This is a genomic window from Actinomadura keratinilytica, from assembly GCF_039539665.1.
GTDB lineage: Bacteria > Actinomycetota > Actinomycetes > Streptosporangiales > Streptosporangiaceae > Spirillospora > Spirillospora keratinilytica.
Map to the genome: position 1 here is coordinate 1 of NZ_BAABDO010000038.1, position 49,628 is coordinate 49,628.

At 72.9% G+C, this 49,628-nt stretch carries 48 protein-coding genes and 2 tRNA genes; 21 read left to right on the plus strand and 29 right to left on the minus strand.

Annotation, left to right across the window (positions count from 1 at the left end; all coding sequences use genetic code 11):
* Positions 1 to 327: GNAT family N-acetyltransferase (locus ABD879_RS14725; RefSeq protein ID WP_345021706.1), on the plus strand; the 327-nt coding region annotated here is incomplete at its 5' end.
* A 15-nt stretch (positions 328 to 342) separates the two neighbouring features.
* Here ABD879_RS14725 and ABD879_RS14730 read toward each other — a convergent pair.
* The 7 genes from ABD879_RS14730 to ABD879_RS14760 form a co-directional block, all read right to left on the minus strand.
* The gene (locus ABD879_RS14730; protein WP_345021707.1) at positions 343 to 1,188 is read right to left on the minus strand and encodes a class I SAM-dependent methyltransferase; all 846 of its coding nucleotides are present in this window, start codon (positions 1,186 to 1,188) and stop codon (positions 343 to 345) included.
* Between the two features lie 58 nt (positions 1,189 to 1,246).
* Positions 1,247 to 3,352 (minus strand): prolyl oligopeptidase family serine peptidase, encoded by a 2,106-nt coding sequence (locus ABD879_RS14735; RefSeq protein ID WP_345021708.1) that lies wholly within the window; start codon positions 3,350 to 3,352, stop codon positions 1,247 to 1,249.
* Between the two features lie 93 nt (positions 3,353 to 3,445).
* Entirely contained in the window at positions 3,446 to 3,670 is a 225-nt protein-coding gene (locus tag ABD879_RS14740) for an FmdB family zinc ribbon protein (protein ID WP_345021710.1), read from the minus strand.
* A gap of 51 nt (positions 3,671 to 3,721) precedes the next feature.
* On the minus strand, positions 3,722 to 4,231 hold the full coding sequence (locus tag ABD879_RS14745; protein ID WP_345021711.1) for an HNH endonuclease: 510 nt from the start codon (positions 4,229 to 4,231) through the stop codon (positions 3,722 to 3,724).
* Positions 4,232 to 4,608: 377 nt separating this feature from the next.
* The gene (locus ABD879_RS14750) at positions 4,609 to 5,619 is read right to left on the minus strand and encodes a hypothetical protein (protein ID WP_345021713.1); all 1,011 of its coding nucleotides are present in this window, start codon (positions 5,617 to 5,619) and stop codon (positions 4,609 to 4,611) included.
* 219 nt (positions 5,620 to 5,838) lie between these two features.
* Complete coding sequence (locus ABD879_RS14755) at positions 5,839 to 6,222, minus strand: transketolase C-terminal domain-containing protein (RefSeq protein ID WP_345021715.1); 384 nt, start codon at positions 6,220 to 6,222, stop codon at positions 5,839 to 5,841.
* 47 nt (positions 6,223 to 6,269) lie between these two features.
* A complete protein-coding gene (locus ABD879_RS14760; RefSeq protein ID WP_345021717.1) occupies positions 6,270 to 6,908 on the minus strand; it encodes an NADPH-dependent FMN reductase in 639 nt (212 codons plus the stop codon).
* Positions 6,909 to 7,056: 148 nt separating this feature from the next.
* Between ABD879_RS14760 and ABD879_RS14765 the strand changes: the two genes are divergently transcribed.
* On the plus strand, positions 7,057 to 7,581 hold the full coding sequence (locus ABD879_RS14765) for a MarR family winged helix-turn-helix transcriptional regulator (RefSeq protein ID WP_345021719.1): 525 nt from the start codon (positions 7,057 to 7,059) through the stop codon (positions 7,579 to 7,581).
* Between the two features lie 152 nt (positions 7,582 to 7,733).
* Here ABD879_RS14765 and ABD879_RS14770 read toward each other — a convergent pair whose 3' ends face one another.
* The 3 genes from ABD879_RS14770 to ABD879_RS14780 form a co-directional block, all read right to left on the minus strand.
* Complete coding sequence (locus tag ABD879_RS14770; protein ID WP_345021721.1) at positions 7,734 to 8,759, minus strand: hypothetical protein; 1,026 nt, start codon at positions 8,757 to 8,759, stop codon at positions 7,734 to 7,736.
* 112 nt (positions 8,760 to 8,871) lie between these two features.
* Positions 8,872 to 9,042 (minus strand): hypothetical protein, encoded by a 171-nt coding sequence (locus tag ABD879_RS14775; protein ID WP_345021723.1) that lies wholly within the window; start codon positions 9,040 to 9,042, stop codon positions 8,872 to 8,874.
* Positions 9,043 to 9,320: 278 nt separating this feature from the next.
* A complete protein-coding gene (locus tag ABD879_RS14780) occupies positions 9,321 to 10,298 on the minus strand; it encodes a helix-turn-helix domain-containing protein (RefSeq protein WP_345021726.1) in 978 nt (325 codons plus the stop codon).
* Between the two features lie 260 nt (positions 10,299 to 10,558).
* Here ABD879_RS14780 and ABD879_RS14785 point away from each other — a divergent pair, with 260 nt between their 5' ends.
* Positions 10,559 to 10,969: a hypothetical protein gene (locus tag ABD879_RS14785; protein WP_345021728.1), complete on the plus strand. Its 411-nt coding sequence runs from the start codon at positions 10,559 to 10,561 to the stop codon at positions 10,967 to 10,969.
* A 203-nt stretch (positions 10,970 to 11,172) separates the two neighbouring features.
* Here ABD879_RS14785 and ABD879_RS14790 read toward each other — a convergent pair whose 3' ends face one another.
* The 3 genes from ABD879_RS14790 to ABD879_RS14800 form a co-directional block, all read right to left on the minus strand.
* A complete protein-coding gene (locus ABD879_RS14790; RefSeq protein ID WP_345021730.1) occupies positions 11,173 to 11,577 on the minus strand; it encodes a FadR/GntR family transcriptional regulator in 405 nt (134 codons plus the stop codon).
* Positions 11,578 to 12,060: 483 nt separating this feature from the next.
* Entirely contained in the window at positions 12,061 to 13,917 is a 1,857-nt protein-coding gene (gene ilvD / locus ABD879_RS14795) for a dihydroxy-acid dehydratase (protein ID WP_345021732.1), read from the minus strand.
* Positions 13,918 to 14,222: 305 nt separating this feature from the next.
* Complete coding sequence (locus ABD879_RS14800; protein WP_345021734.1) at positions 14,223 to 15,059, minus strand: nuclease-related domain-containing protein; 837 nt, start codon at positions 15,057 to 15,059, stop codon at positions 14,223 to 14,225.
* A gap of 225 nt (positions 15,060 to 15,284) precedes the next feature.
* On the opposite strand from ABD879_RS14800, the gene ABD879_RS14805 reads away from it, so the two are divergent.
* Together ABD879_RS14805 and malQ are read left to right on the plus strand one after the other, a co-directional pair.
* Positions 15,285 to 16,715 (plus strand): amidase, encoded by a 1,431-nt coding sequence (locus ABD879_RS14805; RefSeq protein WP_345021736.1) that lies wholly within the window; start codon positions 15,285 to 15,287, stop codon positions 16,713 to 16,715.
* Positions 16,716 to 16,750: 35 nt separating this feature from the next.
* The gene (gene malQ / locus ABD879_RS14810; protein WP_345021792.1) at positions 16,751 to 18,892 is read left to right on the plus strand and encodes a 4-alpha-glucanotransferase; all 2,142 of its coding nucleotides are present in this window, start codon (positions 16,751 to 16,753) and stop codon (positions 18,890 to 18,892) included.
* A gap of 36 nt (positions 18,893 to 18,928) precedes the next feature.
* On the opposite strand, the gene pepN is transcribed toward malQ, so the two are convergent.
* Positions 18,929 to 21,463, minus strand: a complete 2,535-nt coding sequence (gene pepN / locus ABD879_RS14815) for an aminopeptidase N (protein ID WP_345021738.1) — start codon at positions 21,461 to 21,463, stop codon at positions 18,929 to 18,931.
* A gap of 172 nt (positions 21,464 to 21,635) precedes the next feature.
* Here pepN and ABD879_RS14820 point away from each other — a divergent pair, with 172 nt between their 5' ends.
* The 7 genes from ABD879_RS14820 (at position 21,636) to ABD879_RS14850 (ending at position 26,645) form a co-directional block, all read left to right on the plus strand.
* On the plus strand, positions 21,636 to 22,262 hold the full coding sequence (locus ABD879_RS14820; protein ID WP_345021739.1) for a mycothiol-dependent nitroreductase Rv2466c family protein: 627 nt from the start codon (positions 21,636 to 21,638) through the stop codon (positions 22,260 to 22,262).
* Positions 22,263 to 22,382: 120 nt separating this feature from the next.
* A complete protein-coding gene (locus ABD879_RS14825) occupies positions 22,383 to 23,078 on the plus strand; it encodes an energy-coupling factor ABC transporter permease (protein ID WP_345021741.1) in 696 nt (231 codons plus the stop codon).
* Between the two features lie 14 nt (positions 23,079 to 23,092).
* Positions 23,093 to 23,404 carry a PDGLE domain-containing protein gene (locus ABD879_RS14830; RefSeq protein ID WP_345021743.1) on the plus strand — a complete coding sequence of 104 codons (312 nt, stop codon included), beginning with the start codon at positions 23,093 to 23,095 and terminating at the stop codon, positions 23,402 to 23,404.
* On the plus strand, positions 23,405 to 24,169 hold the full coding sequence (gene cbiQ, locus ABD879_RS14835; RefSeq protein WP_345021746.1) for a cobalt ECF transporter T component CbiQ: 765 nt from the start codon (positions 23,405 to 23,407) through the stop codon (positions 24,167 to 24,169).
* Positions 24,170 to 24,183: 14 nt separating this feature from the next.
* Entirely contained in the window at positions 24,184 to 24,990 is an 807-nt protein-coding gene (locus tag ABD879_RS14840; protein WP_345021793.1) for an energy-coupling factor ABC transporter ATP-binding protein, read from the plus strand.
* A 153-nt stretch (positions 24,991 to 25,143) separates the two neighbouring features.
* Positions 25,144 to 26,085, plus strand: a complete 942-nt coding sequence (locus ABD879_RS14845) for an ATP-binding protein (protein ID WP_345021795.1) — start codon at positions 25,144 to 25,146, stop codon at positions 26,083 to 26,085.
* Positions 26,086 to 26,168: 83 nt separating this feature from the next.
* Entirely contained in the window at positions 26,169 to 26,645 is a 477-nt protein-coding gene (locus ABD879_RS14850; protein WP_285495553.1) for a ribose-5-phosphate isomerase, read from the plus strand.
* 36 nt (positions 26,646 to 26,681) lie between these two features.
* On the opposite strand, the gene ABD879_RS14855 is transcribed toward ABD879_RS14850, so the two are convergent.
* Positions 26,682 to 27,005, minus strand: coding sequence for a hypothetical protein (locus ABD879_RS14855; protein ID WP_345021749.1), 324 nt, complete (start codon positions 27,003 to 27,005; stop codon positions 26,682 to 26,684).
* Between the two features lie 167 nt (positions 27,006 to 27,172).
* Here ABD879_RS14855 and ABD879_RS14860 point away from each other — a divergent pair, with 167 nt between their 5' ends.
* On the plus strand, positions 27,173 to 28,288 hold the full coding sequence (locus ABD879_RS14860; RefSeq protein ID WP_345021751.1) for a PP2C family protein-serine/threonine phosphatase: 1,116 nt from the start codon (positions 27,173 to 27,175) through the stop codon (positions 28,286 to 28,288).
* An 82-nt stretch (positions 28,289 to 28,370) separates the two neighbouring features.
* Here ABD879_RS14860 and ABD879_RS14865 read toward each other — a convergent pair whose 3' ends face one another.
* Positions 28,371 to 29,816 (minus strand): serine/threonine-protein kinase, encoded by a 1,446-nt coding sequence (locus tag ABD879_RS14865; protein ID WP_345021753.1) that lies wholly within the window; start codon positions 29,814 to 29,816, stop codon positions 28,371 to 28,373.
* A gap of 394 nt (positions 29,817 to 30,210) precedes the next feature.
* Between ABD879_RS14865 and ABD879_RS14870 the strand changes: the two genes are divergently transcribed.
* The 3 genes from ABD879_RS14870 to ABD879_RS14880 all read left to right on the plus strand — a co-directional run bounded on the left by ABD879_RS14870 (position 30,211) and on the right by ABD879_RS14880 (position 33,957).
* Entirely contained in the window at positions 30,211 to 30,741 is a 531-nt protein-coding gene (locus ABD879_RS14870) for an NADPH-dependent FMN reductase (protein ID WP_345021755.1), read from the plus strand.
* A 229-nt stretch (positions 30,742 to 30,970) separates the two neighbouring features.
* Complete coding sequence (locus tag ABD879_RS14875) at positions 30,971 to 32,359, plus strand: sensor histidine kinase (protein ID WP_345021758.1); 1,389 nt, start codon at positions 30,971 to 30,973, stop codon at positions 32,357 to 32,359.
* A 23-nt stretch (positions 32,360 to 32,382) separates the two neighbouring features.
* Entirely contained in the window at positions 32,383 to 33,957 is a 1,575-nt protein-coding gene (locus tag ABD879_RS14880; RefSeq protein ID WP_345021760.1) for a carboxyl transferase domain-containing protein, read from the plus strand.
* A 24-nt stretch (positions 33,958 to 33,981) separates the two neighbouring features.
* Here the strand turns inward: ABD879_RS14880 and ABD879_RS14885 are convergent, their stop codons facing one another.
* From ABD879_RS14885 to ABD879_RS14910, 6 genes are all read right to left on the minus strand, one after another.
* A complete protein-coding gene (locus ABD879_RS14885) occupies positions 33,982 to 35,040 on the minus strand; it encodes an SRPBCC family protein (RefSeq protein ID WP_345021762.1) in 1,059 nt (352 codons plus the stop codon).
* The gene (locus ABD879_RS14890; protein ID WP_345021764.1) at positions 35,037 to 35,903 is read right to left on the minus strand and encodes an SRPBCC family protein; all 867 of its coding nucleotides are present in this window, start codon (positions 35,901 to 35,903) and stop codon (positions 35,037 to 35,039) included. The genes ABD879_RS14885 and ABD879_RS14890 overlap by 4 nt, the downstream gene beginning before the upstream one ends.
* Before the next feature lie 177 nt (positions 35,904 to 36,080).
* The gene (locus ABD879_RS14895) at positions 36,081 to 37,508 is read right to left on the minus strand and encodes an aldehyde dehydrogenase family protein (RefSeq protein WP_345021766.1); all 1,428 of its coding nucleotides are present in this window, start codon (positions 37,506 to 37,508) and stop codon (positions 36,081 to 36,083) included.
* A gap of 31 nt (positions 37,509 to 37,539) precedes the next feature.
* Complete coding sequence (locus ABD879_RS14900; RefSeq protein WP_345021769.1) at positions 37,540 to 38,571, minus strand: LLM class flavin-dependent oxidoreductase; 1,032 nt, start codon at positions 38,569 to 38,571, stop codon at positions 37,540 to 37,542.
* Positions 38,572 to 38,619: 48 nt separating this feature from the next.
* Positions 38,620 to 38,901: a hypothetical protein gene (locus ABD879_RS14905; protein ID WP_345021771.1), complete on the minus strand. Its 282-nt coding sequence runs from the start codon at positions 38,899 to 38,901 to the stop codon at positions 38,620 to 38,622.
* A 108-nt stretch (positions 38,902 to 39,009) separates the two neighbouring features.
* Complete coding sequence (locus tag ABD879_RS14910) at positions 39,010 to 39,867, minus strand: endonuclease/exonuclease/phosphatase family protein (RefSeq protein ID WP_345021773.1); 858 nt, start codon at positions 39,865 to 39,867, stop codon at positions 39,010 to 39,012.
* A gap of 264 nt (positions 39,868 to 40,131) precedes the next feature.
* Here ABD879_RS14910 and ABD879_RS14915 point away from each other — a divergent pair, with 264 nt between their 5' ends.
* On the plus strand, positions 40,132 to 40,929 hold the full coding sequence (locus ABD879_RS14915) for an IPT/TIG domain-containing protein (protein WP_345021775.1): 798 nt from the start codon (positions 40,132 to 40,134) through the stop codon (positions 40,927 to 40,929).
* A gap of 37 nt (positions 40,930 to 40,966) precedes the next feature.
* On the opposite strand, the gene ABD879_RS14920 is transcribed toward ABD879_RS14915, so the two are convergent.
* Complete coding sequence (locus ABD879_RS14920) at positions 40,967 to 42,448, minus strand: hypothetical protein (protein ID WP_345021777.1); 1,482 nt, start codon at positions 42,446 to 42,448, stop codon at positions 40,967 to 40,969.
* Between the two features lie 273 nt (positions 42,449 to 42,721).
* Here ABD879_RS14920 and ABD879_RS14925 point away from each other — a divergent pair, with 273 nt between their 5' ends.
* Complete coding sequence (locus tag ABD879_RS14925; RefSeq protein WP_345021779.1) at positions 42,722 to 43,354, plus strand: hypothetical protein; 633 nt, start codon at positions 42,722 to 42,724, stop codon at positions 43,352 to 43,354.
* 51 nt (positions 43,355 to 43,405) lie between these two features.
* On the opposite strand, the gene ABD879_RS14930 is transcribed toward ABD879_RS14925, so the two are convergent.
* The 3 genes from ABD879_RS14930 to ABD879_RS14940 form a co-directional block, all read right to left on the minus strand.
* Positions 43,406 to 44,122, minus strand: a complete 717-nt coding sequence (locus ABD879_RS14930) for a ferritin-like domain-containing protein (protein WP_345021781.1) — start codon at positions 44,120 to 44,122, stop codon at positions 43,406 to 43,408.
* A 203-nt stretch (positions 44,123 to 44,325) separates the two neighbouring features.
* A complete protein-coding gene (locus tag ABD879_RS14935; RefSeq protein ID WP_345021783.1) occupies positions 44,326 to 45,342 on the minus strand; it encodes a S66 peptidase family protein in 1,017 nt (338 codons plus the stop codon).
* Between the two features lie 428 nt (positions 45,343 to 45,770).
* A tRNA-Pro gene (locus ABD879_RS14940) sits at positions 45,771 to 45,844 on the minus strand.
* Between the two features lie 173 nt (positions 45,845 to 46,017).
* Between ABD879_RS14940 and ABD879_RS14945 the strand changes: the two genes are divergently transcribed.
* Positions 46,018 to 46,088 (plus strand) — tRNA-Gly (locus ABD879_RS14945).
* Between the two features lie 57 nt (positions 46,089 to 46,145).
* Here the strand turns inward: ABD879_RS14945 and ABD879_RS14950 are convergent.
* The 3 genes from ABD879_RS14950 to ABD879_RS14960 form a co-directional block, all read right to left on the minus strand.
* Positions 46,146 to 47,126 (minus strand): tyrosine-type recombinase/integrase, encoded by a 981-nt coding sequence (locus tag ABD879_RS14950; RefSeq protein ID WP_345021785.1) that lies wholly within the window; start codon positions 47,124 to 47,126, stop codon positions 46,146 to 46,148.
* Between the two features lie 193 nt (positions 47,127 to 47,319).
* Positions 47,320 to 47,568, minus strand: a complete 249-nt coding sequence (locus tag ABD879_RS14955; protein ID WP_285497265.1) for an excisionase family DNA-binding protein — start codon at positions 47,566 to 47,568, stop codon at positions 47,320 to 47,322.
* The gene (locus ABD879_RS14960; RefSeq protein ID WP_345021787.1) at positions 47,565 to 48,545 is read right to left on the minus strand and encodes a replication initiator; all 981 of its coding nucleotides are present in this window, start codon (positions 48,543 to 48,545) and stop codon (positions 47,565 to 47,567) included. Before ABD879_RS14960 ends, ABD879_RS14955 begins: the two co-directional genes overlap by 4 nt.
* On the opposite strand from ABD879_RS14960, the gene ABD879_RS14965 reads away from it, so the two are divergent.
* Together ABD879_RS14965 and ABD879_RS14970 are read left to right on the plus strand one after the other, a co-directional pair.
* Entirely contained in the window at positions 48,530 to 48,838 is a 309-nt protein-coding gene (locus tag ABD879_RS14965; RefSeq protein ID WP_345021789.1) for a hypothetical protein, read from the plus strand. The genes ABD879_RS14960 and ABD879_RS14965 overlap by 16 nt on opposite strands.
* On the plus strand, positions 48,835 to 49,464 hold the full coding sequence (locus ABD879_RS14970) for a 2'-5' RNA ligase family protein (RefSeq protein WP_345021791.1): 630 nt from the start codon (positions 48,835 to 48,837) through the stop codon (positions 49,462 to 49,464). Before ABD879_RS14965 ends, ABD879_RS14970 begins: the two co-directional genes overlap by 4 nt.
* The last annotated feature ends 164 nt before the right edge of the window (positions 49,465 to 49,628 follow it).

The window sequence follows — 49,628 nt, forward strand, 5'->3', positions numbered from 1 at the left end:
AAGCCCGCTTGGCCTCCGACTTCGGACCCGGCCGCCCGCGACCGCCCGCCCGCCGCGGGCCCGCCGCCGGCCGTGGTGGCCCGCGGCGCGGCCGAGATGGTGCGGCTGCGGGTGCGGCCGGACGTCCAGCGGTGCGGCTACGGGTCGGCCGTCGTCCGGGCGCTGGAGCAGCGGGCCGCCGAGTACGGCTACCGGCTGCTGCGCGCCGACACCACCGAGCTGCAGGAGCCGGCGCTGCGCCTGTACCGGCGCTTCGGCTGGACGGAGACCCGGCGCGCGGTGATCGGCGGGATCGTCAACATTTACCTGGAGAAACGCCTGCGCTGAACGGCTGCGGCCCGGTCATCCGGCGCCCGGGCCGGCCCGCCGCGCCCCCACCAGCTGCATCAGCGGATACCGGCGCTGCCGGATGCCGGTGAGGCCCCGGTCGATCAGCGCCCGCGTGATCTCCCGGTCCCCGAACATCCGCATGCCCACCACCGCCCGGACCAGCTCGCCGCCCGCCCGCGACAGCGGCAGGTCCGGGCGGCGCGAGGTGAGGATGACCAGGCGCCCGCCCGGTTTGAGGACGCGCGTCATGGCGTCCAGGGCCGCCCACGGGTCGTCGAACAGGTACAGGGCGCCGAAACAGCAGACGGCGTCGAAGCAGCCGTCCCGGAACGGCAGATCGACGGCGTTGCCGCGCACATAGCCGATCGCGGCGCGGCCGGGGGCCGGGGTGGGCTGCGCGACGGCCTCGGCCAGCATGGTGCGGGACGCGTCCAGCCCCACCACCAGGCCGTTCTCGGCGACGCCGGCGGCCAGCGCGCGGGTCACGTTGCCCGGCCCGCACGCCACGTCCAGCACCGTCGCCGCGGGCCCGGCGTCGCCGGGCTGCCCGAGCCCCAGCCAGTCGCGGGCCAGGGCGTGCTCCTCGGCGGTGTCGGGGCCGAACGGCCAGCCCTTGGCGATGTTGAAGCCGACCGGCCGCCACACCCGCTCGTAGATCCGCGGCAGAAACGTCGACTGCATCACCCGCTGGGCGAGCGTCGGGGCCGGCCCGGCCCGCCGCCCGAGCAGGTCGAGATAGCCCGTGGACGGCTCGGCGGGCACGTCAGCGGGCTCTGCGAGCAGCTCGGCGATCTGTTCCAGCGGGGAGGGCGGCCGCCGCCCGCGGGCGTCCCGGCCGTGCGCCGTCGACGAACTCATCCCCTTATTGGATCATCCGTCAACGCCCGCCGCCACCTCGGGGCCGCCCCGACCCGGGTCAGGCCCCGCCGTCCAGCGCCAGGCCGGTCTGGGCGGCCAGGAACGACAGCGTGTCGGTCATCAGCTCCACCGACCGGCTGACCGAGCGGGCCGCATGCCCGACCTGCGTCTCGTTGCGCAGCAGGACCGGCGCCTCGGCGAAGTCGCGGGACGTGGCGTGCTGCAGCGCCGCGCACATCTTGCGGGCGTGCAGCGGGTCCACGCGGGTGTCGCTGTCGAACACCGTGAACAGCACCGCCGGGTACGCCGTGCCCTCGCGCACGTGGTGGTACGGCGAGTACGACAGCAGCCACTCCAGCTCCTCGGGGACCGCGGCCGAACCGTACTCGTCGGTCCAGGTCTCGCCCAGGCCGAACCGCTCGTAGCGCACCATGTCCAGCAGCGGAGCCGAGCACAGCACGGCCCGGTACAGGTCGGGGCGCTGGGTGAGCGCCGCGCCCACCAGCAGCCCGCCGTTGGAGCCGCCGGAGATCGCCAGCCGGTCCGGGGCGGTCACGCCGTCGGCGATCAGGCGCTCGGCGGCGGCGTGGAAGTCGTCGAACACGTTCTGCTTGCGGTCCCGCATGCCCGCGCGGTGCCACTGCTCGCCCTCCTCCGAGCCGCCGCGCAGGTTGGCGATCGCGTACACGCCGCCCGCCTCCACCCAGGCCAGGATGCTCGCCGAATAGGCGGGGGTGAGCGAGATGTTGAAGCCGCCGTAGCCGTAGAGGATCGTCGGCCGCGGCCCGTCGCCGCCGCCCGGGCGGGCCAGCACCAGCATCCGCACCGGCGTGCCGTCGTAGGACTCGTAGGTCACCTGCCGCGCCTCGATCGGCGGGACGTCCACCGCGCCGGGCGCCGTCGCCCATGTCGTGGTCTCGCCGGTGCGGGCGTCGTAGCGCAGCACGGTGGACGGCGTGACGTTGTCGGTGTAGCCGAACCACGCCTCGTGGCCGCCCTCCGGACGCTCCACGATGCCGCCGATCGAGCCGAGCCCGGGGGTGGGGACCCGGCCGATCCGCTCGCCGGTGGCCAGATCGTGCACGGTGATCTCGCTGATCGCGTGGCGGGTCCAGCCCGCCAGCAGGACCGCCCGGCCGCCCGGCTCGGGCCCGTCGAGGACGGCGTAGTCGGTCAGCACCGCCTCGTCGTCCTGCGGGATCAGGTCGCGCCAGGTCTCGTAGCCGGGATCGGCCGGGTCGGTGACGCACAGCCGCGACCGGGGCGCGTCGCGGTCGGTGAACACGTAGGCGCGGCCGTCGCGGCCGACGTGCAGCCAGGTCGAGGCGTCCACCCCGACCTGCACGGGCTTCAGCTCGGGCCGCTCGGCGGGGGAGGAGGCCAGGTCGGCGAGCCACAGGTCGTTGCGCGGGGCGGTGCCCTGGGCCGCGGTGACGGTCAGCCACCGGCCGTCCCGGCTGACGGCGACGCTGTAGTAGTTGGTCTTGTCCAGCCCGTCACCGAAGATCAGCACGTCGTCGGTGTCCGGGTCGGTGCCGACGCGGTGCAGGTAGACGCGGCGGTGGTACTGGTCCTCCCCGGCGGGGACGGCGTCGGCGGGCAGGCGCCGCACGTAGTAGTACGCCTCGCCGCCGGGCAGCCAGGACAGCGACGCGTGCCGGGTGCGGTCGATCGGGCCCTCGACGTGCTCGCCGGTCGCGACGTCGATGACGTACAGCCGGGACTCCTCGTCGCCGCCCTGCGACACCTTGTACGCCAGGCGCCGCCCCTCCTTGTCGGGGATCCAGGAGTCCAGCGTCGTGGTGCCCTCGGGGTCGATCGCCATGGGATCGACGAGCACGCGCTCGGTGCCGTCCGGGTCCACCGTGTAGAGGACGGGGTGCTCCTGCCCGCCGGCGCGGCGGGTGAAGAAGCGGCGTTCGCCCCGCCACACCGGGGAGCCGACGCTGCCCGCGCCCAGCAGCTCGCCGAGCCTGCGGCGCAGCCGGTCGCGGCCGGGCAGCCCGTCCACGGCCTTGCGGAACAGCTCCTCCTGCGCCGCCATCCACCGCTCGGTGTCGTCGCCGCGCTCCTCCAGCCAGCGGTAGGGGTCGGCGACCCGGTGGCCGTGGAGAACGTCGACGATGTCCTGGCGCTGCGCGAACGGATACGGCGGTCGGCTCATGGTTGGCACTGTATGCGCCCGCGCGCGGCGACCGCGCCCCCGGCAGCGAAGATCATCGGCTGTTCTCCGGCGGGCGCCCCGGCGGGGCCGGGCTCAGGAGCAGCAGCCCCCGCCGCAGCAGCCGCCTCCGCCGCCCCCCGCCGGACGCGGGGCGGGGGCGGAGGACCGTCCCGTCCCGGTGACGGCCACCGTGGACAGCAGCTTCACCGTGTCGTCGTGCCCGGACGGGCAGGTCGCGGGCGCGGACGCCTCGCTCATCGGCCGGGACACCTCGAACGTCGATCCGCAGGCGCGGCAGCGGTAGTCATAACGTGGCACGCACCCAGGATACGGCGCCGCGGCCGGAGGGCCGGGCCGCCGAGCCCGGGGTCAGGCCGCCGACTCGGAGACGTAGGGCGCCCACTGCGGATCACCGTCGTGGATGACGCCGATGAGCCTCCAGTGGGCGCCGCGTGGCACACCGGGCGTGACGTTGAGCGTCCACCCGAGCTCCTCCAGAAGCCGATCGGCCTTGCGGTGGTTGCACGCCATGCAGGAGGCCACGCAGTTCTCCCACACGTGCTTGCCGCCCCGGCTGCGCGGCAGCACGTGGTCGATGGTCTCGGCGCGGCGGCCGCAGTAGGCGCAGCGGTAGTTGTCGCGCCGCATCAGCGCGGCGCGGGTCAGGGGGACCCGGGTGCGGAACGGGATGCGCACGTACCGGCGGAGCCTGATCACCGAGGGGACCTCGATCGACATCGTCGCCGAATGCAGCACCGCACCCGAGGAGTCGTTGTGCACGACCACGGCCTTCTCCCTGAGCACGAGGCAGACCGCCCGCCGGAGGGGAAGCGTGGTGAGGGGTTCGTACGTCGCGTTCAGGAGAAGGACCTGTCTCATCAGACGGCCCTCGCAGGGTCATGCTTGTCGTCCGCCTCGGTGGACGCGCCCGAGCGCGCCTCGCACCGAGGCCCGAGTATTGTCTCCGGCACCTGTGCACCCACCATGAGGACCTCCCCAGGGGCATGACTGGCCGAACCAGCGCTCGCCGACCGCAACGGCCGACCCGAAATCAGTGTGGCGCCTGAGAAGGTCGTCCGCTACCCCATTAATACCCCGCAAACTGGCCGATCTGAACGCGTGGCGGCCCCCGGGATCTTCACGAAGTCCCCCGGAGGCCGCCATGGACGCGCACTCCGTCGCCGGTCGGCGCGTCCGGGAGGGCGGGGTGGAACGTGCCGCTCCGCTCCTGGACGTCCCGGCCCCGCCCCCCGGTCTCAGTCGTCCTCGGCGGGGACGTCGCCCCGGTACGGCACGGTCAGGTAGTGCATGCTGCCCACCTGGGTGCTCGGCTTGGCCTTGTCCGCCTGCACGGCGGCGGAGGGAACCGTCTTGGCACGCGGCTCCTTCCGGCGGGGCGGCACCTTGGCGTGCGGCCTCTTGCCCTGCTGGGCGGCGCCCTCCTGGGCCCTGACGTGCTTGGCCTTGCTCCGGGGCCGCTTGCCGAGCTTGGCCTTGCCGCGCGGGACCGCCTTGCTGCGAGGCGCCTTGCCGCTCGCGGCCTTGGCACGCGGGGCGCGTGAAGCGGGCTTGCCGTGCCGGCCCTTGCCGCGGGGCTTCGTCCTGCCCCGGGGCTTCCCGCCGTGCGCGGACGCCTTGGTCCGCGGTGACGCGCCGTCCCTCGGCGGGGTCTGCCCGCGCGGCGTGCGCGGGTCGGCCGGCTCCGTCTGGTCGCCCTGCGGGGCCGCGGCGGGCGGCGTCCGCGGCTCGGACCGGTCGTCCGCCGGCCGGGTGGGCCGCCCGGCGGGCCGGTCGGGACCGTCCGGCTGCGCCGCGGTGCGGCGCCATTCCACCTTGCCGGCGAGGTTCACCCCGCCCTCCAGGTCCTCCGGCAGCCGGGCCGTCAGCGTGCCGGTACGCGACTGCTTGGCCCGCAGCGACGGGTAGGCGCAGCGCACCGTCCCCTCGTCGACCTTCCGGCACGCCCGGTCCGGTGAGCTGATCGGCACCGCCGGCTTGACGGTGTGCGTGACGACGACCCGGTAGGCCGTGCGGCCGGTGCGGTTGCGCAGCCGCCACCGCCAGGTGACGTCGGTGCCGTTCGCGGAGAGCCGCGGCACGGAGTAGGTGACCTCGACCTTGCCCTCGGCGGCCGGGCGCGCCGGCGCCGGCTCGACCTCGGCGCGCGCGGGCGGGCCCGCGGTCAGGCACGCGCCGGCCATGGCGGCTCCGACGGTGCCCAGCGCCGCGCGCGCCGGCGCGCGGCGTCCCCCGATGACCATGTTCATGCTCCACCCCCCTGTGTGGAAGACCAGCTGGTCAACGAGTCCCTTCTACCGAAGATCACCTGCGCGTTCACCTCGCCACACATGACGCGGGCAGACGCTGGCAGGACTTTGCCGCGGGACGGGTGGAGGCGATGTCCGCCGCCCGGAAACGGCGCCGCCGCCCCGCCCCCGCGCCCTCCGAGGCGGGAGAACGGGACGGCGGCCGCCGCCCCTGGGGGTTCAGCCGAGCTCGGCCAGCACCCGATCGACGATCTTGGCGGTGGCCAGGCCGTAGCGGTCGTGCAGGGTCGGCAGGGCGCCCGCGGCCAGGAACTCGTCCGGCGGCCCGATCGGCACCGCCCGCACGCCGCGGCCCGCCCGCGCCAGGGCCGCGGCGACCGTCTCGAACAGCCCGCCGACCACGGTGTGGTTCTCCAGCGTGACGGCCGGGCGGTCGCCGCCCAGCTCGGCCGGCACCGTCTGCTCGTCGAACGGCTTGATCGTGGGGGCGTGCACGACGGCGGCGTCGACGTTGCGCCGGGCGAGCCGCTCGGCGGCCTGCAGCGCCCGCATCGTCATCAGCCCGCTGGACACCATGACCACGTCGCGGCCGCCGCGCAGCACCGCCGCCCTGCCCAGCTCGAACCGGTAGTCGTACGGTTTCGCGTCCGTCAGCCCTGTGCGGCGGCCGCGGCCGCGCGGGCCCGCAGCTGCCCGGGCTGCAGTTCACCTTCGGCGCGGGCCTTGCTCAGGGCGGTCGACCACCAGGTCAGGTCCTCCAGCAGGATCTGCAGGCCGGCATCGGCCATGGGGTCGGTGGGCTCGCCGGATGCATCGAAGGCCCTGTGCACGAAGGGGAGGACCACGGTGTTGCGCAGCGGGACGGCCTCCGCCTCGACGAACATCTGCGCCAGGTGCTCGATGGCGCGGATGCCGCCGCCGATCCCGCTGCTGTAGCCGACGGTGGCGACGGGCTTGTTGCGGAACCCGAACGACAGCCAGACGGTGTCGATGGCGTTCTTCAACACCCCCGGCACGCTGTGGTTGTACTCGGGCGTGACGATCAGGAACGCGTCGGCCTCCTTCACCTTGGCGTTCCAGGCCCGCACGATCGGCTGCGAATACGTCGGGTCGCTGATGTCGCCGATGGTGCCGGGGTGTTCGGCGAACAGCGGCAGCGGCCAGTCCCGCAGATCGGCTGTTTCGACCTCGAACCCTCCGTGGGCGGCGAGGCGGGACGTCACCCACGGCACCACCAGATCCGAGGCGCGGTTGGGGCGGGTGCTCCCGACGATGACGAGCAGCTTCATGGCGATCACTCTCCGTGCCTGGTATCGGGTGTGCGGCGACGCGGCGGCGCCGAGATGGGGTGTGCGTTCGCGTCTTGGGGCCGCCCGACTTAGTTAACGAGACATACAGTACACGTCATTAACTATATGCGCCATGTACGGTGAGGGTGTGAACGAGACCGCGACGCAGATGACCGAGGCGGCCGACGACGCACCGGCCTGCCCGCCCCACGGCGGCCCGGGCGGCGCGGAGCCGGACATGGCCGCCGCCCTGCTCCGGCTCTCCACCGCGGTCCAGGCGATCTACACGCGCGTCTCGGAGAAGTACGAGCTCACCGCCGTCCAGGCCAGGCTCCTGTGCATCCTGCTGGACGGGCCCCGCTGCATGGCCGACCTCGCCGGCCGCCTCGGCGTGGAGAAGGCCGCGCTCACCGGCCTGATGAACCGCGCCGAACGCCGCGGCCTCGCCCGGCGCGGGCCGGTCCCCGGCGACCGCCGCGCCGTCCAGGTCACCCTCACCGCCACCGGCCGCGAAGCCGCCCTCGCCTTCCACGACGAGGTCACCGCCGAACTCGCCCGCCTCACCGCCCACCTCGCCCCCGCCGACCGCGAGGCCTTCCGCGCCACCATCGCCGGCATCCTCCACCGCTGCGGCATCCCCCACGCCCGAGCCCACCAGGCCACCGACCGGTAGGCCGACGACGAGCGGCGCCGGACGGCCGCGAACACGGGCACGTCAGCTGAGGCACGGGCCGCGCTCGAGCCCCCGCACGCGGTGCTGCCGGTGTCTTGCCTCAGCCAGGAGGCGGCTCGGGCGGACGCCGAGCGGCCATGCGAGAGATCTTCCTACGCGTCGGCGTCGCCGCGCGCGATGCCCAGTCTGGGCAGGTCGAGATGGAGTTTGCCGTCGCGGCGGGTCAGTTCCCCGTCGTAGGTCAGCTCGGCCGGTTCCACCTGCAGCCTCCGCAGGGCGTCGACGAGCATGTGCGCCGCGGTGGCGGCGTCCTCCCCGGCGTTGTTCAGGGCTCCGGGGAAGAGCCGCTGACCTTTCCGGATCTCCCCCGGCCAGCCCAGGGCGGACAGCGCGTCCAGATCGGCCGACTCGGGGTAATGGAGGAAGCCGGTGGCCTCGATCTTCAGGTCGGCGCCCTCGTTCCACGCCTGGACCAGTCGACGCGGGTCGCGGCCGGACTGCAGGTGCAGGATGAACTGCGCGGGGAACCACGAGGCGTCCTCGATGAGGTCCTCCAGCGCGCGGGCCAGTTCCCTTTCCAAGTCGTCCCAGGTGACCGGGGTGGTGGGCCCGGCCTCCGGAGGCAGGTCGGCGGGGGACGCCGCGCGCCAGGAATCGGTGGAGGCGTCGCGGTCGCCTCGCCATACCTGCACGACCACGTCGCCGAAGTGCACCCCGACGACCAGGGCGGTGTCGGGCCGCCGCCACAGCCCCCAGGGCCCCGCCCCGCCCCACATCGCCGCCGGGCCCAGGACGTCGGCCGCCACCGGCCAGACGTCACGCCACCCGTGGACCTGATCGAGAAGGTCGCCGTCGCTGGTGAGGCTGATTTCCAGCATGTGGAACTGCCCGGGATCGGCCTTGGGGGCGTAGGCGGTGGCCAACCCCAGCGGCCAGTCCGCGGCGACGAGGCGAGAGACGTATGGATACTCCGACCAGGACAAATCGGGATCGTCCGGCTGGGCGGAGTGCCACGTCCAGCCCAGCCGCGCCCACACCCGTTCCAGGTCGGCACGCCGCCAGGCGCCCCAGTCAGCGTCGATCAGCTGCCGCACCAGACGTCGGATCTCGTCGTCCTCGGCGCGCTCGAAGGGGACGGCGAAGTCTTCGTCCTCGCCCCAGCCGCTCGTTTCCGCCATGGCACGGCACCGTAGTTGATCATCCCTCCGGCGGGCGGCGGTTGACCGCACTCGGCCCACCGGGCGGGTGCTCCTCTCCGCGGGCCGGCCCTCGGCCGCGGGGGGCGGTGCGTCACAGTCCGAGCAGGCGGGCGATCGTTCCGCCCATGACCATGTCCCGCACCCCGCCCGGCTCGGTGACCCGTTCGATGGTCGCCCGGGCGAGGACCGGGTCGCCGGGCGTCCTCGACAGCCTGGGCGACCAGTTGACGGTCCTCGACCAGCGCGCCGCAGACCTGGCCAAGGCCCGGGAGCTCCTCCGCCAGACCATCGCCGCCACCGAGAACGCGACCACCCCTAGCCCACGTCCGGTGGATCCGGGCGGCCCACCGCCTCAAGAGACGGCGCGGTACCACTCGGGCTGACAGCCCGCCTGTCCGGCGGATCCACCATGATCCGCCGGACAGGCCCCGACGGCGGGCGCGAGGCACCCGGGTGCGCATGGCCCGCTCACGACGCCTGGGATGCACCGGCCGACAACCGCGGGTGCTCTCGCGACTCCGGTCGGCCGCGACCGGGGTGTCACGCCTCGGTGCGGTCGGTTTGATGGCGGCGGCGGTAGTCACGGGGGCTGACGCCATGGGCGGCGGCGAAGGAGCGGCTGAACAGCGCGGCATCGGAAAAGCCCCAGCGCGCCGCGATGGGCCGAATGGGACGGGACCGTTGCGCCGGATCGATGAGGTCCTGGCGGGCGTGTTCCAGGCGGCGGTCGCGGATCCAGGCGGCGACGGTCATGTCCTGGCCTTCGAACAGGCGGTGGAGCTGGCGGGTGGAGATGTGGTGAGCGGCGGCGATCATTCTGGGGGACAGCGCCGGGTCGTCGAGGTTGTTCTGGATGAATGAGCGGATTCTGAGCAGCAGGGTGCGGCGCGATGACTCGGCGGATTCGGAGTCCGTGTTCTCCAGTTGGCGGTGGAGCAGCGCGGTCAGCAGGTCGAGGAGAATCTGAGACAGGCGCAGGCGGTCGGCCGGACGGTACTGGTGGACGTTGTCGATCAGGCCGTGCAGCATTGTGCCGATCAGTGCGCTGATGCCGTCCTGTCCGGTCATTCGGCGGCCGAGCAAGGGGCTGACGGTGCGAGGGGGAATCGGCAGCAGGCGGCGCGGAAAGGTCACCATGACCCACTCGATGGGCGTGGATCCGGATCCTCGCCAGCCCTCCCATGGGCTGGACGTTTCGTACAGCGCCAGATCGCCGGGTTCCAGCCCGGCGTGCCGGCGGTGCTGGGTGACGCCGTTGTTGCCGCGTATGTTGAGCACCAGCCGATACGCTTCGGGATCCGACTCGCGGATCAGCTTCGGCGTCCGGCGGAAACGGAACGGGGCGCAGCATGCGATGGAGGTCACCGACACCTCGCCGAGTCGCGCCGAACCCCATGTCGCCCGAAAGTCATCGGGCTGCCCGGAATCGACGGTGATCGGAATCTGCCCCTTCAGGGCGACCTCTCGGAAGCGCTCGAAGCGCTCAGCCGGCGGAACGTCATCGGTGCGGAACAGCATCGGCATCCCTGCGCTCTGCGACGGTTCATCGCGTACAGGACGCCGCGCGGACTGATCCGGTGTGCGGGGTGGCCCAAGTCGGTCACCGCGTCAACCTTTTCGATCTTATTCGTCCCGGATCGGCGTCTGGCGCGCGTTGATAAGTCCTTGGCGCTGACCGCCAAGGACATCGGTCGCCGCCCGCCCCACAATCGGAGCGAGCCCCTTCCCCTGGCTCGATTCGTCGAATTCACAAGAGCGACCCACCAGAGAGGAGAAAGATGAACCGAATGACGCGAGTGGGCGCGGTGGCGGGGATCTGCGCCGCGCTCGCCGTCACCGCTGTGGCCGGGGCCGGCCCGGCGAGCGCCGCTAGCTCGTTCGACGTCAGATCGGATGTTTCCCGGGTCACCGGGAGCCTGGACTTCCCCAGCCGGACGAAATTCACGGCCACGAACGTCACGCTGTACGACACCTCCTGCGACAACCGATCCGCGCGGTTCCGGTTCGTGACGAACAACGGCGCGTACAAGTGGCGTCAGATCGACCAGTGCAACACGAGTGCGACCTGGAGTTCCATCTCCGGGACCGACGGCGGCGACATCAAGTGGGTGCGCGTGGAGACCCAGGCGTGCAACAGCTTGGGTTGCAGCACCATGGCGTCGCAGACGATCGACAACCCTCGCACCTAGTTCACAGGGACTGCGGACCCTGGCCGGGCGGTTGTTGAGCCCCTGGTGGACGAGGGTCTGCGTCAAGGTCAAGGGAGGGCCGCCGACCTTCGGCGGCGGCCCTCCGTGGTCCTTTGCGAGGCTCGCAGAGGTATGCATCGGCGGCCGGTTGCCATTGCGGGGAGACGGCGCCGTTCACGACCATCTCCAACGGCGCACGCGGCCTAGGGAGATCCGGTGAGGGACGACCAGACCTCGAAGTGTCGGCGCATGGCGATGCGGGCGCCTTCGCTGTCGCGTTCGGCGATGGCTTCGACGATGCCGTAGTGGACGGTGTCGATGACCCGGGTTTTGGCGGGTGCGGTCGGTTCGAGTTCGGCGGCGCGTTTGCGGCGTTCGGTCAGTTCCTGGTGGAGGACGTGGCTGAGGCCGTCGTGGAGGAGGTAGAAGACGGGGTTGTCGACGATGGTGTTGAGGCGGCGGTGGAATTGCAGGTCGGCTTGGAGGGCGCGTTCTTCGTCGCCGGCGCCGCTGGCGGCGACCGTCTCGTCTACGAGTTCTCGGAGGCTGTCCACGTCGTCGGCCGTGGCGAGCCGGGCCGCCGCCTCGGCTATGGCGACGTCCAGCATGTGGCGTGCGGTGTTGAACTGCTCGGAGGTCAGGTGGCCGAGCTGCTTGGACAGGTCGAAGTACAGGCGGATGAACCCGGCGTCCGGTACGCCGAGGTAGGAGCCGCGGCCCTGGGTGCGGTCGAGGAAGCCCAGGATCCTCCAGCACCGACAGCTGTTCGCGCAGGGCGCCTCGGCTGATCTCCAGTGAGGACACCGGGTCGCGTTCGGTGGGCAGGCGGAGCCGTCCGGTCGCGGCCTCCGGTGTGGCCTGTTCGGCGAGGTTGTGCACCAGCGCCGTGAGGTCGACGCTCATCCGAGCCTCCCCGCTGCGATTGGTTCGACCATTGCGGGGAGGTTAGTGCCGTTCTTTCTCCGGTCAACAGATTGGTCGGGCCTTTTCGCGGTGTGGAAGCGGTGCGCCCGGCCCGCTGCGACGGAGAGCGGCAAACACGTGCGGCGGCCCCGGAGCCGAGCCCCGGGGCCGCCGCACGTGTCAAGCGGTCAGTCGCCGGCCAGCTGGGTGATGTCGCGGGCGGCGCCGGTGGAGGCGGAGGTGGTCATGGCGGCGTACGCCTGGAGGGCGGCGCTGACCGGGCGCTGCCGGTCGCGGGGCCGGAAGCCGCCCAGGTCGGCCAGCAGCTTCTCGCGGCGGGCGGCCAGCACCTCGGCGGGCACGTCCAGCTCCAGGGTGCGGCGCGGGATGTCGATGACGATGCGGTCGCCGTCCTCGACCAGCGCGATGTCGCCGCCCGCGGCGGCCTCGGGGGAGGCGTGGCCGATGGACAGGCCGCTGGTGCCGCCGGAGAACCGGCCGTCGGTGATCAGCGCGCACGCCTTGCCGAGGCCGCGCCCCTTGAGGAAGCTGGTCGGGTAGAGCATCTCCTGCATGCCGGGGCCGCCCTTGGGGCCCTCGTAGCGGATGACGACCACGTCCCCGGGCTTGACCTTGCCGCCGAGGATGCCCTCGCAGGCGTCCTCCTGGCTCTCGAACACCACGGCCGGGCCGGAGAAGGTCCACAGCTCCTCCTCGACCCCGGCGGTCTTCACGATCGCGCCCTCGGGGGCGATGTTGCCGTACAGGACGGCCAGGCCGCCGTCGGCGGTGTAGGGGTGCTCGATGTCGCGGATGCAGCCCTCGGCGCGGTCCAGGTCGAGGGACTCCCAGCGCGCGCTCTGGCCGGAGGCCCGGGTGGTGCGCTCGCCGCCGGGCGCGGCGTGGTACATCTCCACGGCCTCGGGCAGCACGTCGGGGGAGCGGACGTCCCACCGGGACAGGAACTCGGTGAGCGACGCCGAGTGGATGCTGTGCACGGTGCGGTTGAGCAGCCCGGCGCGGTCGAGCTCGCCCAGCAGCGCGGGGATGCCGCCCGCGCGGTGGCAGTCCTCGACGTGGTACCGGGGGGTGGCGGGCGCCAGCTTGCACAGGCACGGCACCCGGCGCGACAGCTCGTCGATCTCCTTGAGGCCGAAGTCGACCCGCCCTTCGCGGGCGGCGGCCAGCAGGTGCAGGATCGTGTTGGTCGACCCGCCCATGGCGATGTCGAGGGCCATGGCGTTCTCGAACGCGTCGCGCGTGGCGATACTGCGGGGCAGGACGGACTCGTCGTCGTCCTCGTAGTAGCGGCGGGCGATCTCCACGACGGTGCGCCCGGCCTTCTCGTACAGGCGGCGGCGCTCGGTGTGGGTGGCCAGGACGGTGCCGTTGCCGGGCAGCGCCAGCCCGATCGCCTCGGTGAGGCAGTTCATCGAGTTGGCGGTGAACATGCCCGAGCACGACCCGCAGGTCGGGCAGGCGCTCTCCTCCATGCGGGCGAGGGTGTCTTCGCCGATCGCGGAGTCGGCGGAGGCGATCATCGGGTCGATCAGGTCGAGCTTGTGGCCGCCCATGACGCCCTCGACGGGCTTGCCGGCCTCCATCGGCCCGCCGGAGACGAACACGGTGGGGATGTTCAGCCGCATCGCCGCGATCAGCATCCCCGGAGTGATCTTGTCGCAGTTGGAGACGCAGATCAGCGCGTCGGCGCAGTGCGCGTTGACCATGTACTCGACCGCGTCGGCGATCAGCTCGCGGGACGGCAGCGAGTACAGCATGCCGCCGTGGCCCATGGCGATGCCGTCGTCCACCGCGATCGTGTTGAACTCGCGCGGCACGCCCCCGGCCTCGCGGACGGCGGCGGCGACGATGTCGCCGACCTCGCGCAGGTGGACGTGGCCGGGCACGAACTGGGTGAAGCTGTTGGCCACCGCGACGATCGGCTTGCCGAAGTCCTCCCGGGCCACGCCGGTCGCGCGAAGGAGCGCGCGGGCGCCCGCCATGTTGCGTCCATGGGTGACCGTTCGTGACCTGAGCGGGGGCATGATGCTCCTCGGCGTGCTGACGTCGGGTGGTGGTGATCTTACGTCGCAGCGGCGGATCGCGCCCTGCCTGGAGGCCCGTGCCTCCCGTCCTTTCGGGGAGGCGGCCCGCCGGCCCGGCAGAGGTCCCCTGGGGGGTCGGCTTTTCGATGCTACCAACGCCGCTGGTGTGCAGGTCCGCCCAGGGAGCCGGGGAGGACGAACCGGAAACGCGACGAGGGCGCCCCGGGGATCGGGGCGCCCTCGCGCAGCGGTGTCCGGCGGCCGCGGGCGTCGTGCCGGGCCGCGAAGTCCGGCCGGGGGTCCGGTCAGACCGCCTCCTGCCGCTCGTCCTCCTCTTCCTCTTCGCGGTAGATCGGCGGCAGCGTCTCGCTGGCGACCTTGTAGATGCGCCGCACGTCGGCCTCGTCGAGGATCTTGGGGCGGCGGCGCAGGTAGCCGCGCGCCTGGTTGCCCGCGTAGACGTCGACGTCGCGCACCCGCATGACCTTCCACGGGATCGACGGCCCGTAGATGGCCACCGAGGGCTGCACCGGGACCTCGAAGCCCACCCGTTCGGACAGCATCCGGCTGGCCTGCTCGGCCTCCCAGCGGGCCTCGTCCAGGCGGTCCTTCTTGTTGAACGGGCCGTGGAAGAGCTTGAGGTGCGACAGGGTCCGCACGGGCAGCCGCTTGTCCCACTTCTCCGAGTCGATGGCGTAGACGCCGCTCGGGCCGATGACCAGGTGGTCGATGCGGCCGTCGCTGACGCCTTCGGTGTCGCGCGGGACCGCCCGGGCGTGCAGCACCCGGTAGCCCTTCTTCTCCAGGGCGCGCAGCTGCCGCTCGGTGCGGCGCTCGGCCGCCGACGACTTCTGCCAGGCCGCCACGCTGGACGAGGTGCGGGCCCGGTAGACGGCGTCGGCGATGACCGCCAGTATCGCGGCGGTGAGCCCGATGCGCAGGGTGAACACCACCGCGAAGACGATGCCCACCGCGAGCGCCACGCCCGCGCGCACCGCCCAGCGCCGGATCGTGGGATTGTTCAGCAGCTCACCGTAGGTCTCGGGGCGCGGTGGCAGCCGGCCCGGCTTCTTGTCGGGCTCCGGGGAGGGACGGCCGCCGCCCTCCTCCTGGCCGTCGTCGCCCCGCTCCATGATCGCCATGAGTGACGCTCCGTATTCCCTTCGCGTCGGAAGCATGATCCTCCGTGCGCAGAGTAATCATTGTCGCCGTTCCGCGACTAGTCATGCCGGGTTAATACTTTTGTCGCCACTTCAGGGTGATTCACCGGGGCGTTGATCGGGTAGGACGACTTTCACCCCCTCTTCGCGGCGTGCCGTCCATGCCGTCTTTGCCGCCGGCGGCCGCGCGGTCTACCGTTCGACGGTGTGACGCTTCCCCATGACCTCACCATGCTGCAGCAGGCGGCGGCGATCCGGACCCGCGAGCTGTCTCCGCTGGAGCTGGCCGACCACTACCTGGACCGGATCGAACGGCTGAACGCCCAGGTGGGCGCCTATGTGACGGTGGACGCCGAGCACGTGCGCGAGCAGGCGCGGGCCGCCGAGAAGCGGGTGCTGGAGGCCGCGGGGCCCGAGGAGCTGCCGCCGCTGCACGGGGTGCCGATCCCGATCAAGGACCTGAACATGGTGAAGGATGTCCGGGTCACCCTGGGATCGCGGGCTTTTTCCGATCTGGTGGGGTTTGTTGACGACAGTGTCGTCGCACTCCTGAAGCAAGCCGGATGTGTCCTGCTGGGCAAGACCACGACCCCCGAATTCGGTCTGCCCTGCTATACGGAAAGCGCCGTTGCGCCTCCCGCCCGCACCCCGTGGGACCTGGAGCGGTCCGCGGGCGGCTCCAGCGGCGGCGCCGCCGCGGCGGTCGCCTCCGGGTTGGCCCCCGCGGCGCAGGGCAGCGACGGCGGCGGCTCGATCCGCATCCCCAGCAGCGTGTGCGGCCTGTTCGGCATCAAGCCGACCCGGGGCCGCGTCTCCCAGGGCCCGGTCGTCCCCGACCTGTTCGGGCTGGCGACCAACGGGCCGATCGCCCGCGGCGTCCGCGACGCGGCCGCGCTGCTGGACGCGATGGCCCGGCACATGCCCGGCGACATGTACCTGGCGCCGCCGCTGCCGGCGGGGGAGACCTTCCTCGGGTACGCCGACCGCCCGCCGGGGCGGCTGCGCATCGCGCGCAGCGCCGAACCGGCCGTCCCCGGCACCGAGGTGCACCCCGACTGCCTGGCCGCCTACGAGGACGCGTCGGTGCTGCTGGAGGAGCTGGGGCACGAGGTGGTGGACCTTCCCCCGGTGCTCGGCGCCGACCTGGTGCCGGTGTTCGAGACGCTGTGGGGCGTCATGGCCACCCTCACGCCCGTCGAGCCCGACAAGGAGCACCTGCTGCAGCCGCTGACCCGCTGGCTGCGCGAGCGCGGCCGGGCCGTCGGCGCGTCCGAGATGTTCCAGGCGCACGCCATGCTGCAGTCGGCGCTGCGCCAGGCGTTCCCCGTGATGAACGAGTTCGACGCGATCCTGCACCCGACCCTGGCCCAGCCGCCCCGGCCCCTCGGCTACTTCCACGACCAGGAGCCCGAGGAGAACTTCGCGCGGCAGAAGGCGTTCACCCCGTTCTGCGCCGTGTACAACGTGTCGGGGCAGCCCGCCGTCAACGTGCCCCTGTACTGGAACGCCGACGGCCTGCCCATCGGGGTGATGCTCGCCGGACGCCTGGGCGGCGAGGGCACCCTCATCTCCCTGTCGGCGCAGCTGGAGGAGGCCGGCCCCTGGGGCGACCGCAAGCCGCCCATCTGGACCGCCTGACTGCGTCCCGGCCCAGGGGGCATGGTCCCCCTGTGGTGGACGAGCAGGTATATGAGCAGGTGGACGGGCGGTCGGCCGACGAGCGGCTGCGCAGGCTGGCCCGGGCCCATCGAGTCGCCGGCAGCTACAAGGACTGGCGGGAGCGGGAGACCCCCGTCGCCAAGGAGACCCTCGTGGCGGTGCTGGCCGCCCTGGGCGTGGACGCCTCCACCCCCGGCGCGGTACGCGACGAACTGGCACGGCTGGAGGAGCAGGCGCGCCGGCGGCTGCTGCCTCCCGTCGTGGCGTGCCGCCGCGTACCCGGCGCCGACCAGATCCACGTGCCCTCACAGACCGAGGTGTCGGTGGAACTGGCCGACGGCACGATCCTGACGCCGCCCCCGGCGTCCCCTACGGCCGAAGGTGCCCTCGCCTACACCCTGCCCCCCGACACGCCCCTGGGGTGGCATCGCGTGCGCGCACACAGGGGTGCACAGGAGCAGGACGCCGCGCTGCTCGTCGCCCCCGACCGGCTGCGTACCCCCGAACGGGTGTGGGGCTTCACCGCCCAGCTGTACTCCGTGCGGTCCCGGGCGTCCTGGGGGATGGGCGACCTGCACGACCTGGCGCAACTGGCGGCCTGGAGCGGCCGGGAGCTGGACGCGGGCTTCATCCTGGTCAACCCCCTGCACGCCACCGAGCCCGCGCCGCCGATCAACCCGTCCCCCTACTCGCCGATGAGCCGCCGCTTCGCCGGCCCCCTGTACCTGCGCGTGGAGGACGTGCCCGAGTACCGCGAACTGCCCGCGGCCGACCGCGAGAACATCGCCGCCCTGGCCGCCGCCCTGCGCCGGGACATGCCGCTCATCGACCGCGACGCGGTGTGGACGGCCAAACGCCGGGCCCTGGAGATCCTCTACCGCGCCCCCCGCACCCCGGCCAGGACGATTGCCTACGAGTCGTACCGGCGGCGTGAGGGCACGGCGCTGACCGCGTTCGCCACCTGGTGCGCCCTGGCCGAAGAGCACGGCAACGACTGGCGCCGCTGGCCTTCCGCCCTGCAGGACCCCGGCAGCCCCGCCGTGGCACGCGAAGCCGAACGCCTGGCGCCACGCGTCGACTTCCACGCATGGCTCCAATGGCAGCTCGACGAACAGCTCACATCCGCACAGCGGGCCGCAACAGACTCGGGGATGCCCATCGGCATCATGCACGACCTGGCGGTGGGCGTGACCCACTCCAGCGCCGACGCCTGGGTGTACCGGGACGTCTTCGCGGAGGGCGTGAGCGTGGGGGCGCCCCCCGACGAGTTCAACCAGCGCGGCCAGGACTGGGGCCAGCCCCCATGGCACCCCCAGCGCCTCGCCCGGGCCGAGTACGCCCCCTACAGGGACATGCTGGCGGCCTGCCTGCGGCGCGGGGGAGGACTGCGCATCGACCACGCCATGCAGGTGTCGCGCCTGTGGTGGGTGCCCGACGGGGCCTCGCCCGCGGACGGCACGTACGTCGGCTACGACCGCAACGCGCTGCTGTCCTGCCTCACCTGGGAGGCCGCCCGCGCCGACGCGGTGATCGTCGGCGAGGACCTGGGCACCGTCGAACCCCAGGTGCGCGAGGACCTCGCCGAACGCGGCGTCCTCGGCACGTCCCTGCTGTGGTTCCAGCGCGACCGCGACGGCCGGCCGCGGCCGCCCGGACGGTGGCGGCGGCTGTCGCTGGCGACCGTCGGCACCCACGACATGCCGCCGATCACCGGGTTCCTGCACGGCGACCACGTCGCCCTGCGCGACCGCCTCGGGCTGCTCACCCGCCCCGCCGCCGACGAGGCCGCCGACCACCGGCGGCTGCTGGCCGCCTGGCTGGAGCTGCTGCACGCCGAGGGCCTGCTGGCCGACCCGCCCGACGCGGTGCTGCGCGCCGTGGCCCGCGGCGCGCACGACCACGACGAGGCCGTGGCGGCGGCCCTGCACGCCCTGCTGGCGCGCACCCCGGCGCGGCTCATCGGCGTGTCCCTCGCCGACGCGGTGGGCGAGCGCCGCACCCAGAACCAGCCCGGCACCAGCGACGAGTACCCCAACTGGCGCGTCCCCCTCGCCGACGCCGGCGGCCGTCCCGTCCGGCTCGACGACCTGCCCGCCGACCCGCGCGTCGCCGCCGCCGTGGCCCCGGTCAGGGCCGCGACGCGGTCGCGGGCGTGACCACCCCGGCGGCCACGCCCGCGCCCGCGCTGGGGATCAGGACGCGGCGGCGTCCCTGGCCCGGGCGCGCAGGGCCCGGGCCACGCCGTCGCGGCCCTCCGACAGCAGCCGCACCAGCGCCGCGGGCGGCCTGTGCTCGGCGATGTAGGACTCGGTCCGGTCGATCGTCGCCTGCTCGATGATCAGGAACGGGTAGGCGACCTCGGCGAACGTCTGCGCCATGTCGCTGCTCCACTCCTGCCAGACCCGGCCGACCTCGGCGAAGAACCGGTCCACGTACGGGCGCAGCAGCTCGGCCTGGTCCGGCTCGACGAAACCGCCCAGCGTGGCCCGGTACACCGCGTTCGGCAGCTTCCCGGAGACGATCCGCTCCCAGGCGGCGGCCTTGGCCTCGGCGGACGGCAGCGCGGCCCAGCAGCCGGCGGCGTTGCGCTCGCCCGCCGCGGTCGGGTCCCGCTTCAGCTCGGCGTCGATCTCGGCCTCGCCCGCCCGGCCGGTGACCACCAGGCGGCGCAGCAGCGACCAGCGCAGGTCGGTGTCGACCGTCAGGCCCTCCAGCGACCGCGAGCCGTCCAGCAGCCCGGCGACGAACGCCAGGTGCTCGTCGGTCTCGGCGACGCCGGCGAACGCCTGGACGTAGGCGAGCTGGAAGTCCGAACCCGGCTCGGCCTCGCGGGCCAGCTCGAACAGGGCGTCGGCCATCAGCCGCCGCCCCTCGGGCCGCCACGCCGGGTCGGCGTACTGCTGCAGCGCCGTGCGCGCCTGCCGCAGCAGCGTCTGGGCCACCGAGATGTCGGTCACGCCGCGGACCCCCGACAGGACCAGCCGGATGTAGTCGCGGGTGGCCATCTCGGCGTCCCGGGTCATGTCCCAGGCCGCCGACCAGCACAGCGCCCGCGGCAGGCCGTCCCGGATGTCGCCGATGCCGTCGATCAGCGTGCGCTGCGAGTGCTCGTCCAGCCGGATCTTGGCGTAGGTGAGGTCGTCGTCGTTGACCAGCACCAGGTCGGGCCGCCGCTCGCCGACCAGCTCCGGCACGTCGGTGCGGTCGCCGACCACGTCCAGCTCCACCCGCCGGCGCCGGACGATCCCGTCCGGCGTGCGGTCGTACAGGCCGATCGCCACGCGGTGCGACCGCAGGGTCGGGTACTCGGCCTTGGCCTCCTGCAGGACGCCGAACGAGGTGAAGTTGCCGTCGGCGTCCACCTCGTACACCGGGCGCAGCGTGTTGACCCCGGCCGTCTCCAGCCACTCCTTCGACCACGACTTCAGGTCGCGGCCCGAGGTCTCCTCCAGGGCGTCCAGCAGGTCGCCCAGGACGGTGTTGCCCCACGCGTGCCGCTGGAAGTAGCGGCGCACGCCCTCCAGGAAGTTGTCGCGCCCCACGTACGCCACGAGCTGCTTGAGGACGCTGGCGCCCTTGGCGTAGGTGATCCCGTCGAAGTTGACCTCCACCGCGCGGATGTCGGGGATGTCGGCGGAGATCGGGTGGGTGGACGGGAGCTGGTCCTGCCGGTACGCCCACGCCTTCATCAGGTTGGCGAACGTCGTCCAGGACCCCGTCCACTTGGTGGCCTCGGCCTGGCACAGGACGCTCATGTACGTGGCGAACGACTCGTTCAGCCACAGGTCGTCCCACCAGCGCATGGTGACCAGGTCGCCGAACCACATGTGGGCCATCTCGTGCAGGATGGTCTCGGCGCGCCGCTCGTAGGCCGCGTCGGTCACCCGCGACCGGAAGACGTAGTCCTCCAGGAAGGTCACGCAGCCCGCGTTCTCCATGGCGCCGGCGTTGAACTCCGGCACGAACAGCTGGTCGTACTTGCCGAACGGGTACCGCCGGTCGAACACCTTTTCGAAGAAGGCGAAGCCCTGCCGGGTGACGTCGATGATCGCGTCCGCGTCCAGGTGCTCGGCCAGCGAGGCCCGGCAGAACACCCCCAGCGGGATCACGCTGCCGTCCTCGCGCCGGTACTCGTCGCGCACCACGTGGTACGGCCCCGCCACCAGCGCGGTGATGTAGGTGGACACGCGCGGCGTCGGCGGGAAGTGCCAGCGCCCGCCCTCCTGCGCGTCGGGGGCCTCGTTGGTGACGACCTGCCAGCCCTCCGGGGCGATCACCGTCAGCTCGAAGGTCGCCTTCAGGTCCGGCTGGTCGAAGCAGGTGTACATGCGGTGCGCGTCGGCCGTCTCGAACTGCGTGTACAGGTACACGTTCCGGTCGACCGGGTCGACGAACCGGTGCAGCCCCTCACCCGAACGCGAGTAGGCGCAGTCGGCCACCACGCGCAGCTCGTTGCGCTCGGCCAGCGACGGCAGCGGCAGCCGGCCCTTGTCGGCGTCGTAGGTCGCGGGGTCGAGGGAGCGTCCGTTGAGCGTCGCCTCCCGCACGACGGCGCCGTGCAGGTCCACGAAGGTCGAGGCGCCCGGCTCGGTGCACCCGAACGATATGACGGTGGTGGACCCGAACCGCTGCTCATCCCCGGTGAGGTCCAGCTCGACCGTGTACGAGTCGACGCTGAGCAGCCGGGCCCGTTCCCGCGCCTCATCGCGCGTGAGGTTGCCTGCCACGTGCACTCCTTGGACGTCTTTGTGAGTGGTCAGTCCATGTCTACCAACCGGCCGGGTCCCGGGTCCCCGCAGCACGGTCATCGGTTTCCCCGGGTTCGCCGGGGAATGGGCGCGCGGGTCCCGGGGTTGGCCCGGATGGACCTACAACCCGGCAGGCAAAAGGAGGCCCGCGTTGTCGCAGACCGCGTCGGAGAGCGCCCGTACCCCGGTCGACTTCTGGTTCGACCCGCTGTGCCCGTGGGCGTGGATCACCTCGCGCTGGGTGCTGGAGGTGGCCAAGTACCGCCCGATCGAGCCGCGCTGGCACGTGATGAGCCTCGCCGTGCTCAACGAGGACAAGGACATCTCCGAGGACTACCGCAAGCTGCTGAAGGACGCCTGGGGCCCGGTGCGCGTGTGCATCGCCGCCGAGCAGAAGTACGGCGGCGAGGCGCTCGGGCGCCTCTACACCGAGCTGGGCACGCGCCGCCACCACGAGCGGCGCAAGTTCGACCGGGAGATGCTGGAGGAGGCGCTGACCGCGGCCGGGCTGGACCCCGCCCTGGCGGCCGCCGCCGAGTCCACCGACTACGACGAGGCCCTGCGCGCCTCCCACAAGGACGGCATCGACCGCGTCGGCCAGGAGGTCGGCACCCCGGTGATCGAGGTCGAGGGCTCGGCCTTCTTCGGCCCGGTCGTCACGCCGATCCCGCGCGGCGAGGACGCCGTCCGGCTGTGGGACGGGGTGACCCTCGCCGCCTCCGTCGACGGCTTCTTCGAGCTGAAGCGCTCCCGGACCCGGGACCCGATCTTCGACTGACCGCGGGCTGCGGCCGGTCACCCGTCCGTCACCTACGGTCCACACTAGTTGCAACAGTCTTGCAGCTACCAGAAGCGTGCATCACACTGTTCCTGCTGATTCGTACAGGCAGGTGGTGACATGCACGTACCGGACGGGTTCATCAACGCCCCGGTGTCCGTCGCGGCGGGGGCGGTGGCCGCCGGCGGGGTGGCGGTGGCGCTGCGCGGCGCCCGGCGCGAGCTGGACGACCGCACCGCGCCGCTGGCCGGGCTGACGGCCGCCTTCGTGTTCGCCGCGCAGATGCTCAACTTCCCGGTCGCCGCGGGCACCAGCGGGCATCTGCTCGGCGGGGCGCTGGCGGCGATACTGGTCGGCCCCTACACCGCGGTGCTGTGCATGGCCGTGGTGCTCGGGATGCAGGCGCTGCTGTTCGCCGACGGCGGGCTCAGCGCGCTCGGCGTCAACATCACGATCATGGGGCTGGTCACGGTCGCCGTCGGATACGGCGCGTTCCGGCTGCTGATGCGGGTGCTGCCCGCCGGCCGCACGGCGGTGACCGGCGCCGCGTTCGGGGCCGCGCTGCTGTCGGTGCCCGCCTCGGCCGCCGCGTTCACCCTGATCTACGCGGTCGGCGGCACCACCGAGGTGCCGCTCGGCACGGTCGCGGCCGCCATGGTCGGCGTGCACGTGCTCATCGGCGTCGGCGAGGCGCTGATCACCGCGCTGACCGTGTCCAGCGTGCTGGCGGTCCGGCCGGACCTGGTGCACGGGGCGCGCGGGCTGCTGCGCACGCCCGAACTGCGCACGCGCGCCACGTCCGGAGCCGGAGCCTGAGAGACGGGGGGAGCATGACGACCAAGCGGTTCTTCATCGTCGCCCTGCTGGTGTCGCTCGTACTCGCCGGAGGCGTCAGCCACTACGCCAGCAGCCGGCCCGACGGCCTGGAGAAGGTCGCCGCCGACAAGGGCTTCGACGCGAAGGAGAAGGAGCACGCGCTCAAGGACTCCCCGCTCGGCGACTACGGCGTCAAGGGCGTGGACAACGCCCGGCTGTCGGGCGGGCTGGCCGGGGTGATCGGCGTGGGCGCCGTGCTGCTGGTGTCCGGCGGGCTGTTCTGGGCGGTGCGGCGCCGCGGGGCCCGCGCGGGCGCGGACGCCTAGATGGGCTCCGGCCACGCGCACCGCCTCTACCTGCCCGGGGCCTCGCCCGTGCACCGGCTGCCGCCGCAGTGCAAGCTCGTGGCGGTGCTGGTCTTCGTGGCGGCCGTGGTGGCCACGCCGCGCGAGCGGATCTGGGCGTTCGCCGGGTACGCCCTGCTGCTGGCGGCGGTCGCGGCGGTGGCGCGGGTCCCGTACCGGGTGGTGCTGCGGCGGACCCTGATCGAGCTGCCGTTCGTGGTGTTCGCCCTGCTCATGCCGTTCGTGGCGAGCGGGGAGCGGATCACCTGGCTCGGGCTGTCGGTGAGCGAGGCGGGGCTGTGGGGCGCCTGGAACATCCTCGCCAAGGGCACCCTCGGGGTGGTCGCGTCCGTCCTGCTGGCCGCCACCACCGAGCCGCGCCTGCTGCTGCTCGGGGTCGAGCGGCTGCGCATGCCGCAGCCGCTCGTCCAGATCGCCGCGTTCATGCTGCGGTACGCCGACGTGGTCGCGGGGGAGCTGCGCCGGATGCGGATCGCGCGGGCCGCCCGCGGGTTCCAGGCGCGCGACCTGCGGGACGCGGGCGTGCTGGCGCGGTCGCTGGGGGCGCTGTTCCTGCGGTCGTACGAGCGCGGGGAACGCGTCCACCTGGCCATGGTCAGCCGCGGCTACGACGGCCGCATGCCGGCGTCGCACGCCGCCGGCGCCACCGCCGCCCAGTGGACGGCCGCCGCGGCGCTGCCGGCCGCCGCCGCCCTGATCGCCGGCGTAGCCTGGATCGTCCCATGACCTCGGAGCCTTCCATGACCACCTCGGACGAGCGGACGGCGGCGACGGGCCCCGCCCCGCGGGACGACGCGCCCCCCTCGCTGGAGGTGCGCGGCCTGGCGTACGCCTACCCCGACGGCACGCAGGCCCTCTACGGCGTGGACGTCACCATCCGGCGCGGCGAACGCGTGGCCCTGCTGGGCCCCAACGGAGCGGGCAAGACCACGCTCGTGCTGCACCTCAACGGGATCCTGCACGGCGGCCTGGGGTCGGTGCGCGTCGCGGGCCTGCAGGTGGACCCCGGCGACAAGCGGACGCTGCGGGAGATCCGCCGCCGGGTCGGCATCGTCTTCCAGGACCCCGACGACCAGCTGTTCATGCCGACCGTCCGCGAGGACGTCGCGTTCGGCCCCGCCAACCTCGGCCTGCGCGGCGAGGAGCTGGACCGCCGCGTCCGGGACGCGCTGGACCGCGTCGGCATGCTGGAGGCCGCCGACCGGCCGCCGCAGCACCTGTCGTTCGGGCAGCGCCGCCGGGTCGCGGTGGCCACCGTCCTGGCGATGGAGCCGGAGATCCTGGTGCTGGACGAGCCGTCGTCCAACCTGGACCCGGCCGGCCGCCGCGAGCTGGCGGAGATCCTGCTGTCGCTGGACGTCACGGTGCTGATGGTCACCCACGACCTCCCGTACGCGGCCGAGCTGTGCCCGCGTTCACTGATCCTGTCCGGCGGGGTCATCGCCGCCGACGGCCCCACCCCCGACCTGCTGTCGGACGCGGACCTGCTGGCCGCCCACCGCCTGGAGCTGCCGTTCGGGTTCGATCCCGCCGCCATCGCCCGCTGACGCCCCCCCCCGGGCCCCTGACGAGGCCGCCGGCGCGCGCCGGCGGCCTCGTCGTCTCTTTCGGCGGTTTCCGCTTGCACGCAGCGCGACGCGTCGTAGACTCGGTGCCACCTGAAAGTGGCAACGGTTTTCATATCCGATTCGGGGGTGAACGTGAAGGTAGCGTTCGTCGGCAAGGGCGGCAGCGGCAAGACCACCCTGTCCTCGCTGTTCGTACGGTTCCTGGCCGACCGCGGGCTGCCCGTGGTGGCCGTCGACGCCGACATCAACCAGCACCTGGGCATGGCGCTGGGCCTGGACGAGGGCCGGGCGGCCAAGATCCCGGCGCTGGGCGACCACCTGCCGCAGATCAAGGAGTACCTGCGCGGCGACAACCCGCGGATCTCCTCGACCGCGGCGATGGTCAAGACGACCCCGCCCGGCGCGGGCTCGCGGCTGCTGCGGCTGCGCGGCGACGACCCGGTCCACGCGCTGGGCGAGGACGTCGACGGCGTCACGCTGCTGGCCACCGGGGCGTTCACCGAGGACGACCTCGGCGTGGCGTGCTACCACGCCAAGACCGGGGCGGTCGAGCTGTACCTGAACCACCTGGTCGACGGGCACGGCGAGTACGTGGTCGTCGACATGACCGCGGGCGCCGACAGCTTCGCCTCCGGGCTGTTCACCCGCTTCGACCTGATGTTCCTGGTCGCCGAGCCCACCCGCAAGGGCGTGAGCGTCTACCGCCAGTACACCGAGTACGCCCGCGACTACGACGTCGCCATCGCGGTCGTCGGCAACAAGGTGCAGGGCGACGACGACGTCGCCTTCCTGCGCGAGCACGTCGGCGACGACCTGCTCACCTGGCTCGGCCAGTCCGCCGCCGTGCGCGCGCTGGAGCAGGGCCGCCACGACGTGCCGCTGGAGGTCGCCAACGAGCGCGCCCTCGCCCGCATGCTCGCCGCCGTCGACGCCCAGGAGAAGGACTGGGACAAGTACCAGCGCCAGGCCGTCGAATTCCACGTCAAGAACGCCCGCAGCTGGGCCAACCGCGCCGTGGGCGAGGACCTGGAGGCCCAGGTCGACCCGGGCTTCACCCTGGCGGCCGCGCGCTAGCCCGCCGCCGTCTCCTCGACGGCGGCCCGCCTTGCTCGGGGGCGGAGTCGGCGGCACGGCGGCGGCCTGCGAGAATCGCACCCATGCGCGTGTTTCTTGGATGCGACCACGCCGGCTTCGAGCTGAAGGAGCACCTGGTCGCCTGGCTTTCGGCCAACGGTCACGAGCCCGTCGACTGCGGGGCGTTCGTCTACGACGCCGTCGACGACTACCCGCCGTTCGTGCTGAGGGCCGCCGAGCGCACCGCGGCCGAGCCGGGGACGCTGGGCATCGTCATCGGCGGCTCCGGCAACGGCGAGCAGATGGCCGCCAACAAGGTCAAGGGCGTGCGGGCCGCCCTGGTCTGGAACGACGACACCGCCCGCCTCGCCCGCGAGCACAACGACGCCAACGTGATCAGCATCGGCGCACGCCAGCACGACCTGGAGACCGCCACCCGGTTCGTGCGCCTGTTCCTGGAGACGCCGTACTCGCAGGACGAGCGGCACACCCGGCGGATCCGGATGCTGAGCGACTACGAGCGCACCGGCCAGCTGCCGCCGATTTCCGTGGAGAGCTGACCCGGGCCCCGGCCGCCGCCGGGGCGGTCGGGCCGCTCAGCGGGGCTTGCGCGCGACGCCGCCGCGTTTGCCGAGGCGGCGGCGTTCGTTCTTGGACGCCCGCGACCGCTTGGCGGCGTCCGGGGCCTCGGCCGCGCCGCCGGCGGACGCCGCCCGGTTCGGCGGGTCGGCCGGGCCCCCGTCGTCCGGCACGGGCCGGGACACGTCGCGTGCCCGCATCGCCGCGTCGACCGTGATCCGCATGCTGGGCTGGGCCACGTCCACCTCCCGGAGTCGCGCGAACGCGGCGGAGCCGGCGGTGAAGCCGTGCTCCGCCGCGCCGCCGCGCGTGGGGCGTCCCCCCACACGCAAGGTGGACACCATTGGACACCATGCGGCGGGGCGCCCGGCAAGACCCGGGGTCTGATGATCACTTAGCGTGACCGGGGACATGCGGGTCCGCCGACCGGCGATCTGGACCGTTGTAACAGGTCGTCCATGGCGCGGATGTCCGTCGGCACCGCCCGATGCCAGATACAGTGCCGGAGATGCTTCAACGTCTGGTCCAGCTGCTTCCGCCGGGAGTCCGCGCCTTCCTGCGGCGGATTCCGCTGCTCGTGCGGATCTACGGGTGGCTGCGGCGGGGCAAGGCCGTCCGTGAACGCTACGTGTTCACGGCCCTGGCCGTGCTGGCGATCGGGCTCGGCCTCGCCGCCACCGAGTCGCGGGCCTGGGCGCCGCCCGCCGCCCTGGTGCTGACGGTGGTCGCCGGCGGGCTGCTGCTCAAGGTGCGCACCCTGGTCGCGCTGCTCGCGGTGGTCGTGGCCATGACCGCCTACAACGCCGTGGACGACCCGGCGGAGGTCGGACCCGGCACGATCGCCACCCTGCTGATCACGGCGGTGCTGGCGCTCACCCTGGCCCGCACCCGCCAGCAGCTCGGCGTGCAGGGCCTGCGCGGCGACTCGATGCTGCTGGAGCTGCGCGACCGGCTGCGCCGGCAGGGCGAGCTGCCCGAGCTGCCGGCCGGCTGGGAGGCGCAGGTCGTGATGCTGCAGGCCGGCGGCTCGTCGTTCGGCGGCGACTTCGTGGTGTCCGTGCGCACCGGCGACGTCCTCGAGGTGGCGCTGGTGGACGTGTCGGGCAAGGGCACCGACGCGGGCACCCGGGCGCTGATGCTGTCCGGCGCGTTCGGGGGACTGCTTGGATCGATCCAGCCGGACCGGTTCCTGCCCGCGTGCAACGGCTACCTGCACCGCCAGCGCTGGGACGAGGGGTTCGTCACGGCCGTCCACCTGGTCCTCGACCTGTCCACCGGCGAGTACACCGTGGAGTCGGCCGGGCATCCCCCGGCCGTGCAGTTCGACTCCGGCACCGGCACCTGGCAGGTGAGCGCCGCCAAAGGGGTGGTGCTGGGCGTCGTCCCGGACCTGCGCTGCGAGCCCGAGCAGGGCACGCTGCGCCCCGGTGACGCGCTGCTGCTCTACACCGACGGCCTGGTCGAGTCGCCGGGCCGCGATCTCGACGCGGGCATCGACCGGCTGCTGGGCGAGGCCGAGCGCCTGGTCCCGCAGGGCTTCCGCAAGGGCGCCCGAGAGCTGGTGCAGACGATGGCCGCCGCGCGCGACGACGACTGCGCGCTCGTCGTCATCTGGCGCAACTGAATCCGCAGGACCCGATCGCAAGACCCGATCGCAAGGTCAGGCGCCCCCGAGCCACGCCTCCCTCGCTTCGAGCGTCCCCCGGTCAGGGGGTGCGACGTCCGTCTTCGGTCTCACCCCGGCCTGTGCCCCTGTCCCCGGCCTTGGGGTCTTTGCGCTTGGCCTTCCCGTCCGCGGCGTCCTTGTCCGCGACACGCGTGCGCCCGTCGCGCCCGTCGCGCCCGGCGGTCTTGTCGGGCTTGTCGGGCTTGGCGGGCCGGGCGCTCTTGAGCGCCTTGTGCGGGCGCTGCGTGGGCGTCCGCGCGGCCTGCCGCCCGGCCTGCTGCCCGGTCGCGGGCGGGTCGGCGGGCGCGGGCCTGACGGTCACCGACGTGCCGGGCGCGTTCATGGGGGTGACGTCGTGGCCCTGGCCGCCCAGGCCCGTCAACAGCCCGCCGATCAGCACGGTCGCGGCGGCGGCCCCCGCCCCGGCGAGGATGCGGACGCGGGCGGTCGACCGCGCGCCGACGTGCCGGATCAGGCCGAACGCCTGGGTGTCGGGGCCCTCGTCGTCCTGGGCCGGGCGCGGCCGCGGCACCGCCCCGTCCGCCGCGGACCGCGGCGGCGGCAGCAGCGAGGGCGCCGCCCCGCCCGACCCGGACCCGCCCGCGGCGGGGGAGACGGGCGTGCCGGGTCGGCTGACGAGCGTGAGCATCAGGTCGGCGGCCGACGGCCGCAGGGACGGGTCCTTGGCCAGGGCGGTGCGCACCACCGGCTCCAGGGCCGCCGGCAGCCGCGACAGGTCGGGCTCCTCGCGCATCACACGCAGGGCGACCTCGGTGGGCTGGCCCTCGCCGAACGGCGGCCGGCCCGTCCCGGCGTACAGGACCAGGCAGCCCCAGGCGAACACGTCGGCGGCCGGTGTGGCGGCGCCGCCGGACAGCACCTCGGGCGCCATCCAGCCGGGCGTGCCGAGCACGGTGCCGCCGGTGGTGATCGTGGACGGGGAGTCCTGCGCGCGGGCGATGCCGAAGTCGATGACCCGGCAGCCGGACAGGGTGAGCATCACGTTGGCGGGCTTGAGGTCGCGGTGCACCAGGCCCGCCGAGTGGATGGCGGCCAGCGCCGACGCCACGCCCACGGCCACGCCGTGCAGGTCGCCGGGCGGCAGCGGCCCGCCCGAGGCGACCCGGTGCTGCAGCGACATGCCGCCGACGTACTCGCTGACGATGTACGGGCGGCCGTCCTCCTCGCCGTGCGCCAGCACCCGCGCGGTGCAGAACGAGGCGACCCGTCCGGCCAGGACGGCCTCGTCGCGGAACCGGCGCCGGTAGGACGGCTGCGCGGACAGCCGGGGATGGATGGTCTTGACCGCCACCCGCCGACCGGAGTCCGGATCGCGGCCCAGGTAGACGGTGCCCATGCCGCCCGATCCGATCCGTCCGAGCAGCGGGTAGCCGCCCACCTCCCGGGGGTCGTCGGGTGTGAGGGGGCCTACGTCGTCGGCCGGGGTGCCGGTCGCGTGCGGGGTGCCGGTTGCGTGCGCGTCCATGCCGTACCTCGTGACCCCTTTCGAGACCTGCATTCCGGACTTCCCCGATTGCGTCCAAGTATGGTGCCGGATACCCGATCGAGGGGGGCGTCCGCGCAAACGCGGGTGGAAACGTGATCGTCACCTCGATGTAGCACCGAGTGCACGAACTTCGGGCACAGTGGTTCCCGGATCGGCAACCGGCCGGCCTCGCCGGATCCTCCTCGGCGCGCGAGGCGCCGGTTGGCGGCACCGAAGGCGATGTCCGCGCGGACGGCACCCCAGGGGTGGGAGGTATCGTCCGCGCGGGCATCGATCTGTTCGCCCGTGTTCTTCCAGCTCAGATGGTGGATCGCGGAAGTCCGCCGACAAATCATGCAATACCCATTGACTTTGTAGGGAATCCTGCGCCAGGATGGCGGACGTGAGCTTCACGGTCATCGTCGGCAACCCCCGCCCCGCCTCCCGCACCGCGACCGCGGCGGCCGCCGCCGCGCGCGCCGTGGCCGAGGCGGCCGGGCTGACCGACGCCCCCGACGTCGTCGACCTGTCGGCTTTCGGCCCCGCGCTGCTGGAGGATCCCGCACCGCGGGCCGTGACCGACGCGCTCGACCGCGTCCGCGCGTCCGATCTGCTGCTGGTCGCCTCCCCCACCTACAAGGGCACCTACACCGGGCTGCTCAAGGTCTTCTTCGACCTGCTGCCGTACCGGGCGCTGGCCGGCAAGGTGGCGCTGCCGCTGCTGGTGGTGGGCGCGCCGCAGCACGCGCTGGCCGTGGAGGTCCACCTGCGACCCCTGCTCGTGGAGCTGGGCGCGACGGTCCCGACACCGGGGCTGGCGCTGCCGGAGGAACGGCTCATCGCCCCCGACGCCGTGCTGGCGGAGTGGGCCGAGCAGGTCGTCCCTGCCGTCCGGGGCGCTCCAGCGGCGGGGACTGTCCGGTGACCGGGGCGGTGTTGGCACGGCCCGTCCCGGTCACCGGCCGCGTCCCCGCAGGTCACGGCCCATCTCAAAGCCGCGCGGCGGAAGCCGGGCGGGCAGGTTTCGCCCCGCTGTCCCTCGGTTATAACCGGACCTGCTGATCGTTCGGTTTTCCCGTTTCGGCGGCCCCCGGCCCTCGGGAACCCGTCGACGCAACCAGTCGTAGGCGGTCGGGGACGGGAGGGCGCCGCGCATGCCACGTCGCCGACTGCGCTGCCCGCCGCTGTCGGAGTGGTCGCTGCGCACGCGAGTGACGGTCGCGGCGACCGTCATCGTGGGCTGCCTGCTGTCACTCGCCCTGCTCGGCTTCTACCTGATGCTGCACTGGACGCTGGAGGACCAGCTGAGCCGGCGCGGGCGCGACGCCCTCTACGAGCTGTCCGCGTTCGTCCGCTTGCACGACCCCCGCGGCGAGGACGTGCTGCGCACGCAGATCGACGGGTTCAACCTGCTGCAGTCGGTGGACGACCAGGACCGGGTGCTGGCCTCCAGCGCATCGCTGGTCGGCTACCCGCCGATCTCCCGACTCCACCCCTCCCGCCCCGGGGAGACCGTGAGCGAGCACCTGACCGTCCGCGGCATCCCCTACAAGATCTTCGTGTCCGCCACGCGGGTGCGGGCCCAGGCCGGATGGCGCACCGTCTACGCCGGGACGCCCGAGTACAGCTACGCGGCCGTCCGGCGGCTGCTCGCGGTGTCCCTGGGCGTGGGCGTCCCGCTGTCCATGGCGGTCATGGCCTGGCTGGTGTGGACCGCGGTGCGGCGGGCGCTGTCGCCGATGCGGACGATGAGCGCCGAACTCGCCGACATCAGCGGGGGCGAGCCGTACGGGCGGGTGACGGTGCCGGGCGGCCACGACGAGATCGCCGAACTGGGCGAGGAGATCAACCTGGCGCTGATGCGGCTGCAGCGGACGGTGGAGCGGCAGCGCGCGTTCACCGCGGACGTCTCGCACGAGCTGCGCAGCCCGCTGACCGGCCTGCGGGCGCAGCTGGAGGACGCGCTGGACAACCCCGAGGACGAGCAGTGGCCGGTCGTGGCGCGCGCCGCCCTCGACGACGCCGACCGGCTGCAGCGCATCGTCGCCGACCTGCTGCTCATGGCGCGCCTGGAGGCGGGCGTGCAGATGGAGCGCCGCCTGGTGGACCTGGGGGAGCTGGCCCGCGAGGAGCTGACGCGGCGGCGCGGCGAGGTGCCCATCGAGCTGTCGGCCGAACCGGGCGTGGTGGTGCTGGGCAGCCCCGACCACCTGCGCCGGCTGCTGGTCAACCTGCTGGACAACGCCGAGCACTACGCCCGCTCCCGGGTGTGGGTGCGGGTGCGCGCCATCGAGCCGCGCATCGCCGAACTGGAGGTCCTCGACGACGGCCCCGGCATCGCCCCCGAGGACCGCGAGCGGGTGTTCCTGCGCTTCCAGCGGCTCGGCGGGACCCGGCGGCGCGAGCACGGCGGCACCGGCCTCGGCCTGCCGATCTCCCGCGACATCGCGATCGTGCACGGCGGCAGCCTCAATGTGGTCGACAGCGACCTGGGCGCCCGCCTCCAGCTCCACCTTCCCCTGGCCCGTCCCCACGAGCGCTGAAACCGCCCCGCTACGCTCGGGGCATGAACGGCGGGCCGCGATCACGACCGTCCCGTTCCCCCGGCGCGGCACCGGCGGAGCGGTCGCCGGGCGGCGCGCGGCGCGGCGTGCGGGCCGCGGCGCTGGTCGCCCGCGTCCTCGACCCCGGCAGCTGGGTCTCCTGGGACCGGCCGCCGGACCCCGTGGCCGAACCCGGCTCGCCCTACGCGCGGGAGCTGGCGGCGGCCCGCGAGCGCAGCGGCTGCGACGAGGCCGTCATCACCGGTGAGGGGCGGCTGCGCGGCCGGCGCGTGGCGTTCGTGGTGTCGGAGTTCGCCTTCCTCGCCGGGTCGATCGGGGTGGCCACCGCCGACCGGATCGTCGCCGCCGTGGAACGCGCGACCCGCGAACGGCTGCCGCTGCTGGCCGCGCCGTCGTCCGGCGGCACCCGCATGCAGGAGGGCACGGTCGCGTTCGTGCAGATGGCCCGGATCGCCGCCGCCGTCATGGCGCACCGCGCGGCCGGCCTGCCCTACCTGGTCTACCTGCGCCACCCCACCACCGGCGGGGTGCTGGCGTCCTGGGGCTCGCTCGGGCACGTCACCGCCGCCGAGCCGGGCGCTCTGATCGGCTTCCTCGGGCCGCGCGTCCACCGGGCGCTGCGCGGCGAGCCGTTCCCCGACGGCGTGCAGGTCGCCGAGAACCTGGCCGCCAAGGGCCTGGTGGACGCCGTCGTCGGCATCGACGAACTGGCCGACACCACCTCCCGCGCGCTGAACGTGCTGTGCGGCGCCCCCGAGCCGCGCACGCCCCCGCCCGCCCCGGAGTCCCCGGCGGCGTACTTCGAGGAACCGCCGGACCTGCCCGCCTGGGAGTCGATCACCCGGTCCCGGCGTCCGGACCGGCCCGGCGTCCGCGACCTGCTGCGGCACGGCGCGTCCGACGTGACGCCGCTGTCCGGGACGGGCGAGGGCGAGGCCGACCCCGGGCTGCTGCTCGCGCTCGCCCGCTTCGGCGCGGCGCCCTGCGTGGTCGTGGGCCAGGACCGGCTCAGCCAGCGCTCCGGCCATCCGCTCGGGCCCGCCGGGCTGCGCGTCGCCCGGCGCGGCATGCGCCTGGCCGCCGAGCTGGGCCTGCCGCTGCTGACCGTGGTGGACACGCCCGGAGCGGTGCTGTCGGCCGAGGCGGAGGAGCGCGGCCTGGCCGGTGAGATCGCCCGCTGCCTGGCCGAATTGATCACGCTCGCCGCGCCCACGCTGTGCCTGCTGCTCGGCGAGGGCAGCGGGGGAGCGGCGCTGGCGCTGACGCCCGCCGACCGGGTGCTGTGCGCGCGGCACGCCTGGCTGTCGCCGCTGCCGCCCGAGGGCGCCTCGGCGATCGTGCACCGCACCACCGCCCGGGCCGCCGAGATGGCCGCGGCGCAGGGCGTGCGCTCGGCCGACCTGCTGCGCGACGGCGTCGTCGACGCGGTCATCGCCGAACGCCCCGACGCCGCCGACGAACCCGGGGCGTTCTGCACGCGGCTGGCCGCCGTCCTCGAACACGAGCTGGCGAACCTGCCCGCCGCCGACCACGCCGCCCGCGCGGCCCGCCACCGGCGGCTCGGCCGGACGGGCTGACCGCCGCCGACCGCGCCGCGGGGCTCAGACCTTCTCGTGCTCGCGCCGCTCGGCGCGCTCCTCGGCACGCTCCCGGCGCGGCTCCTCCCGGGCCGCCTCCTTCTTCTCGCCGCCCTTCTCGCCGACCGCCTCCTCGTGGCTCACCACGACCTCGCTGTCGCGGATTTGGCCGCGCCATCCGTGGAGTTCTTCGGGGTGGGTGAGGACGTGGTTGGTGAGGTGGCGGCGGAAGTGTTTGAGTTCGAGGCGGGTGCGGCGTCCTTGGGCGCGCCAGAGGTTGGCGGTTTTCTCGAAGAAGCCTTTGGGGTGGTATTCGAGGTCGACGAGGACGCGGGTCATGTCGGGTGCGAGTTCGTGGAAGGTGACGCTGCCGTCGACGTGGCCTTTGGCGCCTTTGGATTGCCAGGCGATGTGTTCGTCGGGTGTCTGCTGGGTGATGGTGGATTCCCAGCTTCGGGTGGACCAGAAGATCTGTGCGGTCCAGGTGAGCTTCTCGTCGCTCTCCTGGTTGACGCTGATGACCTTCTTCATGAAGGAGGGGAAGTCCTCGAACTGGGTCCATTGGTCGTAGACCATGCGGCGGGGTGCGCCGATGTCGATCTGCTCGACGATGTTGGTGACCTTGATCTTCTTGCCGCCGCCGCGGCCGCCGCGTCCCGTGACCTTGTCCAGCAGGCCCTTGCGCTCCTTCCGCTCGCCGCCGGCCCCCTGCTCGCTCCCGGCCGCCTGCTCGCCGCCGGCGGCCTGCCCGGTCTCGGCCGGTGCCTCCTGCGTGGCGGAGGACACCGCGGACTTGGCCGTGGACACCGCCGACTTCGCCGCGGAACCGGCCGCGCCCGCCGCGCCGCCCTCCTTCTCGCGCTGCATGCGGCCGATCAGCCGCGCGGCCGCGACCGAGGCCGCGACCCCGAGCAGCGCCCCTCCGGCGGCGCCCGTGGTGCGGTTGACGGGGATCGGTATCTTGCTCCCGCCCGCGGTCAGGATGTCGGTGACCCGGTCGACCGGCGACTGCTTGCCGCCGACCGGAAGCCGTTTTGCGAGCCGTCCCAGCAGCAGCCGGCTCGTCCTCTTGGGCAGTTTCATGATGCGTAGACCTCCGCCTGACTCGTCGATGCCTGCGGGACCGCCTGGGCGCCGCCCTCGTGCTCGCCGACGACCTGGCCGTCGCGGATTTGGCCGCGCCATCCGTGGAGTTCTTCGGGGTGGGTGAGGACGTGGTTGGTGAGGTGGCGGCGGAAGTGTTTGAGTTCGAGGCGGGTGCGGCGTCCTTGGGCGCGCCAGAGGTTGGCGGTTTTCTCGAAGAAGCCTTTGGGGTGGTATTCGAGGTCGACGAGGACGCGGGTCATGTCGGGTGCGAGTTCGTGGAAGGTGACGCTGCCGTCGACGTGGCCTTTGGCGCCTTTGGATTGCCAGGCGATGTGTTCGTCGGGTGTCTGCTGGGTGATGGTGGATTCCCAGCTTCGGGTGGACCAGAAGATCTGTGCGGTCCAGGTGAGCTTCTCGTCGCTCTCCTGGTTGACGCTGATGACCTTCTTCATGAAGGAGGGGAAGTCCTCGAACTGGGTCCATTGGTCGTAGACCATGCGGCGGGGTGCGCCGATGTCGATCTGCTCGACGATGTTGGTGACCTTGATCTTCCTGCCGCCGCCGAAGATCCCCTTGAGCGTCTCCTTCGCCACGGTCCACACCGCGCTCAACGCGGCGCGCGCCGGCGACTTCCCCTCGGCCAGCGCCCGCACCCCCGCCAGCGCCCCCTTCAGCACCGGGCCGCCGTGCTCGGCCTTCGCCGTCAGCCTGCGCACGGCCCGGTCCACCTGGGCGTCCAGCCGCGTGGTCAGCGCCCGCGTCAGCCGCCGTCCCGGCTCGACCCTGCGGACCGCCGCCGCCGCGGCGCGGGCGCCGAGATACACCGCGGCGCCCGCGACCAGTCCCGTCCGAAACCTCATGCGTCCTGCCCCTCGCCTGAACGACGGCTTGTGCCCGCACTACCCCGGACATATGGGGCGAAACAATACGATCACTGGCGGATTGGGCGTATTTCGCTTTCGGTGCGTGAAATCTAAAATCCCGCTAAAAAGCGGCCGGCGGGAGCGCCCCGCCGGCCGCCTCGTCCGCTGAGCGGGTCACAGCGTCAGGCCGGTCAGCACCATGACCTTCTCCTCGGTGTAGTCGGCCATGGCCGACCGCAGGCCCTCCCGGCCCACCCCGGAGTCCTTGACGCCCCCGTACGGCATCTGGTCGGCCCGGTAGGACGGCACGTCGCCGATCACCACGCCGCCGACCTCCAGCTCGCGGTGCGCGCGGAAGGCGACGTCCAGGCTGCGGGTGAACACGCCCGCCTGCAGCCCGAACGCCGAGTCGTTGACCAGCTTGAACGCCTCGTCGACCCCGTCCACGGCCTGCACCAGCAGCACCGGCCCGAACACCTCGTCGCGGGCCACCCTGGCGTCCGCGGGCACGTCGGCCAGCACGGTGGGGGCGTAGGCGGCGCCCTCCCGGGTGCCGCCGGCCAGCACGCGGGCGCCCGCGGCGACCGCCTCGTCCACCCAGGCCGCCACGCGCCGCGCGGCGTCCTCGCTGACCAGCGGCCCGACCTGGGTCGCCTCGTCCCACGGGTCGCCGGTCACCAGGCCCTCGACCGCGGCCACCAGCCTGGGCAGGAACTCCTCCTGCACCGACCGGTCGACGTACACGCGCTGGACGGCGATGCAGCTCTGCCCCGCCTGGTAGTTGGAGAACAGGGCGATGCGGGACGCGGCCCAGTCCAGGTCGGCGTCCGGCAGCACCACCGCGGCGCCGTTGCCGCCGAGCTCCAGCGTGACGTGCTTGCGCGGCACCCGGTCGCGGATCGCCCAGCCGACCGGCACCGACCCGGTGAACGACACCACCGGCAGCCGCGGGTCGTCCACCAGGCCGCCGGCGCGGTCGTTGGGCACCGGCAGCACGGAGAACATCCCGGCGGGCAGGTCGGTCTCGGCCAGCAGCTCCCCGAGCAGCAGCGCCGACAGCGGGGTGGCCGGGGCGGGCTTGACCACGATCGGCGCGCCCACCGCGATCGCCGGCGCGACCTTGTGGGCGGTCAGGTTGAGCGGGAAGTTGAACGGCGCGATGCCCAGCACGGGCCCGCGCGGCACCCGCGAGATGTAGGCCATCCGGCCGGCCGCGGCCGGGTCGGTGTCCAGCCGCTGGACGGTGCCGCTCCACCGGCGGGTCTCCTCGGCGGCGAACCGGAACGTCGACACCGCCCGCGCCACCTCGGTCCGCGCCCACATCAGCGGCTTGCCGTTCTCCGCGGTGATCAGCCGGGCGATCTCGTCGGCGCGCTCGGCCAGCCGCCGCGACACGTGCGCCAGGGCCTCGGCCCGCACGTGTATCGGCAGCGCCGCGGCCGCCGCCCGCACCGCGTCGGCCGCGGCCACCGCCTCCTCGACCTGCGCCGGCGTCGGGACGGCGGCGGCGCCCACCACACGCCCGTCGTAGGGGTGGGCAACGGTCAGCTCCTCGTCACCGGTCGCGGGCCGACCGGCCAGCCAGAATGGGGTCACGTTCATAACCTCACGCTATCCGCGCCGTCCGCGCCGGTCAGGCCGACGGCTGACCCGCCGGCTGACCCGTCGGCGCCACCGCCTCCGGCCGCAGCCCGTACAGCCCGGCCAGCAGCTCGTAGGAGCGCACGCGGTCGGCGTGGTCGTACACCATCGTGGTGACCATGACCTCGTCGGCCGCCGTCTGCTCGATCAGCGCGTCCATCTGCCGCCGCACCGTGTCCGGGCCGCCGACGACCTGGGAGTCCATCCGCGCCCGGATGATCTCCCGCTCCAGCGGCGTGTACGGGTGCGCCGCCGCCTCCTCCGGGGTGGGCAGCGGCCCGGGACGCCCCTGCCGCAGCCGCAGGAACGACAGCGCCTGCGGAGCGGCCAGCTCGCGGGCGCGCTCGTCGCTGTCCGCGGCGGTCACCGACACCGCGATCATCGCGTACGGCCGCTCCAGCGCCGGCGACGGGCGGAACGACTCGCGGTACAGGTGCAGCGCGGGCAGCGTGTTCTCGGCGCTGAAGTGGTGGGCGAACGCGAACGGCAGCCCCAGCAGCCCCGCCAGCCGGGCGCTGTACCCGCTGGAGCCCAGCAGCCACACGGGCGGCTCGTTGCCCGCCGCCGGGGTGACGGCGCTGTCGGGGTGGAAGTAGCCGCGCAGCTCGGCGACCTGCTCGGGGAAGTCGTCCACCGACAGGGCGTCGGGGGAGCGGCGCAGCGCCCGGGCCGTGGCCTGGTCGGTGCCCGGCGCCCGGCCGAGGCCGAGGTCGATGCGCCCCGGGTACAGTGCCTCCAGCGTCCCGAACTGCTCCGCGACCACCATCGGCGCGTGGTTGGGCAGCATCACCCCGCCCGAGCCGATCCGCATCCGCTCCGTCGCCGCCGCCACCTGCCCGATCAGCACCGCCGTCGCCGAGCTGGCGATGCCGGGCATGTTGTGGTGCTCGGCCAGCCAGTACCGGTGGTAGCCGAGCGCCTCGGCGTGCCGGGCCAGGTCGAGGGTGTTGCGCAGCGCCTGCGCGGACGTGGAGCCGCTGGCGACGGGGGCGAGGTCGAGGACGGAGAACGGAGGCACACTCATGTTCGGTGCCAACCGGCGAGGGACCCGTCCTCTTCCCGCCGCGTCCGCTCAGGCGAACGCCAGGTAGACGCCGGTGCCGATCGCGGCCGGCGCCAGCGGCAGCACCGACACGCACAGCCACGACCACGTCACCAGGCGCCGTGCGCGCTCGGGGTCCTCGGCGAACCGCTCCTCGGCCCGCGTGTAGAGGACGGCCCCGGCGAACAGCAGCGGCAGGAACGCCAGCATCGTCCACACGCCCAGCACGAACGCGAGGACCTGCCCGCCGCGCGTGTACGTCCCGTCCGGTCCGATCCCGAACCCGAGCCGCGGGGAGGCGGCAGTAGCCATGACGACCGTCCGATCACATAGGCGGATGTGACCGGGATCATACGCTCCGAGCAAGCGCTCGGCCAGGGCCCCGCCGCGGCGGCGGGACCCGGCCGAGGCGGACACCGGTCAGTGCATCCGCAGCCCGATCAGGACGGGGTCGTGGTCGGACGACCGGAACGCGTCCGGCCGGTACAGCGACGGCGGGTTGTCCTCGGTGTCGTAGTCGAGGACGGTCGCCTCGTCGGAGTTGATGTGCCAGATCGCGGCGCCGGTGACCCGCCGGGCCAGTGACCGGCCCGCCGGCGCGTGGTCGAGCTCGCCGGCCTGGCCGTCGTAGACGTGGCCGTAGCGGCGCGGCGCCGGGACGAAGCGCTCGGTCTGGCTCGCCAGCCCGGCGGCCCGCGGCGTCTTGACCGGGTCCTCCGCGCCGTAGGAGTTCAGGTCGCCGGTCACCAGCGGGTGCGGGACGGTCCGGGCCGGCGCGGCGACCGCCTCGGCCTGCCGGACGCGCCGGGCGTTCCAGCAGCCCTGCCCGTCGCCCCGGTCGGCGTCGGGCCCGGTCGCCGCACCGCAGCTCTTCGACTTGGAATGGTTGACGATCACGGTGAACGGCTCGCCGCCGCGCACGCGCCGGAACGTCTGCGCCGGCGGGGGCCGCTCGAACACCTCGTCCCGGACGGAGACGGGCCCGCCCACCGGCCGGACCTCGGCGGGACGGTAGATCAGCGCGACGTGGATGGCGTCGGTGCCCGGATCGGGATGGCGCACCCAGGTGCAGGCGCCCGCGCCGACGGCGGCGTTGAGCCGGTCCACCAGGGCCTTGACGGCGGTGTCGCCGTTGTTCTCGACCTCCATCAGCCCGACCACGTCGGCGTCGCCCGGGGCCGCCTGGGCGCTCGTCGCGCCGACCGCGACGAGGCCGCCGGCGAGCAGCGCCCACGGCACCGCCGCCGCGGCCGCGCGGGCTGCGGGGGTTCGGAGCACGCGCGCGAGCGTAGGTATGCGGGTCACGCCCTGGAAGAACCCTGTGTTGACCCTCTACCAATTTGTAATGGATCGTCGGCTTCGGTGGTCTTCATTGTGGTTCGGTGGACGGTTCGGACGAAGCGCGCGCTTCGGCCGCGCCGCCATTCCGCCGGGAGGCGACATGATCGTCCCGTTGAAATGCCGTGCGCCCGCGCGAACGCGCCGCCACACTGAGTCAGGCCGCACTGAGTCGATATGTCCGTGGAAAAGGGGGCGCCGGGGGTGAGTGGGCAGTCGCCGGTCGGGACCGGGCACGCACGTCTTCGCGACATCCTGGTCACGGCCCTTTTCCTGCTGCTGCTGATGGCGGCGCTGGGCGTGGTGCTCGTCCAGTCCTGGCCGCCCGCGCCCGAGGCGGCGCCCGACGGCGGCACCCGGCCGCCCGCCGAGACCGTGCGCGTCCACCTGTTCGGCTGGGACCCGCGCATCTCCCGGGAGACGAGCCTGTTCGTCATCGTGGCGGCCGCCGGGGCGATCGGCGCCACCGTGCACGCGCTGCGCTCGCTGTACTGGTACGTCGGCAACCGGTCGCTGCGCCGCAGCTGGCTGCTGATGTACCTGTGCCTGCCGTTCATCGGCGCCGCGTTCGGGCTCATGGTCTACCTGGTGCTGCGCGGCGGCCTGACCGCCCCGGCGGGCACCGCCGCCGACCTCAACCCCTACGGCATCACCGCCGTGGCCGCGCTGGTCGGCCTGTTCTCCCGCGAGACGGCCGAGAAGCTGCGCGCCGTGTTCGCCACGCTGCTGTCGCCCCCGCAGCAGGGGCGCGACCAGGCGCTGCGCCCGCAGATCGACGCGGTGGAGCCGGCCTCGGGCGCGGCCGGCCGCCTGGTGACGATCCGCGGCGTCGGACTGGCGGCGGCGTCGTCGGTGCGGTTCGGCGCGGCCGACGCCCCGGCCACGGACGTGACCGACACCGGGCTGCGCGTCGTCGTCCCGCCCGGCGCGACCAGCGGACGGCTCGTCGTCACCACGCCGGGCGGGACGGCGGTCAGCCCCGCCGACTTCACCGTCGAGTGAACCCTCCAACGGGGCGCCGGGGCGCGGCGCCCCGGACTCAGCGTTTGCGGCGCGGCCAGTGGTCGTGCCACATGTTGTAGACCGCCCCCGGCAGGACCCGCGGCAGCACGCCCTCGCCCGTCTCGTCGCCGGTCTCCACCAGGCCCAGCTCGTCGCCCGTCTCGGCGCTCCCGAACTGGATCTCCATGCCGTAGGAGGCGCGCGCCAGATCGCGCGGCCCCGCCACCAGGCAGGTGTACCGCGGCCGGGGGATCTCGCTCTCGGGGATGGCGGCGCCGACCGCCAGGCTGTTGGAGACCGCCACCCAGCTGCCGAGCAGCGTGATCTGGCGTTCGGCGCCCTGCTGCTCCCACCGGAACGGCAGGATCGGCTTGGAGAAGATCGGCACGAACAGGTGCGACACGCCGCAGGAGCGCAGCTCGCGGTCCCAGGTGATGGAGCGGCTGAGGTCCTCGCAGATCATCACGGCGAGCCTGCCCAGCGAGCAGTCCAGCACCCGGACCGCGGAGCCGGGGGTGATGTACTCGTCGGCGACGCCTTCGGCGGGCGCGTGCGGCAGCCGCCACTCGCGCATCTGCCGCGCGTCCAGGGTGAAGCCCGACAGCTTGTCCTGCACGAGCAGCTCGCGCCCCGTCCACCGGTCCAGCAGGACGGCGCGGTTGGGCGGCGGCTCGGTCGAGCCCAGCGGGCCGCTGCCGAGCAGCAGGTAGCGCAGCGGATGCGCGTCGCGGTCGCGTCCGGCGGTGTCGAACGCGGCCTCCTTCCAGTGCTCCAGCAGCGTGTCGTCGAGGGACGCCTCCGGCAGCACCGCGATCTGCGCGCCCGCCTCGTCCAGCCGCCGCAGGACGGTCTTGATGCGGGTGCGCAGCCCCGGGGAGTCGACCGGGCGCAGCCGGTAGACCGTCACGCCGAACCGCTTCTCGAAGGAGATGTCGATGTCGTCGAACGTCTCCAGCAGCGGGACGCACCCGACCGTCACCGGGCGGTCCTTGGGGAAGTGGGCGTCGTGGACGGCCGGGAGCACCTCGTGCTCCACGCCGTCCCAGTACTCGGGCGGGACGCGGTGCACGCCGAAGAACTCGTCCTTGGCGCGGCGCCCGCGCGGCCTGCCCGGGTAGGCGCAGCGCGGCAGCAGCGCCCCGTCGGTCGCCTCGCTGTTGAACCGCCCCTCGGTCAGGTACCGGACGAGCACCGCGGTCATCGCCGGGCTGCCGTGGTACGGGCCGTACGGGTTGGCGTGCGCCAGGGCGATGTCGAGCCCCAGCAGCAGGGTGAACCGGCCGCGGTGGCCGTGGCGGGCGATGATCTCCTCGGTGGTCTCGGGCGGCAGCTCGCCCCGTTCCAGCACGGTCTCGGAGAGCCCGGTGGCCTGGCGGAGGACGTCGGGATCGCTGGACCAGCCGGTCACCGTCCACCCGTCGAACAGCCCGTCGGGAAGCGCGTCGTACAGCGTGACGAAAAGGTCGGCAGGATCGGCGGGGTGGGCCGGCTGGACAGGCGCCGCCGGCTGATCCGTCATATGCGCCCCCGGGGGGTTGACAAGAGGGATTACGGGTGTCTGCCCGATGCTAACTCCAGTGTGCACGGCCCTTCAGTGGCATCTGATACAGAAAGTGGCCGCGATGTTCGCCGCCGTGGTCGGCCCTTCTTTGCAAAACGCGTCCGACCTGCGCATTCGTCATGACGCGGGGGTGGACGAAGTCACCGAAATCGTCACTTGACATTCACTTGGCATGGGCGCACCCTGGAGTGAGTCGCACCGACGACCACGACGACGACCTTGGGGGATGCGATGGCGGACTTTCCGGGCGGCGGATCCGCGGCGGGACGGGACCGCCGCAGCCAGGCCAGGCACCTGCTCGACGCGATGGGGCAGGCCAAGGTCATCAGCGAGGGCCAGTTCAGCGCCCTCGGCATGATCATCACCGACGCGTCGCTCAGCGCCGACGAGGCGACCCTCGTCGAGGTGCAGGACGGCCTGCAGTGGCTGCACCGCGGCTACCTCGACGTCCCCGACCTGGACGGCGACCAGCGGGAGCGCCGCGGCCGCATCCTCGGCCTCATCGACTGCGTGCAGTGGGCGCTGCGCCGCCTGCCGTCCGGTCTCCAGCTGAACCTGCACCCCGACGGGCACGCGGCGCGCTTCCTGGTCGCCGTCGCCCGCCGCCGGGGCATCTCCAACAAGCAGCTGGCCGCCGAGCTCGGCACCGACGAGACCGAGATCAGCCGGGTGGGCCGCCGCCTGCTGTCGGCGGGCGTGGTGTGGCGGCGCAAGGAGTGGCGCCACAACGCCTGGGACCTCACCCCGCGCGGCCGCCAGTACCTGGAGAGCGCCGGCCTGCTGCCCGACGCCGCCCTGGTCGAGGGGCCGCCGGAACGCGCCGCAGAGGACCGCCCGTCCCGCCTCGGCCGCGGGCAGCGCTGAAACCGCCGCGGCCCGGCGCCGGGAGCAACCTCCCGCACGCCGGGCCGCGGGTCAGCGGCGGCGGAGCGACGCGGCGGCCCGGCCGGCCTCCGCCAGCACGTCGCGGACGAAGCGGCGGCGGGTCAGACCGAGGACGCGCAGCGCCCGCCCGTGGTCGGCGGCCACCACGGCCGCCGTCACCGCGGCGGCCGCCCGCCAGCCGAGGATCAGCGCCGGCCGTCCCGCCCGCGGCAGGGCCGACCGCAGCCGGTCGCAGTGGAACGGGACATGGCGGCGCTCGTCGTCCAGCAGGCGCCCGGCGACCTCGGTGGTGAGCGAATCGGTCGTCCCGTCGCGCAGCGCCCGGTAGTAGCCGAGCGCGACGACCTCGGCGATCATCAGCACCAGCAGTTCCAGCCGCAGGCCGAACGCGCGCCGCACCCGCACGAACACCGTGTCGCTCCAGTGCCCGGAGACCGTCCCGGCACCGGCCGCCCGCAGCAGCTCGCCCAGCAGCCGCGCGTGCTCGCGCTCTTCCGCCACGAACAGCCGCACCGCCGCGCCGTAGTCGCCGCCGCCCGCCTTGGCGATCAGGTTGGCCCCGTCGCCGTCCTCGCCGACCTGGAACCGCTGGACGCTGCGCACCACCGCCGGATGCAGCCGGGCCCCGCGCTCCCAGGGCGGCTCGGGCCGACGCCGCCGCAGCCGCGCCTCCCGCTCGAACTCCTCGCGCCAACGCGCGAACGGGTCCGCCGCGCCCCGCACCCTCGTGCCGTCCATGGTGGTCATGCACGCTCCTCGTCTCGGACGATCTAATCCCACCCAAACGGTGTGATCGGGATGTTCCGTCGAGAAGTTGTGCGCGATCTGCGGAGATCGTCGGCGGATGCAGGACACCTCGGCACCGCCGGGGCGTGCGGGGGGCGGCGGCCCGACGCGCCATCAAGCGGCCGGGCCGGACGCTCGCAGATCCGACGCGGACCGGGGCGCCGCTACCGGTCGTCGGTGACGCCGGCCTCCACGGTCAGCGTGCCCGCCGAGGCGTCGACGGCGGCCCGCGCGCCGAGCGGCACGGTCAACTGCCCGCGGCCGTGCCCCAGCCGCAGCCCGCCCAGCACCGGCACGCCCAGGTCGCCGAGCCGGTCCCGCAGGACGCCCACGGCGTCCCACTCGCCCGGCTCGCCCACGCTGTCGGTGATCTGCCCGATCACCACGCCCCGCACCCCCTTCAGCGCACCCGCCCGGCGCAGATGCGTCAGCATCCGGTCCATCCGGTACGGCGCCTCGCCGACCTCCTCGAGGAAGAACACCGCGCCGCGCAGCACGGGCAGGTCGCCGGCGCCGACCGCCGCGTCCACCAGCGACAGGTTGCCGCCGAGCAGCGGCCCCCGCGCCCGCCCCGGCACCATGACCGCCGCGGACGTCTCCGCCGGATCGCGGGTCAGCACCACCGGACGCGTCGTCATCACCGCCGCCCGCAGCGACTCCGCCGACTCCGCCCCGGTGCGGTCGTCGTTCCAGGCCACCATGGGCCCCTGGAAGGTGACCAGCCGGGCGGCCCGCCACAGCCGCGCCTGCAGGCTGGTGATGTCGCTGAACCCCACGACCACTTTCGGACGGCGCCGCACGCCCCGCAGGTCGAGCCGGTCGACGATCCGCTGCGTCCCGTATCCGCCGCGCGCGGCGAACACGCCCCGCACGTCCGGATCGTCGAGCGCCTCCTGCAGGTCGGCGAGCCGGTGCTCGTCCCGCCCCGCCAGGTAGCCGTGCCGGTCGAACACGTGGCCGCCCAGCTCGACGTCCAGGCCCCAGCTCCGCAGGATCTCCACGCCCCGTTCGACCTGCTCCGGATCGGGCGTGCTCCCCGGCGACACCACCCGCACCCGGTCCCCGGGCCGCAGCATCGGCGGCCGCACGACCCGCCCGGCCGCCGCCCGCGCCGGCGCACCCGGAACCAGCAGCCCCCCGGACGTGAACGCCCCGGCCCCGAGCACATTACGGCGGGACAATCCGCCGCGGAATCCGGCCATGACCCCTCCTCGCCGAAAGCACTCGGCCGATCAGAGGATTATGCAGCCGACACCCGCGGCCGAACGCTCCTGAGTCGATCTCCGCATGTCGGACACCGTTCTGATCGCCGAGGAGGCGACCGCTCGTATTCGACGTGCCGGAACGGCCTTGCGAACGGGGCCGATCGTCGCACTGCTCGCTCACACGAAGCCGGATCCAGTTCCGGAAACTGCGCCGGGTTCAACCCGACCGAACACGCCAAGACGGGGAGTACCGCCCGTAGTTGCCGACAGCCTTGGAGGGCTCCAGCCCTAAGCGATCAACGCGGAACGGCCGAGCATCCCTGCAACGCTCCGCCCGCCGGCCCCTGCACGAACGTTCAGGCCGCAGGCGGGCGACGGCCCGCCCCACCAAGGGGGATTTCTTGTCGGGCTGGCGGGATTTGAACCCACGGCCCCCGGCACCCAAAGCCGGTGCGCTACCAAACTGCGCCACAGCCCGTCCATCACCGAGGAGGACAACGCTCCATGCGGCGACGCGTGCAGTCTAGTGCCGATCAGCCTCCGCGCGCTCGCCCCGAAGCCGTCACACCGCCCACCACCGGTCACGACCGCCCCGGAAAGCCTGTACCCTACGGGATGGCGGCCATGAGGCCCTGCCTCACCGGCCTGCTCGCGGGCGTAGCTCAATGGTAGAGCCCCAGTCTTCCAAACTGGCTACGCGGGTTCGATTCCCGTCGCCCGCTCCCACGACAAAGGCCCAGGTGAGAGCCGAAGTTCTCCACCTGGGCCTTGCTTTCATCTCAAGATCGTTTTTGCTTTCGTGCCCGTTGCGTGCCCGATCGCCGTCGCGTGCCCCTCTGACGCTTGCCCGGCGAGTCGCCGGCGCGGGCTGCCTTCAGTGCGGCCCCGAGAGCATCAGCGATGAGCTTGTCTCGATCCTGACTGGCGTGTTGGTAGATCAGCGCGGCCCGCGTCGAGGAGTGCCCCATGCGGGTCATCAGTTCCTTGAGACTGGCACCGGTCGCCGCCGCCAGCGTGTTGCCCACGTGTCGCAGATCATGAAAGTGCAGGTCCGGAAGACCGACGTCCGCCCGTACCTTGTTCCACACTCGCCGGAAGCTTGAGCGCCGCAGCGGCCCGCCACGAGGCCCCACGAACACCCGCCCGTTCGCCCCCTCCTCCGCGAACTCCTCCAGGTGGGCCCGCAGATCAGCGATGATCTCCGCCGGAAGCGCCACGGTACGCCACCCGGCCCGGGACTTGGGGGTGTCCTCCAGGAGCTTCCCGCCGTCCAACTCGACGAGCGCCGCCGTCACGCGAACCACTCCGGCATCAAGGTCGAGGTGTTGCCGTCGCAGGGCAGCCAACTCGCCCCATCGCAGGCTTGCGAACGTCGCCAGCAGCACAAGCGCCCGATAGCGCGGTGGGATCTTGGTCGCGATCTCCAGCACTTTGGAGAGCGGAATCATCTCCCGCTCAGGGGTGTCCGGGACGCTGGCACCCTTGATCCGGCACGGGTTCCGGCGGATCAGCTCGTCGTCCACCGCCGTGTTCATGATCGATTTCAGGAGCTGGTACGCCTTCGCGACCGTGGACTGCCCGACGACCCCGAGCCGCTCCTTGCGCCACCGCCGTACGTCCGCCTCCCGGATGTCAGCGACGTTGAGACTGCCGAAAGTCGTAAGCAGGTGGTTGCGCAACAGACTGCGATACAGGCCCTCCGTTCGCGGCTTGAGCACGCGATCATCGATCCACTGCTTGGCGTAGACCTCGAAGGGCACCCGCCCCGCGTCCGGATCGATCCAGTCGCCCCGCTTGATCTCCGCCTCTTTGAGGAGGAGCCACTGTTCGGCGTCGCGCTTGGTGGCGAAGGTGTGCGGCGCGGGACGGTCGATGCCGTCCGGCCCCCGGTCCGCGCTTGGAAGCGGCCGGAGGGGAGCTTGCGCACACGGCCGAAGCGCCGCTTACCGGCCATCAAGCAGCCCTCCTTGTGCGCTGCCCACGAAGGGTGACCGGCTCGACGAGCCCGGCCGCGATGAACTCGCGAAGTGCGGATTCGGGGATGCGGACGAAGCGACCGACGTGCACGAAGCGGATGCGCCGTTCCTCTACCAGGCGTCGGGGGAACCGCGGACTGGTGTTGAGGATCTCGGCCGCCTGGTCGTAGGTGAGAAGACGGTCGTCCGAGTCGAGGGGAGCCACATTGTTGCGCTTGGGGCTCACGCTGCCTCCGTAGTTGCCGAGAGTTCGGTGAGTGCCTGGTTGAGTTGTTCGCGTCGTGTGACGCGTTCGTTGATGAGCAGCAGGATTCGATGGGTGACGGGTTTGACGTCGGGGTCGCCGGGTTTCGCGCGTTCCCACAGGTATCGGCGGTCGCCGGCGGCGGGGCCGGTTGCCGGAATCCCGGCCTCGGCCAGGCGGGCGAGCACCCAGGCGACGCGGTCGGCTTTGTGGTCGGCCAGGGTCTTGCCGGACCACTTGCGGGAGACCAGGACGCGACGGCCGCCGTACCCGAGGTGTTCGCGTCGGTGCGCTTTGCCTTTGCAGAACCCCGGCACCAGGCCCCGCCGCGGATTCTTGGGCTGGACGCCGTACCGCAACCAGTTCGCGCACGTTGGGGAGCACGGCTCATACCGCAGTTCCTCGGCCAGCCGTTCGACGTGCGCGCGCTGGCGGTCGGTCTCGGCCTGGTGGCATTCGCCGATGCTCTTGGTGAGGTACTTGGTGAGGTAGTGGCGGATGCGCCGCTTGGCTTCCGGGGTTCCGGCCAGGACGCCCTGTGCGTCGATCTGCCGCCCGAACCGCACCACGTGCAGGGGTTGCGCGTCGTCGTCCTGGTCGAGGGCGTCAAGCGCCTCATCCCAGGTGGGGAGTACTTCACCGGTGCGGGGATCGACGTAGGCGCCGCCGGAGCCGTCCGGGGAGGCGTGCCAGACCGGCAGGTTCTCACCGGAGTAGACGACCCGATCGGTGGGAGGCCACCACACTTGGTGATAGGTCGCGGCCACGACCTGCCGCAGTTCGGCGCGGGAGATCGTCCCTCGTATCGCCATGTGCAGGTGGGGAGCGAGCCGCCGTTGCGGTTCGACGGTGGCGAAGTACTGCACGTCAGCGTCAAGCCCTCTTCGCTCTGTCGGTAGCCACGCGAACCGGTGACCCAGACGGCGCCCTACGAGCTGCCCAGATGGCAGATCAAGCATGGGCCGCAGGCGCTCCCGTTGCCCTGGCGAACTGGGCGCAAATTCGCATCGGCACCGGTCTTGCACACCTACTCAAGGGCGACCTTGATGGCACTGCCGAACAACTGGTCGAAATATTCACGCTTTCTCCAGGGATGCGCCTGTCAACCGTCACCCGCTACCTTGCAGACCTGGATTCGCGTCTCAATCGTTCCCCTTTCCGGGGCAGTCGCCTCGCAGTTCAGCTCAGACAGCAGATTCAGGAGTTCAACGCTGCCGCCCTTGCCGATGACGCCGACACGGAGGAGCCATGAGCCCGCTGCCCACACAGATGGTCAACCGATGGCAGAACCGCAAAGAACCAGGACCGGGACAGGGTACGGTCTATTGGCACATCCTTGTAGGCGATCATCCGGAAGTGCGTGAACTCGCCCAAGCCGCCCAAGAGCGACTCGCCGACTTCCGCGGCCTGCACATGACGCCGGCCGAGTGGTTGCACATAACCGTCCTCGTCGCCGGACCCGACGATGAGATCACCGATGATCGGCAGCTGGAGATGCTTGCCGCCGCATCGAGCATCCTCGCCGATATCCCTCCAGTCACAATAACGCTCGGCCGAGTCTTCTATCATCCCGAGGCAATAGCCCTCATCGCCCATCCCGCAGACGCACTGGCGAAAGTTCGCGAAGCTGTCCAGGAAGTCACCCATAAGGTGACTGGACGAGGAGAATCCTCTAAGCAGTCCAACTCGTGGAGCCCGCATGTCACGATCGCCTACAGCGAGGCTGAACAACCGGCCCAACCGCTCATTTCCGCTCTAGGTCGAGAGCTCCCGAGTCGGGAGGTCACGCTGAGTGCTGTGAGTCTGGTTGTTCAGCGCGGCAAGGAACGGCTCTGGGACTGGCACCCGGTAGGGCAAGCCCGCCTAGTCGGGGGCTGACGGCAACGACTCTTCCGGTATGAGCGCCGCACCGGCAAGGCACATCGTGACTGCCCAGCAGGCAGGACGTTGCCGAATTCCGCTTTTAGGGGTCAAGGGCGGCGGCGCGTCGCGCCGCCGCACCGGCCCCGCGCCCACGCCGCCCGGAGCGTGCGGCGTGGGCG

Bases quoted from the DNA above. Each gene is read 5' to 3' on its own strand.
- ABD879_RS14885 (WP_345021762.1), bottom strand. From the start codon at position 35,040: ATGAAACTGCCCAAGAGGACGAGCCGGCTGCTGCTGGGACGGCTCGCA.
- ilvD (WP_345021732.1), bottom strand. From the start codon at position 13,917: ATGCCCCCGCTCAGGTCACGAACGGTCACCCATGGACGCAACATGGCG.
- ABD879_RS14850 (WP_285495553.1), top strand. From the start codon at position 26,169: ATGCGCGTGTTTCTTGGATGCGACCACGCCGGCTTCGAGCTGAAGGAG.
- ABD879_RS14830 (WP_345021743.1), top strand. From the start codon at position 23,093: ATGACGACCAAGCGGTTCTTCATCGTCGCCCTGCTGGTGTCGCTCGTA.
- ABD879_RS14840 (WP_345021793.1), top strand. From the start codon at position 24,184: ATGACCACCTCGGACGAGCGGACGGCGGCGACGGGCCCCGCCCCGCGG.
- ABD879_RS14965 (WP_345021789.1), top strand. From the start codon at position 48,530: ATGGCAGATCAAGCATGGGCCGCAGGCGCTCCCGTTGCCCTGGCGAAC.
- ABD879_RS14825 (WP_345021741.1), top strand. From the start codon at position 22,383: ATGCACGTACCGGACGGGTTCATCAACGCCCCGGTGTCCGTCGCGGCG.
- ABD879_RS14860 (WP_345021751.1), top strand. From the start codon at position 27,173: ATGCTTCAACGTCTGGTCCAGCTGCTTCCGCCGGGAGTCCGCGCCTTC.
- ABD879_RS14925 (WP_345021779.1), top strand. From the start codon at position 42,722: ATGGCGGACTTTCCGGGCGGCGGATCCGCGGCGGGACGGGACCGCCGC.
- ABD879_RS14920 (WP_345021777.1), bottom strand. From the start codon at position 42,448: ATGACGGATCAGCCGGCGGCGCCTGTCCAGCCGGCCCACCCCGCCGAT.
- ABD879_RS14780 (WP_345021726.1), bottom strand. From the start codon at position 10,298: ATGCTGTTCCGCACCGATGACGTTCCGCCGGCTGAGCGCTTCGAGCGC.
- ABD879_RS14895 (WP_345021766.1), bottom strand. From the start codon at position 37,508: ATGAACGTGACCCCATTCTGGCTGGCCGGTCGGCCCGCGACCGGTGAC.
- ABD879_RS14930 (WP_345021781.1), bottom strand. From the start codon at position 44,122: ATGACCACCATGGACGGCACGAGGGTGCGGGGCGCGGCGGACCCGTTC.
- ABD879_RS14880 (WP_345021760.1), top strand. From the start codon at position 32,383: ATGAACGGCGGGCCGCGATCACGACCGTCCCGTTCCCCCGGCGCGGCA.
- ABD879_RS14790 (WP_345021730.1), bottom strand. From the start codon at position 11,577: ATGCTGGACGTCGCCATAGCCGAGGCGGCGGCCCGGCTCGCCACGGCC.
- ABD879_RS14745 (WP_345021711.1), bottom strand. From the start codon at position 4,231: ATGAGACAGGTCCTTCTCCTGAACGCGACGTACGAACCCCTCACCACG.
- ABD879_RS14770 (WP_345021721.1), bottom strand. From the start codon at position 8,759: ATGGCGGAAACGAGCGGCTGGGGCGAGGACGAAGACTTCGCCGTCCCC.
- ABD879_RS14960 (WP_345021787.1), bottom strand. From the start codon at position 48,545: ATGCTTGATCTGCCATCTGGGCAGCTCGTAGGGCGCCGTCTGGGTCAC.
- ABD879_RS14900 (WP_345021769.1), bottom strand. From the start codon at position 38,571: ATGAGTGTGCCTCCGTTCTCCGTCCTCGACCTCGCCCCCGTCGCCAGC.
- ABD879_RS14875 (WP_345021758.1), top strand. From the start codon at position 30,971: ATGCCACGTCGCCGACTGCGCTGCCCGCCGCTGTCGGAGTGGTCGCTG.
- cbiQ (WP_345021746.1), top strand. From the start codon at position 23,405: ATGGGCTCCGGCCACGCGCACCGCCTCTACCTGCCCGGGGCCTCGCCC.
- ABD879_RS14865 (WP_345021753.1), bottom strand. From the start codon at position 29,816: ATGGACGCGCACGCAACCGGCACCCCGCACGCGACCGGCACCCCGGCC.
- ABD879_RS14760 (WP_345021717.1), bottom strand. From the start codon at position 6,908: ATGAAGCTGCTCGTCATCGTCGGGAGCACCCGCCCCAACCGCGCCTCG.
- ABD879_RS14785 (WP_345021728.1), top strand. From the start codon at position 10,559: ATGAACCGAATGACGCGAGTGGGCGCGGTGGCGGGGATCTGCGCCGCG.
- ABD879_RS14750 (WP_345021713.1), bottom strand. From the start codon at position 5,619: ATGAACATGGTCATCGGGGGACGCCGCGCGCCGGCGCGCGCGGCGCTG.
- ABD879_RS14730 (WP_345021707.1), bottom strand. From the start codon at position 1,188: ATGAGTTCGTCGACGGCGCACGGCCGGGACGCCCGCGGGCGGCGGCCG.
- ABD879_RS14735 (WP_345021708.1), bottom strand. From the start codon at position 3,352: ATGAGCCGACCGCCGTATCCGTTCGCGCAGCGCCAGGACATCGTCGAC.
- ABD879_RS14970 (WP_345021791.1), top strand. From the start codon at position 48,835: ATGAGCCCGCTGCCCACACAGATGGTCAACCGATGGCAGAACCGCAAA.
- ABD879_RS14905 (WP_345021771.1), bottom strand. From the start codon at position 38,901: ATGGCTACTGCCGCCTCCCCGCGGCTCGGGTTCGGGATCGGACCGGAC.
- ABD879_RS14890 (WP_345021764.1), bottom strand. From the start codon at position 35,903: ATGAGGTTTCGGACGGGACTGGTCGCGGGCGCCGCGGTGTATCTCGGC.
- ABD879_RS14870 (WP_345021755.1), top strand. From the start codon at position 30,211: ATGGCGGACGTGAGCTTCACGGTCATCGTCGGCAACCCCCGCCCCGCC.
- ABD879_RS14800 (WP_345021734.1), bottom strand. From the start codon at position 15,059: ATGGCGATCATGGAGCGGGGCGACGACGGCCAGGAGGAGGGCGGCGGC.